This window comes from Roseateles chitinivorans (assembly GCF_050632235.1).
GTDB classification, from domain to species: domain Bacteria; phylum Pseudomonadota; class Gammaproteobacteria; order Burkholderiales; family Burkholderiaceae_C; genus Roseateles; species Roseateles chitinivorans_A.
Genome location: NZ_CP192584.1, coordinates 2,379,044 through 2,436,714, shown reverse-complemented (window position 1 = coordinate 2,436,714; position 57,671 = coordinate 2,379,044). Strand labels below are relative to the sequence as shown.

Here is a 57,671-nt window from a genome sequence, read left to right as displayed (position 1 = left end):
CCCGAGCTCAGCATCAATCCCTTGTAGCCCAGCAGATCGTTGACCACCCGCAGCATGTCCACGGCCAGGTTGTGCTTCTCCAGGAGGTGGCGAAAGCGTAGGATCGTCGTCTCGTCGGGAAGCCGCTCCGTGGCGCCCTCAAGCCGCGCGAACTCCCGGTACAGCGGCACGTCGTGCAACGCCTCTTCCATCGCCGGATCGGACAGGCCGAACCACTGCTGCAGGTAGTGAATCCGAAGCATCGTCTCCAAGGGGAACGGCGGGCGGCCAGTCTTGGCCTTCGAGTTGTACGGGTCCACGACCTGCACCAGCACGCCCCACGGCACCACATGTTCCATCTCCTCAAGAAACTCGCGCTTGCGCGTCTTCTTCGTGGAGAGATTGAATCCAAATCCGAGCTGCTTCATGGGCTGCATGCTCCCCGAACCGTCACGCTCTGGCAAGGCAGATCAGTGCGGGGTTTTGCAGAGTCTCCTTAACTGCCCCGCGTGGAAGAACTTCAGTTGACCAAAATCCTGCTCATCCTTGCGTCCGCCGCCGTTCCGCCCGCCTTCGCATTTGCCGGCATGGTGCTCATTCTGGTTGCGAATCCGAACGCCGACATCGAGACTGAGGGCTGGGTGCTCGGCTGGACGGGAATGGGCACTGGCTTCGCCGCCGGACTGCTGACCGTGTGGGCGTTCTGGCGCGCGCGATAAAGAGCGCTCACCTCTTAATGAGGGACCGCGTGGAGTCTTAACCAACTGGTGGGTGTGACGGATTCGATTTGATCCAGCGGGGCATGTCGCATTCAAATCCCTCGCCGACCTCACGCATGGGCCTCGGCATTTTTGCGTCCACAGCCACCGGCAACGGGGCATGACCGACCTCTGAGGCGGCAGGAAGCTGCCTGCGCGCTTTGCTCACGCCTACTGCCCGTCTGCTGCCCGTCTGCTGCCCGCCTGCTGCCCGCCTGCTGCCCTCCTAATCCCCCTCGCCGCCGCCCCCATCTTCCCCACTTCTTTCCTTCTGCTCTGCCTCGATCGCAGACGGCGCATCGAACACCAGATTGGTCTGTCGAGCGACCGCCGCGCTGACTCTCAAGTCCGCCACCGCGCGAGGCGCAACCGCTGCCGCAGCGTCCTCCCGCTCCGCCGCCCGGTGCTGCGCCATCAGACCCTCGTGCGCGAGAAACCGCAGCCGGTTCACGCGCTTGATGCCCTTGTTGAAGCGGACCAGGTCGTCGTACAGACGCGGGTTGTCGTCGCGTGAGATTTCGAACAGTAGCCGCACCGACCCGGCCGAGCTCGTCCGATCCTGGCTCACGCGCCCTCTCCCTCTTTTTCTCCTTCAGACGCGGCGGCGCGCGGCCGGGATGCGGACACGGACACGGACGCCAACACGCTCTGCGCGTAGTTCATCCCGGCGATCTGGTAGCCCCGCACGTTCGCGAACATTGGTTCCTTCACCTCGAGGATCTGATGCGTGCCAAAGGCCTGTTTGACCGCCTTGCGGAACAAGAACGCGCCGCCGCCCACGAGGATCACGTGCTGCACGTTGAAGGCCCCACCGATGCGCCGCATCATGGCCGCGACCGCGTCCTTGGCGATGATCTCCACCATCGGGCGCATGCGGGCCGGGTTGTACTGGCGCTGGTAGACGCTGAGGCCCTTGCCGCGGCGCAGCGCGTAGTCGATGAGGTCCAGGTTCGTGTACGGCTGGCCGATCTCCTGGCTGATGTCGTCGGCGATCAGCTGCAGGACGTTCGAGACGCCACGATCGACCGAGTAGCTCTGCTTGGACGAGAGCTTCATGCCGCGCGCGACCAACCAGTCGAAGGTCCGTGATCCGGGGTCGATCACCAGACTCTGTTCGTGCTCCATGGCCTCGACTTGGTCGTGCTGCGTGGCGTAGTCGATTAGCGCGCCATTGGGCTGCGCCATCACCAGCGTCTTGTGAACGGTCACGGTCTTGCCGCCGCCCACGTCGTGACGACCGGTCATGAGTTTCTCCAGGGCCGCCCGCTTGGCGGCGAACGCCGCCACCGGCAGTCCGACCACCAGCAAGTCGATGACCTCGGCCTTCATCATCCGCAGCGCACCGCGAGCCAGCGCCAAGTACTGCGGCGTCTCGATGTAGTCGCCGGGAATCTCTGTCGCCCGGAAAGCGTCAGCCGCCAGCATCACGTCCGGACCAACCTCGTAGTACAGGCCGTCCAGGGGGATGGCAAAGGTCTTGCGCCCCTCCCCGCCCAGCGCCTTCGCGGGGTCGCGCGGACTTGGATAGGCCCGCGACGGAAAACTGGCGCAGCGCATGTCGCCTCCGGCGCCGACGGCGGTAACCAGCTTGGTGTTGCCGAATCCGACATCCACCGCGCGAACGATCAAGGCCATGGGAGGGCTCCGAATCCAGCTTGCCGTGCGCGAAGGATCGACACGCCGAGGCAGCCCGTCTACACGGAACTCCCCCGTCAAAGCCGCCGCTTTCGGGGGCAGCCGCCACGCGAGCGCCCTGGGTCGTTGCGCGCTCCCAGCCGACCGAGATCCCATCAAGATTCGAGAGGGAGCCGACCGAGAGCAAAATGAGACCGGCGAGAATGTCGAACGACCTGCAGGCCTTTGTGTCGAACTGCGATCGCACTCCACTGCGGCTCGTCAAGCCCCGCCCGGCCCGCGTCGCACCCGGATGCGGCGTGCCGTCCGCACGGGCGGATCGGTCCCGTGGAGACCAGAGGCCGCCGATCCTGCTGTCAACCCCGCTTGCGATCGTGCCCCTGCCCGCCTGCGCAAGATAAGCCGCGCTCAAGCACGCGTTCCAATCCGCCAGCCGCCACGCGAAAAGCACGCGCTTTCGGGGGCGTCGTGCGGGATCACGGTTGACCTCGCAACCCGCCAGGTATCCACTGGAGGCTCCCGAGGGCCCCCTGGCCCGCTCCTGATGGAGCACACAGGCGTCGCAGTCGTGACCTGCCCTCCAGACACTGGCCCTGAGCCTGTGTTGTCCATGCCCTCAGAGGCGTGGGCGTCGAGGTCTTTCTCGTAGTGCAAGTGCCCTGGCCTAGCCGGCGTTCGTCGCCGGGCGTTCCTGAAACGCGCCATCGCCAGCGATCAAGACAGCGGCACTGGATGCCGCTGGCTGTTCCCGCCATCCCTTGAGCATGCGTTCCACGCACCGAGCGGCCGTGTTTGCCTTCTTAGGCTCCCCGCTCGACCCCGCTCACAGCTCGACCCCGCCCTGGACTTTCGGTCAGGGGCGGACCCACGCGAGCGGATGGCGCTACGACCCCAGAACTGATCCACCACAGACGCAACAGGCCAGACCTGGGCGTTTGATCCCGAGATGCGTGCCCAAGTGGCCCGTCGGCATCACCAATCTCGCCGCTGCAGAAATGCACACGCGAGGCGGATCACCCGTTTCATTTTTAAGACCGACCGAGCTGGCCGTGCCGCGGGCACACGCCGGCGAATCCTGGGTAGGCGCCGCAGCGTTTGTGATCGCGTGCGGCGTCGAATGCCCTGATCACGCGCCGACGCGAACGATGGAATCCGTCCCGCCGGCGCTTGCCTCCGATTCCGCGTTCATGCATCGGGGCTCACCGTTCGGGCGGCGGGCTTCCATCCTTGGAGCCTTGCCATGCCAGATCCGTCGCCGCATTCGCCACCGGACTCTCGACACCGTCCACACCGAAAGAACCGCCAAGACAGGCAAGACCTCCGGGACCACCAAGCCCGCCAACAGCGCCCCCCTCCTCGATACCGAACGAGCCCGGGCGCCACGGTCAGCCTGAGAGCCCGGGCCGATTACCGACTCAGCAGATCGGTCGAACGCAGGCATGGGCGGGCAAGACGCCGTCGCAGATCCTGGCGCTGTACCGTCCCGGCAAGACGCCGGCACACCAAGTGCTGGAGGTGCTGCTGAAGTTGTTCAACGCCCAGCACACCTCACTTGAGAAGACGGTCTCCCACAAGACGCGCCACGACCGGGCACAGTTCCTGCGGCGGTTCTTTCGCGACCTGCACGACAAGGCAGGCTTCAGGCAACTGCCCGATCCGCGCAACCTCGGGCAGAAGCACCTGCGCGCCATGGTGAGGGTATGGCAGCAGGACCGGCTCGCCCCGGCCACCATCCAGACCTACCTCAGCTTCCTGCGGGGCCTGGCGCTGTGGCTGGGCAAGCCCGGACTGGTGCGAGCGCCGGCCTTTTATGGCTTGGACGTCGCCGAGTACGAGCGGCACGAGGGTGCCCGTCGCGATCGGAGCTGGTCGGCGCAACAGGTGAATATCGACCCGCTGATCGAGGAGATCTGCGCCTTCGACCGCTACGTCGGCGCGTCGCTTCGCCTCATTCGCGCCATGGGACTGCGTCGCAAGGAGTCGGTCCTGTTTCGGCCCTTCGCCTGCGTGGTCGCCTTTGAAGGCACGGGACTCGCGCCCGAAGAACGATCCGCGGATCGATACGTATGCATCAAAGGCAAGGGCGGGCGAACGCGCTACATCCCGCTGGACAGCGCGGCGCGGGTCGAAGCAGTCGAATTCGCACAGCGCGTGGCAGGCCATCGAGACGCGCACATGGGCGATCCCGCGAACGACCTCAAGAAGAACCTGCGACGCTTCGATTACGTGCTGTCTAAGTTCGGCATCACCTGCGCGCGGCTCGGCATCACGGCTCACGGCCTGCGGCACGAAACGCTGATCGAACATTTCCAGGCGATGGCGGGCACACCACCGCCCGTGCGGGGAGGCACGCCGCCAGCGCCGGCCCTCGACCGTGCCGCGCGACTGGCTGTGTCTCGCCTGGCCGGGCACGCGCGCGTTCGTGCCGCTGATGCGTATTTAGGCCAGCGTAGGGTCGTGCGCATCCAGGCAGCCAGCTTGGCCACGCATCCAGAAGGAGGCCGACTCTCAAGCGGTCCGACTTTCGACCCTCAGCCTGGGCCCAAGGAAGCTGCCGGATGAGGCGGCAGCGGGAAGTTGCGCGAGCGGTGATCCGTGATTCCGGAGACAATCTAAGCCACGTGATCAAGGTGCTGCGAGCGACCACGGCCAATTGCCAACAGACTGGCGAAAAGTAGCTATCGCTGCAGTGCAGCTTCGACCCTGCCGGGGAGCGAAGGTCAGATCTTGCGGCGACCGTCTCGTCTGAATAGGCGGGTCCAGAAACCCGCCTCCAACACGAACCCGGCCGTTGCCACTGCCATGCTCTCCGCCGCGAATCCGAGCGAGTAGGTAACGGCTGCCGCTAGAAGCAGGATGAAGGGCGACCTACGCAACATGAGAAAGCGTTTCGACTACCAAGTCCACTGACTATAGCTGTCTCAAAAGGTCCGCTCTCGCTGGCGGATTCAACCGGTCATCGCAACACATTCGCTGAATCGCTCAGCGGGCGTTTGGAAGCCGAGCGTCTTGCGCGGTCTCTCGTTCAGTTGTCTGGCGATCGCGTTGAGCTGGTGTTGTGAGTAGCCCGAGATGTCGATGCCCTTGGGCAGGTACTGCCTGAGCAGCCCATTGGTGTTCTCGTTGCTGCCCCGCTGCCAGGGGCTTTGCGGGTCACAGAAGTAGACCTGGATGTCGGTGGCCATGGTGAACCGCTTGTGCCCGTGCATCTCAGTCCCCCGGTCCCAGGTGAGAGATTTGTAGAGCTCCTGCGGCAGCTTGCGGGCATGCTTGATGAGCGCATTGACGACCGTCTGCGAGTCTTTGCCGTCCAGTTTCACCAGCATCACATATCGTGTCTGACGCTCAACCAGCGTCGCGATCTGGCTGTTGCCGCTGCCGAAGACCAAGTCCCCTTCCCAATGACCAGGTACGGCCCGGTCCTCGGCTGAGGCTGGCCGCTCGCTGATCGACACCGCGTCGACGATCTGGCCATGGATGACCGTCTTCTGCGTGTAAGAGCGAGAGCGGCGCATGCCGCGCGTGCGCCGTAGGTGCTCCAGCAGCTCTTTCTTCAAGGCGCCGCGCGCTTGAATGAACAGGCTGCGATAGATCGTCTCGTGTGACACGTGAAGGCTCTGGTCGTTCGGATAAGTATGCTTGAGCCAGCCAGCAATTTGCTCTGGCGACCACAGCATCCGAAGCAGGTCCGCCACGATGCCCGCCAGCGCTCGGTTCTTGGCTAACTTGCAGAGCTTCGGGCGTAGGGCGCGCGCCCAGGTGGCCTGGTCTGCCGAGGTTGCCCGATAGTCCTCCTGGCCGCCGTTGCGATGAATCTCACGGCTGATGGTCGACGGCGCTCTCCCGAGGCTGGCGGCAATTGAACGCATCGACTGGCCGACCGTCAGCGCACGCGAGATTTCTTCTCGTTCTGCGAGCGTCAGCGCGGTGGCACCGCGGCGACGCTCGGGCGGTCGAATGCCACCCGTCTTCGACAGGATGTTGTGGATCGACGTGTGCGGCCGATCAAACAGCTTGCCGATCTCATGGAGCGTCCATCCGTCCTTCCAGCGCTCCCACATCAATGCCTTTTGAGCGGCGGTGTAGTACGTCCGTGTCCGGTACTTCATCTGCAACACTCCTGCTGCCTGAGCAGTGGTTAGTGTGTTGCGTCGACCGGTTGAATCCGCCCTGCAAAGGCGTCGCCCACACTTTTTGCTCAGCCCCGTTGCAGACCATCGCCCGGGCATAGACACTGGCTGTCCAACTTCTGGGGGTCAGTTCACTTGTTTGGTGGACACCATCCTGGCCGGCACGGGCTCGCCGTTCAGGGTGAGTTGGCCGGACGCTTACGGAGCTCGAGCTGTGCGCCCGACATGTCAGGTTCGGCGGCGTCATGACCTGGTGCTTAGTAGTCGTCCGGCAAAGTCATCTTGACGCAGGCTTGGCGGCGAGCTCCTGATGAGCGTGTCGCAATGGGGCGCGATGCTCTAATTGAGTCCTTGATGATGGTGCTGCCCTGCATGACGAAGTTTTCGATCTATTCCAAGGGACTCTGGTCGGGTATTCGAGCCTGGAACACGGCGATCCGCCCATGGGCGTTGCCCATGGCGTGTTTTTTCCGGAGGCTGGGTATGCATTGATTCGCGACGAGTGCATCGCCAATCACGCCGATCATACGGCGCTTGAGCTGTCAGCCAAGACGAGCGCTGGCACCGTCATTGAGTGCGCTGCCGTCGGCATCCTGGACTATTCAACAGAGGCCGGTGAGTCATTCGCGGAGGCGAATGTGCTCGGCATCCCTTACCCACTGTATGGTGAGCTTTTCCCGAGCCACGTGAAGGCCTACGACGACCAGTTCAAGGCGAATCCGGTCTAGCCGCCCCGGTGCAAGTCGTTCTTGGCCGGGACAGTGGTCCAGCGATGCGGCAGCAGTTCGCCAATCCGGCTTGCAGGCTGCAGTGGGAGGCGCTCCAACACGTCGCGCAGGTACGCATACGGGTCGTGTCCGTTGATGCGCGCCGAGTGCAACAGGCTCATGATGGCCGCAGCCCGCTTGCCCGCGCGAAGGCTGCCAGCGAAGAGCCAATTCGACCTTCCGAGCGCAATGGGTCTGATCTGGTTTTCTACCCAATTGTTGTCAATGGGCAGACGTCCGTCGTTCAGGTAGCGCGTTAGCGCTTCCCAGCGTCGTCGGCTGTAGTCGATGGCTTTGGCGGTCGCCGAACCGTCCGGCACCTTCTGCCGGTGCTCGTCGAGCCATTGCTTGAGGGCGTCTGCGACGGGCTTGGCGCTCTCGAGCCGAAGAGCTTGTCGGTCGTCAGTGTTCAGGTCTGCGGCATCGCGCTCGACGTCGTAGAGCGCCTGGAAGAACTTCAGCGCCTGCTCGCCGACCTTGCTCTGGTGGTTGACCCAGAGTTCGTGGAACTTGCGTCGGGCGTGGGCCATGCGACCCACCTCGGTGACGCCCATATCGAAGCACTGCTTGTAGCCACTGAAGTCGTCGACGACCAGGCTGCCCTTCCAGCTGGCATCGGTGCCGAGCTGCAGGAAGTCCCGCGCGTTCTGGCCACCGCGGGTCTCGGCGAAGTTGAAGACCACCGCCCTGACGTCGTGGAACTGCGTCGTGCACCAGCTCCACATGTAGGCCCGGTGTGTCTTGCCCTTGCCAGGCTTGAGCATAGGGACGGGTGTCTCGTCGGCGTGCAACACCGGAGCCTTCAGCAGCTCAGCTGTCAGCGCGTCCACGAGGGGCTGCAGCTGCACGCCGCATTCGCCGACCCACTGGGCCAGGGTTGAGCGTGCGATGGCCATGCCGGCCCGCTCGAAGATGGCTTCCTGGCGGTACAGCGGGAGATGGTCGAGGTACTTGGCCACCAGCACCTGCGCGAGCAGCCGTGTCGTCGGGATCCCGCAGTTGGTTGGCATCAAGGCTGTCGATGGCGTCGTCAGCGATCACGGGTGTTGATCGCGCCGACGACAGCGCACTCATGCCATCGGTGGATGCAGCAATTGCTGTCTACAGCAGGGTGATGACGCCGGCGTCGCCCAGGCGCTGCCATGGCAGGCCGAGCACGAGCACGTCGAGCTGCTGTGCGGTGAGCGTCAGTGTGCCACCGACATCCCTGGGCCAAACGAACTTGCCGCTATTGAGCCGGCGAGCAGCAAGCCACACGCCGATGCCGTCGTGCACCAGCACCTTCATGCAGTTGGCGCGGCGGTTAGCGAAGAAGTAGGCGTGGTGGGGCCTGGCGGCGCCGAAGACGTTGACCACGCGGGTGAGCGCAGCCTCGGTGCCAGCTCACATGTCCAGCGGCTCGACCGCCAGCCACACGGCGTCGACGCGGATCACCGCAGCAACTCTCTTGTGAACGCAGTCAGTTCGGAAGTGGCGTCCATGGGCCACAACACCTTGATGGTGACAGCGCCGCGGCGCAGTTCGAGTTCAACATTACGGTCATCGACGCTGGCCGGCACCATCGGCGCAACAGCCACCGGGACAAACTCCGGCCGAGCGACGGTTGGCGCTACGCGCCCAGCCAGCTTGCGCCAGCCGTGCACGATGTTGGCGTTGATGCCGTGAGACAGCGCGACCTTGGCCACCGAGGCGCCCGGCGCCTCGCACTCGGCAACGATCTGGTCCTTCAGATCGCGGCTGTAGCGCCTGCGCTTGCGATTCTTCTCTGCTTCCATGCTGTCCAGCTATTTGCGTAACTGGACAGCATCGTTATCGCTGCCGATGTCGTTCTCAAGATGTGTTCACCGCGCGCTTACGGTGCTTAAACAAGGAAGATGCGCTCGTAGCTCTCCCGGGGCAGCGTCATGTGGCGACGTGCCGCGCTGAACGCCGGCGATGCCTCCTTCAGTTGTGCCCGACGGGAGTGTTTGTCATCCCGCTGGGGTCCGAGGCGTGAGGCGCAGGCTTCGAAGGAAGCCAGTTGCGCCACTAGAAGAGCGGGTCTTGATCTGTGACCTCGCTCCACAGCTTCTCCAGGTCCACATCTTCGCTTGCCGGCTGCTTGTCGCTGGGCAGCCGGTCCACCTGAATGACCATCGGGAGTTCAAACGCCGTGCCCGTGACGACGCAGCAACCCTGGGCCAGCCCGGGAATCATGCCTCGCGACAACGCGTCCAACGTCGAAATGGTGTTGTCGACAAGGAAGAGGTCCCTGTCGTTCACCAGCCTGTGGATGAAGAAGTTGTGGAGCTGAGAGACGATTGTTGGAGAAATGTCGGCCGGACGCTGGCTGGCGATGGTCACGAACATGCCGAACTTGCGCCCCTCCTTAATGATTTCCTCAAAGAGCTCAAGCCGGTAGTCCTTCCAGCTCTCGCTCTCACGGCTGGACTGATCCGAGAGAATGTTGTGCGCCTCATCGACGATAAGGTGGACTGTCTTTTCGGGCGGCGTCGCCACCGCCAGCTTGTGCGCGTTGTAGTAATGCTTGGCGAAGAGCAGCGGAAGAATCTTCTTGACCTCGTTGTTGCATCGCCTCAGCGAGATGACCGTCAGGGCCTTCTCATCTCCGCCTGCATTGCCGATGCTGAGCACGCGTCGCATGCTCTTCAGAGAGGACTCCACTCGCTTAAGCAACGGCTGAATGTGCTCGAACTGCACAAACCCAGCGTTCAAGTCCGAAATGAGCTGAAGGTTGACGCGAACGATGAGCTGGTCGAAGTTGTCGAGGCCAGCTGTGTCGATGGTGTCCACAGTCGGAGCGATGTGTGCGTCGTACTCATTCCCGTCCGCATGGAAGTACGCTGTGCCCATGTGGAAGCAGGCTGCCTTCTGATGCCAGCTCACATCCTTCAGCAGGTCATCGAGCTGCTCGTGGTCGAGCCACTTTGCGATAGCACGCATCAAATCGAGCGTTGCTGGTCGGACTTCACCCGCACAGAATGCACGACGGAAGGCGCTCTTAGCGTAGTTGGTCAGTGAACCAGGGTTCCTGTCGTACTTGGCCTTGCCGGCCAGGACACGATTCAAGAAGGGCCGCTGGGTGTTCATCGTGGCTTGGAACAGCAGCGCCAGGGTTTCGAGTTCCCAGAACTCAGCGGGAGCGAGCGGGAATTTGTCCCCAGCGTTCGCAGCGCCTGGCTGCTCATGAGTCGACAGCTGGTACACGCGCTTGTGCGCGACCGTTGCCAACTGGCTGCCGATGTACTCTCCGTTGAAGTCCAGAATCACGAACTGGCTCTTGCCCGCAATGCGGTCGAGCTTCTGTTCGAAAAGGACGGTGTAGAGCTTAGCGAGCGTGTTGGATTTGCCGCTGCCGGTGTTGCCGAAGATGCCGATGTGGCTGTTGAACAGCCGCGTCCAAGGCAGTCCGACGGCAATTTCCTCCTTGAGCATCTGACCGATCTTGAAGCTGCCATCACCTTTTCGGTCGAAGATGGACCGAATGCGCTCCTCGGGCAATAAGTAGGCAGCATCCTGGATCATCGGAAGGAACTTGATGCCCTGTGTGAAGCCGTTACGGTCGAAGAACCCGATGGGGCGCGCCTCCACTTTTCTGATCCAGGTGGTCTTCCCGTCGGTCGACTCGACCCGGCTCTCATCGAGGTACTCGCCCTCGATCATGCAGATGATGTCGCGAAACCCTCGCTGGATCGAAAGGTACTCACGGATCGAAACGCCCTTGTACTTGTCACCGCTGTGGAACAACGTCTCCTTGCTGGACTGCTCGTCGATCTTCAGAACAACTTTGGTGCCATGGACCGCGATGACTTGGCCGACTCGGATACTCATCAGAACAAGTCCGAGTTGTCCGCCGGGGGAGCCGGGACGGATGGCGCAGCTGCGGGAGGAGCCGCCCCAGTGGAAGCCGACGGAAGGCCCTCCGGCCAGACCAGAACCTTCTCGTTGAACGCCGTGAAGTCCATGGGTCCGTCGTCCAGCGCCAGACACTTGACGTTGCGGTGACCCTTGAACTTCTCCTGCATGGCAACACAACCTGATGCGCTGTAGCAGCAGATGTACACCTGCAGTCCCGGGTTGGATAGGGATCGCATGACGAGGTTAAAGATGTGCTCGTCCGCGAAGGAAAATCCGAAGGTGATGAGCACCGCGTTGCGCTTCTCCAGCTCGTAGCTGAGCAGCCGCAGCATCTGGTAGTAGTGCTCCTCGTAGACAGTCTCCTTGAACTTCCACTTGGTCGGATTGACGATGGGCATGCGCTCATAGGCATCCCAAAACTTTTTCAGGATGCCGTCGTTGAGCCCTGCAGGCGGCAAGTCTGCAAGCACAGCTTCAGGATTGTTCAACGTGGCGAAAAAGGGCCAAGCGTTCTGAACCACCTCATCGTCCAGAAGGTCCCTTCGATGCGACGTGTCGTAGGAGACCTCAATGCCCGTCCCGGCCTTGTTCCAGTACACAGAGCCGTGCAGGTGGATCAAATTCACCTGCGGAATGCTGCTCTGATACCTGCCTAGCACCCCGGACTGGCAGAGGTATGACCCGAAGTTGCGGGCCTGCAGGATGCGCTTGGTGAAGCCTCGAGCCCCGTCGTTCAAGACGAAGTCGACGTTCCCCTCCTGGATGAGCTGGTCCGCGACAAGAGGGAGGCAGCCGTCGTAGTTCGTCGTGAAGAGATTGCATCGGCGGTCAAGGCCCCTGCGTCGACCCATCATTCCCAACACGGTAGAGAGGAACATTCGGTAATTCCGGATAGCGGTTGCACCCTGCTCGCTCTCAGTGGCCTTCTGAAGGGTGAGCAGCTCTGCTGGTCTGATGCACGATGAGTAATAGTGCATGAACAGCGACACCAGGCGGCGACGGTCCGCATCGTGCTGCTCAAACTCGGTCGCTAGCTCCTCTAGTGTGTAGCGGCCGTCGCCGTCGCCCGTTCGCATCTGGAGCTGCAACGTTGGCAAGAGTCCAGACGATGCGCCAGAGCCGATGAGGAAGTTGAGGTCCTTGTCGTAGATGTCGTCGATGGAGATCACAAGGCGGTTCCCTCTACTTTGTGCATTGCTGTCAGGATGAGCTCGTGACATCGTGCTCCGTCAGCCGGTCGCTTCTCTTGCCAAGGTACATCGGCTTCTCCGGCCCGCGGTACGACGGAAGCCACCGCTTGTCCTGCTTCGCCGTGGGGTGGTCGTACTCCGTCGAGGAGAAGATGAGCTGCGCGTCGTTCGCCTCACACATCTTCTCTAGCTCTGTCAGATACCTAGCCAAATCGGCCGTGTGGAGCTCGTCCTGCTTCGGCGTGTCCAGGATCAGGAATCGGAATGGACGCGTTTTGTCCGCAAGGTAGGCCTCGAATAGGGCACCATGGATCGCGAGGACTAGCCGGCTAGTCGTGCTGCTGGTGCCGCCACTGCCGATGGTCTCAAGCGTCTCTCCGCCGAAGGTGAACCGCAAGTTCAGGTCAATGTCGATGTTCCTCGACACACTGGTCGTCTCCAGCATGTCCATCCATTTCACGGTGAGTTCACGCAGCTTCTGTCGGAGCTCTTTGAACGCCTGGTCCGCCCTGCCGGTGTTCGAGAGCCCTTCGATACGGTCTTGGATGCGGTCGCGTTCCTGCTGCAGCTTGAAGAGCTTCGAACGCTCGTCCTTCAATCCCTGGATTCGGGCCAGCTCGCTCTGGACGCCAACGAGTTGCTTGGTCAACGCATGCACTGCGGTCACCAGTTGGTCGACGCCGGAGTTGCCAGGGGACTCAAGGTTCTTGACCAGCGTTTGTCGCTCCTGCCCAAGCTCCTCAAGCCGCTCCGATAGTTGTTCGGCGCGAATCTCGGCGCGCTGGCTGTTTCGCTCAAGGTCCTTGATTTGATCTTTTAGGTACAGCAAATTCTTCCCGTAGGACTCGGAGCTTCCGAGGAAGAGTCCGCAGTTCGGGACGCGGCAGATTTCCTGGAACGACTTGAAGACGCCGAGTGCCTCCTCATTCAGGCCAAGGGTCTTGACTTCGCCGTCGATCTCCGCGCGGATGGTTTCGATGCCTGCAACGCGCGTCTTCAGCTCGAAGAGCTCGATCTGACGCGTTCGAATCTGCTCATCCTTCTGGCGCAGGAGCTCCGTCAGCGCGGAGCTCGCCGTCCCTTTGGCATCCACAGACTCGCGAAGTCCGTCGAGTTGCCTAGCCAGATTCTCAGAACTGAGCTGCAGCGCTGCCTGGTTTGCATCGCTGTCGTCCACTCCGAGGCGCTGATACTCGAACACGCGTTCCGCTGCGACGATCTTGCGGGTCTGCGCGTCCAACGCATCCTTCTCGTCCATGAGCGACTTCTTCACTTCGAAGGAGTGCTTTGGATTCAGACCGAACGCGAACCGCACCATCTCGGCGAACTGATCGGCGATGAAAGAGCTAGGAGCGCGGTAGGCGGTGGAGTATCCGTGCCCCTGGACCAGATAGAAGAGCGGAAGCAATGTGGCGATGTACGGCTGCGCCTCGGTGCCCTTGTTCGACACCAGCCGGGGAGGCTTCAGTGCAAGGAGTTCGAACAGCGCGACCGAGAAGGAAGCTTCCGAATAGTGTTCGGTCAGTACGCCATCGAAGTCAATCGCCGCATAGAAGTCTGTGTTCTTCGCCTCAAGCGCGCGTCGGATCGTGAGCGGCTTCCCGTTCACTTCGGCGTGCAGTACGACCGAGCTGCACTTCTCCAGGATTTCCGCCCGAAAGTTGTTGGGGAAGCCCAGCGCTGAGGCCAGCATCCGCACGATGGGCGACTTCCCGCTGCCGTTCGCAGCGAAGAGCATCGTGGTCCGGTGCCCAAGCTCAAGCAGTGGGGTCTCCCACCCCCGTTGCCTAGCGGCTCAACCTGCAGTGACTTCAGCCTCAATTCACTTCCCCTCTGACTCGAGCTTCATCTCTGATGTACTGATAGCTGAGCTCGATAGTTCTCATGGAGTGAGCCAGCAAGCTCTCCCCTTGCACGGCGCCGGTGTAGACCTTCTTGCCCAACTCAGTGGCAGAGATTTCGCGCGTCCCCTTGTCGATGACAACTTGCCCGGTCGACTCCAGAAACGTCAAAGCCTTGATGGTCCTGATGCGCAAGTTGCCTGACCAGCCTATGTCTTGCGTGGACCCTTTGAAGCCAGCCACAGTCCGCTCAAGGCACTCTCCAACTAGCTGGCCAATCTCCGGCAGCTCAGGCTTCGACCGTCCCTTGCAGATGGCCAAGATGGTCATGGCGAGCAAGGGCAACTGGAACAGAGCTTCGTTATCGAGCGTATGCGCCGGCGAAGCACCTTCGCCGGACAGGTTTAGCTTGAGGCCAAGTCGCCTGGCCTCGGTGAAGAAGTCAGCGGTGCTCATTGGGCAGCCTTCCGGACGATGGCCGCACAGAGCGCGCCGAAGAAGAGGTCAACACCAAGGGTCGGAAACTCCTTGCCCACGGGTGAATCTATGAGCTCCTTGATGCACTTCTCCAAGTCCGCGAGTTCGCCTCCCGCCATCAGCCATGCCTTGCACTTCTTGTCGATTTCCTCAAGCAGCCGGTCGAAGGTGAACTCCGGAGACGCGTGGCGTGCATTTCTCACCCACATGTCCCAAGCAACCTTCGCGCGGGATGCTGACTCGATCATGTTTTCGGGTGTGCCAATTTCCTTCAGCTTCCGCTGCAGGATGGAGGCAGACTTGATGGCCGCAGGATCACCACCCTGCAGCAAAGTCTGGTACACCTGAGTCGAGATGCTCAAAACTTGAAGCAGGTCCTCCAAGCCGACTCCGGTCGCCAAGTCAATGTCGGCCTTCGACAGACCGCTTATTGGCGCACACGACTTATCTTGGATCAGCATCACCAAGCTCTTGGCGATCCGCTCAACCTCATGCTGCTGAAGCTCAATCTCCGAGTGCTTCCAGATCGCGTTGTGCGCGGCAATTCCGAAGGCTTCGAGGGTGTCGCCGATGTACTGAACGTTGGGCTGCAACGTCAGCTTCCTTCGTGCTGCTTCGACCTCCTCCGGCGTCATCGGCTTTTCGGGAGAGATGACGGCCGCGAACTTCTCAATGAGCTGACGTACGTACTTCTTGCCTGACGTACCCGCAGCTAGGTCTGCTACAAGCTCGTGAACCTCGTCCTTGAAATGCACGTTGGTCAAGACCGTCACCGCGCGGCAATGCTCGCCAAACTCGACGGTGTGAACAAACAGCTTGCCAGCAATGCTGCTGCGGATAGCCTCGAGCTTCTCGGGCGTATCAAGAGCGCCCGTCTTCTTTAGGGAGAAGACACCGTCGACGTCCCATTGCTGGTTGGCCCGACCCTTGGTCTTCACTTGGAAGAAGTGGTATTCGACGACGCCGCCAACGGTTCTGCGCACGACGAAATCGTCGTGGTAGTCGCAGTACACGCGGTCGACTTCCTTGCCGCTCAGAATCTCGAGCGCCGCGAATGCAGCAGCTTGAAACTGCATTCGGAACCGCACCATGGTGTCCCGGCCGACAGTTTCGCGCGGCGCCTTGTCATGGATGATGTCCATGGCTTTTGTTTTGCTCCCCCAGATTGCGCGCGCACGTTTTGTATCAGGTTTGCGCGCGGGCGCGGGTTGGCGACATCACCTATCCGGTGGGGGATGAGTCGTCGGTCACGGTCCGGAGACGAAGCACATCGACCAGCAATCCGGTGCCAGGCGCGGTGGCTGCGACTCGGGTCTGTGGCACGAACGGGTTGCATAACTGTGAAAATATACAGACCCTACACGCAGGCTGGTCCGGATTCGACGTCGTCCCCACCTAGCTGGGGGACATGTCTGAAAAACATATCCGCGGCGAGGGGTGTCCAAGCGAGAGTCACCGTGGCGGAGTGGACGGGCGCGCCGCCCGGCCTACCTGTTCACCTGCTACACACCGCCAAGTCTTCGACATTGCCCAGGCTGCCGGCGAGTTCCGACAGGGTCTGCCCCGTGGCCACACCACCACCGTCGCGACGCTCAGCCAAGGGATCGCACATGCAGCACGCCCCGACCAAGACCACGAGGCAGTTCATCTGGGAATGCCACGGCATCCCTTTTCCTAGAGCGTCGCCGAGACGGTCCTTCCGCCGACAGCGAGGCCTGAGGTGTGGCTCATCTCAAACTCCATGGTGGCGATCTGGGGCTGCAGCTCGCCTACTGCGGAGCGACTCGAACGCGGCAGCCAAGAAGAGAGACTGCGCGGAGTGAGCGAGGCTGCGCTTGGTGGGAGGCGGGCCATCCGTGTGCGCGCCTGCACACCGGCGGTTTTCCTAGCTTGCTCAAATTTGAGCGACTCCGGATTTGGCGATATTTTCTGATTTTCCGATTTAGATCAAACACTTAGGCCTGTCAAAAATGGCAAGCGCTGTCCGAACTTGTACAAAAATGGCAAGAGCTGGCTGGACAAATCGGGGGCTCATGCGCTTGGAGGCCTAGGAAAACGGCACAACCAGGCCGGATTCGCGGCTGCGGCAGAGCGAATTTGTCAAATGCCTCGGATTAGCATCAGGACGGCTTCGGGTGTACCAAGCCGAACCGCGCTGATTCACAGGAAGGCACCGCCCCTCCCCGCCCAAAGCGCTACGCCCACTGATGCAGCCGGTGCTGCCGCCGCAAGCGGCGAAGCGCTCTAAGAGCGCTAGGCGCTATCGAGCGGTGAGCGTGACACCCCCGCCTCCCGCTGCAGCACCAAGTCGTGCAGCCGCGCCACCGCCTGAGCGAATGCGTCGTAGTCTCCGATCCGGTACACGCCGCTGACCTGTAGCGCCTCACCATCGACCCCCACGAGTACGATCTGCGCCTTGCTGTAGCGATTCATCTCAGCCACGGCCTCGGACAGTGGTGTGTTATCGAACACGGCCTCGCGCCGCTGCCAGGCCAACAACTGATCCAACCTCGGCCGGTCCAGCCGTGGCGGCGGGACTTCCTCCCCGCCCTACCCTCCTCCAACCGGAGGACGCGCACGCGATCTCCAGGCGCCATCACGAGGGGCGCTGGCATCTTCTGTGCGCCGCCGAGGCGTTGCACGACCACACGCCCCTCGATCAGCGTGACGCCGAACGATTCCCCGCCGCCGGGTTCGCGCGGCGTCGCCCGGACCAGGAACGCCGTGCCAGTTGCAACCACCTTGGCGTTCGCGACCTGGACCTCGAAGGCCCTACCGGGGTCCTTCGCCACCTCGAACAACACTTCCCCGCCCCGCACGCTCACAGCTCGCCGGGTCTTGGTCAGCTCGACACGTACATCGGTCGATGTGTTGAGGCTCATGCGGGTGCCATCGGCCAGCATCACGACGCGCTGCTCTCCAACCCCTGTCTCATAAGCCCGGTCATCGGGAAGAAGACGCCATGCGAGCAAGGCCGCACCACCCAGCGCCATAGAGGCCAGGACCGCGCGCCGAATAGGGAAGACGCTCTTGACGCTGCGGTGCGGTTGAGCGCTGGCGGTCGCACCTGTATAGACGCTGAGCGTGAGGCCAGAAACGGCCTCCCAGGTATCGGTGCACCGCTCGAAAGCCAAGCGATGCGCCGCCGAACGACATTGCCAGTCCAGGCAGGCCAGCTCCATGGTGCGAGATCGGTTGGGGCCGTGCAGCCGGGCCACCCACACGGCGGCCTCAGCGGCAATCTCGGGGGTCACTCTCGGATGCAGTTCCGGTGCGGTTGATGGTGTGTCAGAGGTCTTCGGCGGTGGCATTGCTACCACCCTTCCATCCAGGAGGTCAGTCGCAGCGTGGCCTTGGCGACGTGTTTGTGGACGGCGCTGACGCTCATGCCGTGAGATTGTGCGATCTCAGTGTAGGACAGGCCATCGATGCGATGAGCCAGAAAGACACCGCGCGTTGTCTCGGTCAAGCGCTCAAGGCCCATGCTCAGGCGTGCGAAGCGCTCTTTGGCGAGCAGTACGGCCTCCGCGGTCGGCGCGATGCCGGTGAGCACGACCTCCTCCACGGAAACTTCATCGCCCCGCGTCCGCTGCGCACGATGGGAGTCAATCGAGAGATTGAGGGCCGTTCTCATCATGAAGGCCTCGGGCCGCTCGACGACATGTTCCCGCTCATAGCAGGCGAGCCGTATCCAGGCCTCCTGGACCAGATCGTCGGCATCGTGCCCGCTGCGCCCGCGGCGCATCAGCGCGAGGCGGACGCGAACGAGCGTGTCGTGCAAGTCCTTGACGAGGAGTGCTGTCATACCGAGAGAACGCGTTAGTTGACGTCAGGCGCAACGCCGAGGCGTAAATGCAGTCTACGCGCCAAAGCTTAAATACACAATTTTTTGTATGTACTCATAAAAGGCGTGTTAGCAGACTGGTGGGTTGATTGCCAGCCCTCTCATGGAATTCCTCAAAGCCTTCGGCCAAGTGTTCCGCGCTGCACGTGAGCACGCGTCTTTGACCCAAGCTCAGCTTGGTCTTCAGGCCGGCGTGCATCCCAACACGGTTGGCTTCCTGGAACGCGGCGAGGTGGGCGTCAGCCTCGATGTGCTGAACACGTTGTGCCGAGAGATGGGGTTTAAGCCGTGGGAACTACTCCTGGAGACGGAGTACCTTCTGGACGGCAAGTGGGGCCTTATAGGTAGCGAAACGCCACTGGTGGAGTAGGCTGACCTCTGACGCGCCTTAGGAGTAGCGGCGGCGGCTGCGAGTCCTAGTCGACGTATTGAACGCCAGGGCACGCTCTGACTCATTCGGAAGAATGCAGAGCTGGCTGTCCTAAGTCAGGCGTCGCGCCCATGGCCGCCAGCGGCGGACGCACTCTTTCTTGTGGGATGACGGCATGGGTCATTGCGAAGCAGGTGATAGGCTTAGCCTTTCTTCATCGCGAGGTAGCCGTCCGTTGCCCTTGGAAGGAGGCCGGCACCCACAGCACCGCACGTAGCCGTCGTCAATCTCAGGTCAACGCGGTGCCACCTTAGGCCCAGCATCCGGTCAGGAGAAGGTCGCTCAAATGCGCCCGCCGACACCTTTGAACTTCTCAACAAAGACAGCAATCTTCTGAAAGACGGTCTGCTTCTTGGTCTTGAACTGTGGGTTCAGCGGGCTCATCTTGGGCAGCACTGCGTTGAGTTCGGTGCCATTCTCGCTAGCGAACTCCCGCTTGAGTGATGTGGCGATGTAGCGCCTTGCGGCCTCGGCGTTTAGGCCTTCTGCAGTAATCAGCTCGTCCGCTTCACGCTGCTGCTCAGCCTGGGCGAACTTGAAGAATCCGTCGATCGCGCCGGCTTTGTCGCCGATTTGGTCCAGGTCGGTCTGGTTGATGAAGTCGACCAACAGACTTTCTTTCGCGCGGTTGCCCAAGCTTGCGCGAATCACGCGCCGCACCTCGTCGACAAGATCAGTCTTGCTCTTGATCTTCTTGTTGTGCTCGAATATCAGTTCCAGGATGTAGTCCAGGTTAATTTCCTGGGATTTCAGGAGGTCCACCTCAAAAACGACGTCATCCCAGTCGATGGTCGACTTCTCCTTCTCAGCGCCGGCCTTCTCGCGTCGCAGCCAGTCACGCAAGTCGTTGTAGGTGGAGCGGTAGTCTTGAATCTTTCTCTCGGCAGGGAACGTGATGGCCTGCAGCGCCGTTAGATCGTCATTGCTCAGATAGTGCTTGGCCTTAAAGGCCTCCACCGCAGCTACATCCGTCAGGTCGACGGCCTGAAGCTCCTTCAAACTGGCAAACTCGTCGTAGTTCTGCAGAATGTTCTCGACACGCAGGTACTCGCCAAACAGCTTGGCGAAGGCCTTCTTGTCGGACTCCTTCTCAATGCCTGCCGGATCAGGGAAGCGGGCCTCCAACTCCTGCACCACATCCTTGAAGCCACGCCGTGCCTCACCGGTGGCCGCATCGGTGAAGCCTTCCATGTACTCCCTGTAGCTCTTCTCCAGCACCACGTTCTTGGTGTTCTTGTCACCGAAAAGGGTGATGGCGTCGATGGTCGCCTGTTCCAAGTCGCGGAAAGCGACGATGTTGCCGAAGGTCTTGGTGGATTCAAAGATGCGGTTGGTGCGGGAGAAAGCCTGCATCAGTCCGTGGAAGCGTAGGTCCTTGTCGACAAACAGTGTGTTGAGTATGGGAGCATCAAATCCGGTCAGGAACATGCCCACCACGATGAGCGGGTCGATCTCCTTCGCTTTAACCTGCGTGCCCACTCAATCAATGATCGATGATCTCAGTATCCAAATCCTGCGTTTGCAGCAGTACCGACACCTCCGCGGAGAATCCATTCTCTTCTCCAAGAACGACCGTTTTCAGATTGCCTCTTGGCTTCGCGAACGGAAAGAACCTCCATCAATTGTTCAGTCCCTCGAACCAGGGCCATTGATCTTCCGTTTCCGAAGATCGACAACTGATCTTGCAAATCCCCCCAGTTGCGGCGAAGTGCTCTCACGAGCAAACTGAGAAATTCTTTCCACACAGGAAGCTGCGAGGCTAACGCCTTTTTGCAACTCGAGCGACTCCAAGGCCTCAATTAAACCTAAAGATTTGTTTACATCCAAAAAGCCGCCATTCTCTAGACCTTCGCAAGCGATCTTTGCCGCATCCAGTCTCTGCCGAGCATTCAACGCACTCGCAAACGTTGAAAGCAGACGAAGTGCAGAGTTCCTAACCTCCGGCGACCCACTCACAGACTCTGCCAGCGCGAATCTCGCTGCCGTACTCGCATCACCGAGGTAAGACAAAAGATCCAGACCGGCGCTTTTGCGTGAAACATCGCAACTAGAAAGCCACGAGAACAACTCACCCTCATTACTCCGAATGCGCGATGAGAGCATTTTCATGCGTTCGTGCATTGGCGGAAATTGATAGTCCAGCTCCATTTCCGAGTTCACAAACTCGTTCCCCACCCTGCTATCCGTCGACTCCTCATACTGAGACCGACGAAACTCCTCAAAGTCAACGTACTCCTTCCAAAGCGGAGAATCACGGTCATTTACGCTGATCGCCCGACAAGAGGGACGCTCGCCCGAAGGAATATACGGCTTGTCTAGTACCTCAACACCAAAGGTTGCGCGGTTCTCTGAGCGCGTAACCAACGAGCATCGAACGCGACTAAGTGGCCGAAACTCACGAACCGCATCGCACGCAGCCTTAAATTGAATGGTCTCATCACCATAGTCCTTCCCACGAATGAGACGAGTGACAGCGCGCACCTCTTCCGTCGACACAGTAGAGGGGGCGACGATGTCTATGGATTCTAGAGTCACAGCACTCGCGCCCTCCCAAATCAAAAGAGACGCAAGAATCAAAGAGGCCTTAACTAGCATGAACGCAGAACTCATAGCATTGCCAGAGGAATTCCGCCAAGCGCCCCCATGGCATCCTGCTCGGCAAGTTCTTTTACCCGGGCGCTACGCAAAGTTTCGGCAAATCTATGCATGCCACTTTTCTGAATGTAGCAAAAACCTTCTGGATCAGGCGACTCGATGAAATTAACAAACATATCAAGAACCGTAGTCTCGGGGGAAACCTCTTCCATCCAAAGAAACTGCCCCTGCTCGTTAACTTCAAAGAATACCCATTCTCCAGACTTCGTAACCGCAAAGTCAAACGAACCAGTAACGATACCCAGGCTCTTCATCAAACGCAGGCAGGAGTTCTGCACTGAGTTCGGCATTTTTATCGGATGAGGAGAAAGTAGCGCTGGGTCGACGGTCCGCCAGTCACTGGCGCTCTCCTTGTTATCTTGAGAGTGCAGCGCGATGCTCTGAACTGAGTTTCCACAGAAGAACGCGCGCACTTCAAAATGCTTGACAACCTCGCGCTGATATATCGCGGGACAGGCAGCAATGTATTCATCAGCGGGAAGGCGATCAAGATCAATGGCCGCAGTGAAAGAGTGAAAGAGGCCGTCCTGCTCTTGCCAACTCTGCGTATAGAACGGCTTTACCACTGTCCTTGCACCAGATACAAACCTGCGCACCTCCGCCGGTTCATTGGATACCAACGTGCTGGGGATAATTAGCCCAACCTGCCGCGCGAGCTTTAGTTGCAAGATCTTGTTGTTCGCTGCACGTCTTCCGGCAATCGAGTTCACCCAGCGCGCACTTTGCCAACTCGAGCCGCAAAGCGATCGATACCATTCCTTCAACTCAAAGGCGGCGGGCTCTTTATCCTCCGGGAGTAGCTTGTCTGGGGTCACCGGCCAGCGTGGACGGCGTAGCCAAACGACATCCACCGACTCGGACAGGCCAATGCTCTCCTGACCCTCTCTAACCACGCCGTATGGGTCAGAATCTTGACACAGCCAGAGGCTCGTTGATTGAGCGCTGGGAAATCGATCCCCGATCCATCTTTTGACAATGTGCCCCCTGGATTCAAGGGCTGAAGCAACACAATGTGCATGAATGTCATGCGCCAACGTCATTATCAGAACTTCGCTCACCAGCATTCCCAGAATGCGCTCGTCCCGCAATAGCGGGACGAGCTAATTACCATATCACGCGCGAAGTACTACGAGTCGTTTCGTACTTCGCTTAGATCTGATTCAGAAGTCCGCGTTAGACGTGTCGTCATCAACCGGCTGATGATACTCATTGCGCGTCTTCGTGCGGCCAGGGCCGGTCAGACCGCCACCCTCACCATCGCCCGGATCTTCATACTGCTCCAACGTTTTGCCGCCGCCCGAGACATCCTTCAGCACATCCGTTGGCAGTTCTTTCAGCTTGCTCTCAGGCGACTTCAGAGCATTCGTCCGAATAACGATTCGGTTCTTCATCTAGTTTTCCCTAAAAAATACGTTGAGATACGCGGCAAAACCGCAGCAAGTTTATACATCAGGGGAAGCCATATAAGACCTGTAACTCCTTACACTTGACGGAATGGAAGAATTTTCCGTGCCAGAGAAGAATTATCCACGACACCCCCATAAGGGCGACTTGACAAGGGAGACAATCTTGCGGTGATGAGTATTCGTCACTCGTACGGAAGAGAAATTGAAGCAGCCTTGGCGGGACACAGCTTTGGCGACCTTGAAAGCAGTCGAGGCCTCAAAAAATCATCCCGACATCAGGATCTGAGCGAAAAGAGAGAACAAGACAAAATCGTGCGTGCAATAAAAATGCCCCGCAGATGCAGGGCATTCTTAGTAGATCACGAAAATCTGACGTTCTCGCCTCCGTAGGAACTTAGGCAACCTCCTCTTCAAGTGGATTTGACTGTACCTCTTGACCACTAGGTGCAGCGTGCAGCCGCCCCTCCTTAAGCAACACGACCCTATCAGCCATCGCAATGGTGTCTGGACGATGGGCGATGATGATTCGAGTGACGGACAGTTCTGCCAAAGCCTTGGCAATCAGTTTCTCATTCGAAACATCGAGATGACTGGTTGCTTCGTCCATGGCCAAGATTGAAGGTGACCGGTACACGGCGCGAGCAAGGATGAGCCGCTGCTTCTGCCCGCCGGAAAGACCGGAACCCAAGTCGCCAATCATGGTTTCATAGCGCATCGGCATTCGCTCGATATCTTCATCGATCTGAGCCAAAGCTGCTGCGGCGCGCAACTTCGCCTCATCAACTTCCGAATCAAAGAAGGCAATATTTTCCGAAATGGACCCTGCGAGCAATGCATCATCCTGCATGACTGCACCGATAAGTCGTCGATATGAAGTCATCCCCAACTGCTCGATCGGGACACCAGAATAAAGCACTTGGCCACGAGTTGGCTTGAGAATGCCTAACAAGATCTTGAGAAGTGTCGTTTTTCCAGTGCCGCTTCGGCCCGTAATCGCCACGCACTCACCTGGTTGTACCTGCAAATTGACGCCACGCAGCAGCCAAGGCGCCGCTTCGCCATATCGGAATCCGACGTCGCGGAGTTCGAGCACGCCTGACGGAGGCGCGACCGCAGCCGGCTGCGTCGAACATCTGCTCTCGCGCTCTTCGAGAGCGATATCAGCGAGACGCTCTAGATGGACTCGGATAGTGCGCAGATCTATAAGGTTGTTTATGAATGTCGACATTCGGCGGGTGAATTGCTCCTTAAACCCAACAAATGCCATGAGCATTCCGACGGTAAACACGCCAACTTCCGGGGTACTGTTAATTACAAGCCCGGCTCCAATCCACAAACAGGCGATCCCCTCAAAGCCAAAGATGAGCGAATTTATCGTCATGAAAGCGAGATTTCTGGTACCCAGCAAAAAATCCTTGTTCTGAACATCTATTGAGTAGCTCTTCCACCTTGAGAACCTATCGCCTTCGATGCCGTATAGGCGAATTGGCGTTATTGCACGAAGGGACTCAAGAAAATGAGTCGATTCCTTTGCTTGTGCCGATAGCTTCTCTGCGGTTAAGTCGCGTATTTTTGCGTAGGTCAATAGTCTCAGCGCCAAATATGCAACGACCGCAGAACATGCCACCAGCGTCAACTTGACCGAGTACGCCAACATTAGCGCAAGAATTACACAGGCAGTAATTCCATCAAGCACAGCTTCCACGAGAGATGACGTGACAGTTCGCTGAATCGCCTGGACAGATGAGAATCTTGAAGAAATGTCTCCCATGCTTCGCTTTTCGAAAAAGCTAAGCGGGAGGTGCAACAAGTGGGAAAAAACATTTCCCGCCCACTGCAGGGACAGTGATTGCCCTAGGCGCAGTAGCATCCAGCTACGAATCCACGCCACCGTGCACTGGCTGAGAAGAAGTAGCCCAAATCCCAGGCCGAGAATCGGAAGGAGCTCGTGATCGCCGCTCGCCACAACATCATCCACGATGAATTGATTCAGAAGTGGCCCGCCAAGGACGAACAGTTGGAGGCTCGCTGCCACCACCGCGACCCGAGCGGCAGCACCGCCAAGGCCTGGCATCCCTGCAGTCAAAGCACGCAGAGTTAATCGGGGGGACGCAGGCAGTTGGAGCTTCGCAAAATCAACATTTGGGGAGAGCTCAAGTGCGATGCCTGTGAAAGACTTGGAGACCTCTTTAAGCGCCAGAACAATTTCGCCATGCGCCGGATCCACAATCGTGCATGCGCCCGTGCGATGACTGAAGTGCTTGAGCACAACGAAGTGGTTTAAATTCCAATGGAGGATCGCAGGACATGTCAGCTCCGCCAAGCCATCTAGCTCCGCGCTGACAGCACGGGAGTCAAAGCCTAGATCTGTCGCGTACTGTACGAGATCTCTAAGCGTTGCGCCTTTGATCGAGGTTGGATACCTTGCACGCAGATCACGAAGGGATATTTCAATGCCATGTGCGTCTGCCATCATCGCAAGACAGGCCAAGCCGCACTCTGCAGCCTCTGATTGAAGAATGGTTCGCATCAGGATATCGAGGGACCAATAGGAGAAGTCTGAACGGCGCGAGAGTTGATCGATGATTTCGTCATTAACCTGACATCTCTCTCAAGATGGCTTCGATGGCAAGGTGGGATTAGAGCGCACATCAATTGATCTTCTTGGTCGCCCGAATGATTGGTTCGAAAATCCATTCGTAGACTCTCCGCTGATCGAGCACCGCGTCCGCCTCGAGTGTCATTCCATTCTTCAATGGGAACAGCTTAGTACCGTTGGAAAGCGCCTGCTCTTCCAGCCTTACGTGAATTCGATAGACTGGCTCATTCCCCTTTATTGATGCTCGAAGCGCGTCCGCCAAGGACGCAGGGAGATCTTGCATCGCCACCGGACTAGAAGCGACGCCTTCGATAACGCCCTTCCCATATCCATATCGCTGATAGGGGAAGGCAGAGTAGCGCACTCTGACCTGCTGGCCATTAGAAATGAGCCCAACCGTCCGGCCCGTGGCAAACAGGTATGCATCCAGCTTTACATCGGAGGTACCTGCGCTCGGGATGATTGTCATCAGAGATTGACCGGCGATCGCAGTGTCACCCGGGTTGACCATTAGAGCGTCGATGATTCCATCCTGCGCCGCCATTAGCTGCACCTCCCCTTTCGTCGCTGAATCAACAGAAGCCCGCTGCAAATCAGCTAGGGATTGCTCGATGTTCTTACGCGACATTTCCGCGTCATTCTTCGCAGCATCCGGCTCGAATGAGGCAGCCTTGCGCTCTCGGACTAGCCCCTCAATTGCCTTGTCCATTGACTTAAGTCTTGCCTCAAGCTCCAATAATTCGCCTTCCTTCTGCATTCGCAACAGAGGGGAATAGAAACCATCAGCAACCAATCGCTCGTAGGCCGCATAGGTGGCCCTACCAATGGCGACCCTCATTTCAAAAAGCCGCCGCTCTTCCTGAGACTCTTTCAACTCCCTTTCAATGCTTGCAAGATGCGCTACCGCGGCTTCAATGCGCCGTGAATACTGAGCGTTCACGAGGCCCAACTGACTCCGAATCGCCTGACCTTTTTCCTCTAAAGCGGAGACCTCTCGATTCAATGAATCGCCCAACGAAGTCTGTTGCTCGATAATCAAGATCGCCAGAGCGTCTCCTCGCTTGACTTTCTGCCCAACTGTCACAAGCAGCCGAGACAGGGTCGCGGAGCGTGGGGATTTGACTTGAACCGTCCCTGCAGCTGGCAGCAGAACGCCTTGTAGCGATGTCTTCCTCGTGATGCTTGCGAACGCAATAAACAGGACAAGCGCCGAGACCAAAACTAGCGCGAGCGCCGCCAGAATATTCTGAGGAATTTGACGACTGCGGCGGACCGAACCGAGCCACCCCATGCGGCGACTCTGAAATACTTCTTTTCTATACAGCGGTTCCGACATATATTCTATATATAGCAATTCCCTTGCATATATGTTAACCGCCCGTAAGGGCAAGGGCAGCGGAAGCATGCTGTAAGGGGTTACAGTTGCGGAACTTCCTGAACCTATGTATTCACTGGAATTGAGTGAGGGAGGAGGCTATAAGGGCAATGGTCGCCATTGCTTTCGAAGCGACGAACCTCAATCCGCCGATTTCTTGTCGCTGGGCAAGAAGTCAGCAAGCTCTACTCGTTCCCGTTTCGGCGACTCAGTTGCCGATGTCCTGAAGATGGTGGTTCATGTGCTTGACCCCGCAGCGCCGCATATCTGTCACCGGCTCGCTCGCTTGCGGAAGCTGGCGCCTCTCGGCCCTATCCTTGCTGGCCGTCGAGGTACTTCACGCCAGTCAGCCGGGTTTGGTATCCACGCGTCGTGCAAGCGGAGAAACACAAGACGACGACCGCGAGCTCACCAGTTCGCGTGTCTCGTGAACCTCCGGGGTCCGCCATGGAGGCCATGTTCGCAGTCAACTTCGGAGGTCAGCTCCAGCCGGAGTGCTCCTGGGCCGGTGGCACGTCCGGGCCCGTGCTCGAGCTAGTCCGAAAGTTCCGCAATGAGCTGAGCCGCCAGACTGGTGCCAAGCACTAGCGCGGCTCTGCCGGTGCCCGGCATGCGCGAGCCTAGGGACAGCCTGTCCAGGCGCCTGTAGGCCGCTTCGAGGGCTTGCGCGTCCAATAGCAGCGCCGAGGGTGGCAACTCCATGACAACGCCCAACCGAAGCGCTTGAGACTGCGCGGACAGCCCTCGGGCCAGCGTGTTGGCTTCCACCGAGCGAAGTTTCCCCAGCACCAGTGGCAGGTCCCGGGCCAAGCGATCGAGCTCGAGCACCATCTGGGCCATGCGCTCCAGGTCCATGCTTGTCGTATGAGTCATGTGGCGCATCTTAGGTGGTGGGCGACGGCTAAGGGGGCGCCGCGCAGACCGAGTCAAAGTCCAGTCCATGCTCCGGCAGCGGCACCTACACGGTGTCGTCCTTGATCTCTATCCCGAGCGCTGCGGGGTCTGCACACTCCGCATCTGCAGTCGCGCTGACGGCTGTGTCTGCACCGAGTACGCCGCAATCACCGAAGCTCGGCACGGTCGAGCTGGCTTCGCTCCCCTCCCCTGCGACCTTGCCGCCACCGTCAATCCGTCGTGCGCCCGCGAGCGTAGCTTGGGCACGCGCCGCCGATCTCTGTGCAGCGCCGCGCGCACATCAAGGAACACCAGGCCATCGATGCGGCTGAGCTCGTGCGTGACGCAACGCCGTTCTTCGCTCTAAGTCTGCGCGCTCGCACGATCAACTGCACGTCGGACCGACCTCGTGGAGCGTGCTGTCGATTGGGAGAACTGCGACGCGCCCCTCTCCCCGATCGGGCGCATCGCTGGGTCTTTTGCGCTCTCATGGAACTGGGACAAGAACGAAGCACTGCGAAAGCCCCTGCCCTGTTTTTTGCTTACGAAGACTTCGCACCGCCAATGCCCATATCGATGGATCTCACGACCTCGTCCAAGCGGCGGTCAGCTTCTGCAGATTCTCAAGCGCCAGCAAGCGCTCAAGGGTGAGCAGAGCCGCGGCGCCCGGCGTGCGGCAATCTCGGCGCGGGGCGCTGCCGATCTCAAGCAGCCTTCCCGATTCTTCAACGACGCTTCAAGTTCCGGCTGGCTTACCCACTGGCTGCACGCGCGCCTTCAAGTCTCCTTCAAGGCGGGGCGATCGCCCCAGGACGTCCCATCACATCCCGGGCTCGCGCGTAGCAAAGGTGCAATTGCAACCAGAGGCCATCGCCCCCGCTGTCAACTCCCTCTGGGGATCTTGCCCTCGCAGATCTCCAACAGAACGTAGCCGTCAGCCACCACATTCGTAGCACGCTACGTTGACAGTCTAATCGTACCAGGCTACGATTTACACAACGACAGCCGAGACGTGCATGGCCCACAGCAACCAACATTTCGAAGCAACCCGTTCGCGTCGGGAAGTTCTTTCGCGGCACGGCAACAAACTGGCTCAACAACGCGCCGTCGACCAATTGGCACCTCCGTTGCTCCTGGCATATGGCCAGCGAGAACACGACGGCAACGGCATGGGTAGCATCCGGTACCTCATGACTGACGCCGCCATGGCCACGCTAACCCGAGCGGTCCGCCACACGAAGCAAGTTGAAGCGCTGACCGGCGCTTACGCAGTCGTCAGCGCCGATGACGGCACGGTCAACACCATCGGCCACCGTCAGAGCTAAGCGCCGGCATGCACACAACGGAAACCGCGCCCCCGCCCACAAGAGCGTTTCGAGCCCTCGTTGACCTCGTGAGACGCGATGGAGCCATCAATAGCCAGTTGTTCGCCCTGGTTTGGCTGGCGGCTGGCAGGATGGTCGCCGACCTTGCGGTTCATTCGGCCACGCGACAGATTGATCTGGCCGATCTTGCGGGCTGGAAAGTACTGGCATCTCAAGGATTCCCCCAAACGGCAGTTGAGTTGGCGATGTCGCCAAGCACCGATGGGCAGCATCGCGCGGAGCGAGCCGCAGCCATCGTCTCGCATGTCATCGAGGAGGCCAAGCTCGGTCCTTGGGATGTACTTCCATGCTTGATGGATCCGACTGGTGGCCATGCCGACATTGGTGGGACCGTCGTACCCGAACTGGCTTCGCTGGCTCTCGACCTACTCGGTGCCCCCGCGAACAGCGAGGTGTGGATTCCGTTCGACCTGAGAGGCCAGTTGACGGTACAGGCGCTGCGTCGCGGTCTTCGCGTGTTGGCCTGGTCTCCACTGCCGACGTGGCCCCTCGTCCGCCAACTCATGTGGACCATCGAAACCGGATCACCGCAGCCAGAAGCAGTCCAGTTTGACCTCGGGTCTTTCTCGACAAAGCCGTCGGGACTTCGAGCGGACTATGCGCTGGTGCTACCGCCCCCCGGCATGCAGATGAAGGACCAGCGTCTCGCGCCATGGGTCACAACCGACAGGAGCAATAACGAGCAGTTCCCTCGCAGCGAGTCATGGGCGATCCATGAGTTCGCAGATCGGGCCGACAAGCGCGCGGTCTTCCTGACGCCGCAAGGGGTGCTGTTCGCCAAAGGCCATGACCAACGGCTGCGCGAGTACCTTCTGTACCGAGGCCGGGAGCGAAACGAAGTTGACGCTGTCGTGGCCCTCCCGGCTGGCGTGTTTCAGGGCACTACGGTTGCTGCGGCAATGCTGCTGATGGACTTCGAACACTGTGCAGACAGCGTGTACATGGCGGACCTTGGCAAAGCCCGCCGCTCGCTTTTGGAAGCAGGCCAAGCCGTCGCAGACGGTCACCGCTCGGTACTGGAGCGGGCGGAGGGTGACAGATCTCGACGCGTCACGCGCGACGAGATCGCTGCGAACGAGTACAGCTTTGCCCCATCCCGTTATCTCCGCAAGGTGAAGGACCTTGATGAGGTTGCGGTGACCCTCGATGAGATATGCGAGGTCATTCGGCCGCCTGCTATTACGAAGGAATCGACCCCCTTCGAGGTCGCAGAGGTTGGTCTGCCTGAACTGCGGCTCTGGCAGCCCATCAGCGGAGAGTTGGACAAGTCGGTACTCCTGAAGGCTGCGCCAAAGGAGTCCGTCCATGTGCGTGAGGGGGACATCATCCTTTGCGTTAAGGGCTCTGTGGGGCGAGTTGGCTTGATGGGCGACGCAGCAACGCATAGGCCGACGGTCGTGTCGCAGAGCTGTGTGGCGCTACGCCTCAAACAGGGCAAAGCCACGATTTCCCCCGAAGTGCTGTTCATGTATCTGCGTTCACCGCACGGGCAGGAGCAACTCCTTGGACTGCAAGTTGGTACCGGCGTTCAACACATCAGCCCCGGAACGTTGCTGAGCGCGGTGTCAGTCCCGCTACCCTCTTACGAGACAGCGCTCGGGATACGACGAGATTTCTGCGAGCTACGCGACCTTGAGCACCGAGTGTCAGCGCTCGAGCACCGGATGAAAGAGATCGTCTGGCAGCGCTGGCCGATCGAGGCGCTGTAGCGGCAGCGAAGAGAGACATCAATCACAACGACAGAACAAGCACAACAAACAGAATGAATCAGGACATCAAGAGAACCCTCTGGGCCACGGCCGACAAGCTGCGCGCCAATATGGATGCGGCCGAATACAAGCATCTGGTGCTCGGCCTGATTTTCGTGAAGTACATCTCCGACACCTTCGCCGCGCGTCGGGCTGAGGTCGTGGTACGGCTGGCCGACCCGAACGACGAGTATTTCTACGGCGACGCCAGCCCCGAAGACCTAGCCGCCGAGGCCGACGACCGCGACTACTACACCGCCGTCAACGTGTTCTGGGTGCCCGAGGCGGCCCGGTGGGAATCACTGCGATCACAGGCCAAGCGGCCCGAGATCGGCAAGCTGATCGACGAGGCCCTGGGACTGATCGAAACCGAGAACCCCAAGCTCAAGGGCATTCTGGACAAGCGCTATGCCCGAGCGCAGTTGCCCAACGGCAAGCTGGGCGAACTGGTGGACCTGGTGTCCACCATCGGCTTCGGCGCTGATCCCGGCGCGGCACGCGACGTACTGGGCCAGGTCTACGAATACTTCCTCGGCATGTTCGCCAGCGCCGAAGGCAAGCGGGGCGGCCAGTTCTATACGCCGGCCAGCATCGTCAAGACGCTGGTCGCCGTGCTGGCGCCGCACCACGGTCAGGTGTACGACCCATGCTGTGGCTCGGGCGGCATGTTCGTGCAGTCCGAGCGCTTCATCGAGGCTCACGGCGGCAAGTTGGGCGACGTGTCCATCTACGGCCAGGAAGCCAACCCAACCACTTGGCGCCTGGCCGCCATGAACCTGGCCATCCGCGGCATCGATTTCAACCTCGGCCGCGAGCCGGGCGACACCTTCACGCGCAACCAGCACCCCGACCTGCGCGCCGATTTCATCCTGGCCAACCCGCCCTTCAACATCAGCGACTGGTGGCACGGTAGCCTGGAGGGCGACCCGCGCTGGCAATACGGCGACCCGCCGCAGGGCAATGCTAACTACGCCTGGCTGCAACACATGCTGCACCACCTCAAGCCCACCGGCCGCGCCGGCATCGTGCTGGCGAATGGCTCCATGAGCTCCAGCCAGAACAACGAGGGCGTGATTCGCGCGGCGATGGTGGAGGCCGATGTGGTGGAGGTGATGATTGCCCTGCCCGGCCAGCTCTTCTTCAACACCCAGATCCCGGCCTGCCTGTGGTTCCTGGCCAAGAAGAAGCCCACCGCGAGCAAGGGGCAGGTCTTGTTCATCGACGCCCGCAAGCTTGGCAGCATGATCTCGCGGGTGCAGTGCGAGTTTGCGGACGAGGAAATCGAGCGCATCGCCAGCACGGTGGCGGCCTGGCGCGGCGAGGCACCTGAAGGTGAGGTGGTGGGCGAGTATGCCGACGTACCGGGCTTCTGCCGCAGCGTGCCGCTGGCCGAGATTGCCCAACACGGCCATGTGCTGACGCCGGGGCGCTATGTGGGAGCCGAAGAGGTAGAGAACGACGACGAGGCCTTCGCCGACAAGATGACGCGGCTGACCGAGCAGTTGGGCGAGCAGATGGCCAAGGGTGCAGAGCTGGATGCGTTGATCCGTGCGAAGCTGGGAGGGCTGGGGTATGAGTTCTGAGTGGCCTAGCCTGACGCTGCGGCAGGCCGGTGTTGCGCTGATCGATTGCGATCACCGCACACCCGCCGCCGCCAAAGAAGGCTATCCGTACATTGCCATTCCGCAACTGAAGAATGGCCGTATCAGTCTTGACGGCGTCCGGCGGATTTCGCAGCCCGACTATCTTGAATGGACGCGCAAGCTCAAACCGCAGGCGCATGACGTCATCGTTGTTCGGCGCTGCAACTCTGGTCAAAGTGCGCATGTGCCGGAAGGCCTGGCATGCGCGATTGGCCAAAACCTGGTTGTGCTGCGCGCAGATGGAAAAGTCGTTCGCCCGGAGTTTCTTCGGTGGTTAGTGAGCGGGCCCGACTGGTGGGATCAGGTCGGCAAGTTCATCAACGTCGGCGCTGTTTTCGACAGCCTGCGGTGCAAGGACATTCCTAACTTCGAGCTTCGAATCCCGCCACTCAATACGCAAAGAGAGATCGCCGCAACGCTGCGCGCAATTGACGACCGCATCACTCTACTCCGCGAAACCAACGCCACGCTGGAAGCCATCGCCCAGGCGCTATTCAAGTCTTGGTTCGTGGACTTCGACCCCGTGCGCGCTAAGCGCGACGGTCGCGCTCCCGAAGGCATGGACGAAGCCACCGCCGCCCGCTTCCCCGACAGTTTCGAGGACTCGGAGTTGGGGAAGGTGCCAAGGGGGTGGTCCTACTGTAGTCTCAAGGAAGTGACGCGGATCTTTGACTCCATCCGAATTCCGCTGTCAGGCGCAGACCGCGAGAAGCGGCGCGGACAATACCCGTACTACGGCGCCGCGGCTCTGATGGACCATGTGGACGACTTCCTGTTCGATGGCGTCTACCTGCTTACAGGAGAAGACGGCTCAGTCGCCGACGCCAATGGGTTTCCGATTACCCAGTATGTCTGGGGCAAGTTCTGGGTTAACAACCACGCCCATGTAATGCAAGGCGCGAACGGTGTCAGCACCGAGCATTTGATGTTGGCGCTGAAGCAAACCAACATCCAGCCCTACATCACAGGTGCGGTCCAGGCAAAGCTGAGCCAGTCGAACATGTGGAGGATCCAGTTCTTGCAATCCAGCTCCGAAGTGACCGCAGCATTCAGTAGTCGCATTGCACCGCTGTTTGCCTCCTTCAGGCACAACGCAGATAGAGCGCAGACCCTCTCATCCCTCCGCGACACCCTTCTCCCCCGCCTCATTTCCGGCCAGCTGAGGCTGCCGGAGCCGCATTCCTTGCTGGAGGCTACCGCATGAACGAGCGCATCCACATTTACTGCGATGAATCGTGCCACCTGGAGAACGATCACCTGCGTGCCATGGTGCTGGGTGCCGTGTGGTGTCCCGCCTCGCATCGGCAGATGCTGGCCCGGCAGATCAAAGATCTGAAGGCCTCCTTCGGCTTGCCCCCACATTTCGAGATCAAGTGGGTCAAGGTGTCGCCGGGTCAGGCGGCGTTCTATCAAGCTTTGCTGGACTTGTTTTTCGACGAGCCGCTGCTTCACTTCCGCGGCCTAGTGGTGCCTGAAAAGCAGGCTCTGGATCACGCGAAGTTTGGGCAGGACCACGACGGCTTCTACTACAAGCAGTGGTACACGCTGTTGAACCGCCTGATCGACCCGAGCAAACGCTACCGGATTTTTCTGGACATCAAGGACACCCGTGGGCAAGTCAAGGTCGACAAGCTGCATGAGGTGCTTTGCAATGCCAACTACGACTTTGACCGTCAGGTGATCGAATCCGTCGAATTGGTGCATTCGCACGATGTGCTGCTGCTGCAGCTGGCAGACCTTCTCATCGGCGCGCTGTCGTACGCCCACCGGGGGCTGCAGGACAGCCCTGCCAAGCTGGCGCTGGTGGCGCATGTACGGCATCGCTCGGGCCTGAGCCTGGAGCAAAGCTCGTTGATGCGCGCCGACAAGTTCAACCTGTTCATCTGGAGGCCGCAAGCTTGAGTGCGCCGCCACCCTTGATGCCCTTGTCCGCCTTCGGGGGGACTGGGCACGCTATGAAGATGCGATCTACGCGGTCTACCTGGAGACGGTGGCCCACGCCGGCCTGACGCTGTTCGGGCAGCCGGTGAAGGTGCGGTTTAATCCGACGACCAAGAAAAAGGGCTACGGCTTCTGGCACCTAATCTCGGAGGCCCCCGCCCAGGACAACCGCGACGAAGACGACCGCACCCCCGACCTGGCTCGTTGTGAGCGTGTGCGCTGGGTAGCATGGTGCATTGAGCATGCCGAATCCTGCGGGTTCTCATGGTGGGAGAACCAGCGCGGACGCGAGACGCATGTGGTGATCTGGGCAGAGGCGCACGACTTCGCCGTTGTGCTTGCCAAGCGTGAAACCCAGGAAGGGACCCGGTATTGCCTGCTGAAGACCGCATATTGTCTGCGCGGCCACACCATTCGCAAGTTCACCAAGGAGCGGGACGCCTTCTGGGCGGCCCGAAAAGACTGAAGCCCCGGCACACGGATGTGCAAGGGCTTCGGATACTCCTTCTACACATGGCAGATGAGCTGGCGTGATTATAGGTGATATCGGAACTTTGGGGAGGAACCTTAGTTGACGGAAGACCAACTCGAAACCGACTCCCTGTTTTGGCTGGCAGATCTGGGCTACGTCCACCGCCATGGCGCCGACATCGCGCCCGATGCCGCAATGCCCGAGCGCAGCGACTACCGCCAGGTACTTCTGCGCGGCCGGCTGGCGCATGCGATTCATAAGCTGAACGCCGGCATCCCGGCCAGTGCTCGCGATGATGCACTCGCGCAGGTGCTGGGCCTCGGCATCCCTGCCCCGCTCTCCGCCAACCGCGCCTTCCACAAGCTGCTGGTCAGCGGCGTGCCGGTGCAGTACCAGAAAGACGGTGAGACGCGCGGTGACTTCGTCCGCTTGGTCGACTGGGGCGATGTGTCCGCCAACGAATGGTGGGCGGTCAATCAATTCACGATCAAGGGGGCACACCACACGCGCCGGCCAGACATCGTGCTCTTCGTCAACGGCCTGCCGCTTGTGCTGATCGAGCTGAAGAACCCGGCCGACACGCATGCCGACATCTGGAAGGCCTTCGATCAAATCCAGACCTACAAGGCCCAGATCCCCGACGTGTTCCAGTACAACGAGGTGCTCGTCATCTCGGACGGCAGCGAGGCTCGCATGGGCTCGCTGTCGGCCGATGAAGAACGCTTCCAGCAATGGCGCACGATCAGCGGCACTGACCTGGACCCGCTGGGCCAGTTCAATGAACTTGAGACCCTGGTGCGAGGTGCGCTGGCCCCGGCGATGCTGCTGGACTACCTGCGTTACTTCGTACTTTTCGAAGATGACGGGCGGCTGATCAAGAAGGTCGCCGGCTATCACCAGTTCCACGCGGTGCGGGCGGCCATCGAGCATGTGGTGGCGGCATCCAGGCCCGACAGCAGCGCGGCCCTGCGCGGCAAAGGCGGCGTTGTGTGGCACACCCAGGGCAGCGGTAAGAGCATCACCATGACCTGCTTTGCAGCGCGGGTAATGCAAGAGCCGGCGATGGAAAACCCCACCATCGTCGTGATCACCGACCGCAACGATCTGGACGGACAGCTGTTCGGCGTCTTCAGCCTGGCGCAGGATCTGCTGCGTGAACAGCCGGTACAGGCGGCCACGCGGCAGGAGCTGCGCACGCTGCTAAGCAATCGCCCCTCCGGCGGCATTGTGTTCGCGACCATCCAGAAGTTCATGCCCGGCGAAGATGAGGACCTGTTCCCCATGCTCTCTGACCGGCGCAACATCGTTGTCATCGCGGACGAGGCCCACCGCACGCAGTACGGCTTCGAGGCCAAGCTCAAAGAGGTCAAGGTGCGGGGCAGCATGCGCTCGGGCACCTTGACCACCGACGGCAAGCCGATTGAGTTCGCGGCGAAGGATTCAGAGTCCCCTGAGTATCGGACCAAGTACCAGGTCGGCTACGCCCAACATCTGCGCGATGCGCTGCCCAATGCCACCTTCGTAGCTTTCACGGGCACGCCGGTATCAGCGGCCGACCGCGATACACGCGCCGTTTTCGGCAACTACATCCATGTCTACGACATGCAGCAGGCCAAGGAAGATGGCGCCACCGTCGCCATCTACTACGAGTCGCGCCTGGCCAAGCTTCGCCTGAAGGATGAAGAGCTGCCCACCATCGACGATGAAGTGGACGAACTGGCCGAGGATGAAGAGGAAAGTACCCAGGCCAAGCTCAAGAGTCGTTGGGCAGCGCTGGAAAAGGTCGTTGGCGCCGGTGCGCGCGTGGCCAGCGTGGCGGCCGACCTAGTGACGCACTTCGAGGCACGCGATGCGGCCCAGCGTGGCAAAGCCATGGTCGTGGCAATGAGCCGCGATATCTGTGTCCACCTCTATGACGAGATCGCCAAGCTGCGGCCTGACTGGCATGACCCCGACCCCGAGAAGGGCGCGGTCAAGATCATCATGACCGGCTCAGCCAGCGACAAGGCACTGCTGCGCCCCCACATCTACAGCAGCCAGGTTAAGAAGCGGCTGGAGAAGCGCTTCAAGGACCCAAGCGACCCGCTTAAGCTTGTGATCGTGCGCGATATGTGGCTCACCGGATTCGATGCCCCTTGCGTGCACACCATGTACGTGGACAAGCCCATGAAGGGCCACAACCTCATGCAGGCGATTGCCCGCGTGAACCGCGTTTTCAAGGACAAGCAAGGCGGCCTGGTGGTCGACTACATCGGCATCGGCAACGAGCTGAAGGCCGCCATGCGCGAGTACACGGCCAGCCAGGGCCGCGGCCGGCCGACCGTGGATGCGCATGAGGCCTACGCCCTGTTGGCCGAGAAGCTGGACGTACTGCGAGCCATGCTTCACGGCTACGACTGGAACGGCTTCCTGACCGGCGGCCACAAGACCTTGGCGGGCGCGGCCAACCATGTGCTGGGCCTGAAGACCGAGGGCAACCGAGACGGCAAGAAGCGCTTCGCCGACACGGCCCTGGCGATGAGCAAGGCATTCACGCTTTGCTGCGCGCTGGACGAGGCCAAGGCCGTGCGCGAGGAAGTGGCATTCCTACAGGCGGTCAAGGTGATCCTGACCAAGCGCGATATCTCGCATCAGAAGAAGACCGATGAGCAGCGCGAGCAGGCGATCCGCCAGATCATCAGCCAGGCGGTCGTATCTGACGCCGTAGTGGACATCTTCGACGCAGTCGGCTTGGACAAGCCCAACATCGGCCTGCTCGATGATGAGTTCCTGGCCCAGGTGAAGAACCTTCCCGAGCGCAACCTGGCGGTGGAACTGCTGGAGCGGCTGCTGGAGGGCGAGATCAAGTCCAAGTTCGCAAGCAATGTCGTCCAGCAGAAGAAGTTCTCCGAGCTGCTGGGCAATGTCATCACTCGCTACCAGAACCGCTCGATCGAAACCGCGCAGGTTATGGAAGAGCTGGTCGAAATGGCCAAGAAATTCCGCGAGGCGGCCTCACGCGGCGAAGCGTTGGGGCTGACCGACGATGAGGTGCGCTTCTATGACGCCCTGGTCAACAACGAGTCGGCGGTCAAGGAACTGACCGACGAGACCCTGAAGAAGATCGCCCACGAACTGACCGAGAACCTGCGCAAGAACCTGAGCGTGGATTGGTCAGAACGCGAGAGCGTGCGCGCCAGCCTGCGCCTGATGGTCAAGCGCATCTTGCGCAAGTACAAATACCCGCCGGACATGCAGGATGCGGCGGTGGAGTTGGTGTTGCAACAGGCGCAGGCGTTGGGTGAAAGCTGGTCGTAGGACGTCTGTCGATACCAGCATCAAGGCTGTTATCGATGCCAGGGAAGGCGAGCTCCCGTGCTTCCACGATGGATCCAGCCGTCCAGCATGTCCGCCCAAGTCTGGAGCATCGACCGCCGCTGCTCGGCGTACTCTGCCTTGTTGTAGACGGCGCGCACGCCGCGCTGCTCATGGGCCAGACATTTCTCGATCCAGTCGCTGTTGAAGCCCGCCTCGTGCAACAGCGTGCTCGCTGTTCGGCGCAGGTCATGCACGGTGAAGGGTTCGAAGTCGCCTCCTCGCTCACGAATCAACGCCACCGTCGCGTCAATTACGCGGTTCAGGGTCGCAGCGCTGATGGGCATTGCCGTTTCGTACCGCCCCGGATGAAGATAGGAACTGGCTCCAAAGCAGGTCTTGAATGCAACGAGGATGTCCAGCGCCTGCTGGCTCAAGTAGACGTTGTGCGACCGCCCTGCCTTCATGCGCTCCTTCGGGATTGTCCAGGTCGCAGTCTCGAAGTTCACTTCGCCCCAGACGGCATCGATGAACTCAGACTTGCGAACCAACGTCAGCAGCATGAACTTCAGGGCTAGGCGCAACGTCGGCATCGTCGCGGTCCGTTCGAGAGCCTCGAAGAAGACGTGGATCTCAACCGGTGAGAGGGTTCGATCCCGCGCCTTGAACGAGGCAATCGCGCTGGGGCGGATCGCTTCGGCTGGGTTGTCGATCTTCAACCCGCGCGCCTGGATGAAGCGGAAAACCTGCAGCACGATCTCGCGCGCGTGGACTGCCGGCGCCGAGACCCCGCGTTCCTTGATCTTCTCGCACCGCGCCATCAGGCGAACGGGCGTGATCTCTTCCAGCTTCAGCCGGCCAAACTCCGCCGCCAGATTGCGGTCGTAGACCGACTTGCGCATCGCACGCGTGGATTCCGCAAGCGGCGCCTGGGCGAAATAGGCCTCCACCCATTTGCCGAAGGTCAAAGCGTCGGCGGCCTCAGTGCGCTTCTCTGTCTTGGCTCGCGAGGGACTCTCCCCTTCTCCACCGCTCGACGCGCCCGCGTCAACAGCAGCCTCGCCTCAGCCAGGGAGACGGACATGCCGTAGTCCAATCCCGCGGGATCACGGGGCCGCTTCGCGCCAAGGCTCGGGTCGTACTTGCCGATCACCAGCGTCTCCCGACGCCCATGGATGCGGTAGTCAAACCGGAAGCTCGCCACGCCGGTGCGCGTGACGGCGACATACAGGCCCTGCTGATCCGCGACCTTGTAGACGCGATCCTTGGCCTTCAGCGCCTTCAACTGCATATCGGTGAGCATCGATTCCCCCTGAACTGATACCGTCAGTCAATACCGTCAAGTCATTCGACGGTATCAGCGATGGTCGTTCAAGGGGCTGCTCTCGATACCGCTCGGAATACCGCCGGAATCGACGGGCTTTCGTGTGGCGGACTGGAACCGGGTGAGACCGTAGGTGCCTGTCAGGACTGGGGTTTCGAGGGCAAGCCGGACTGCATGGCACGACCTGAAACCAGCTTAAGTCACTCCCACTCGATCGTCGCCGGCGGCTTGCTCGAGACGTCGTAGGTCACGCGGTTGATGCCGCGCACCTCGTTGATGATGCGGCCCGAGCAGCGCTTGAGCAGGCTGTACGGCAGCTCCGCCCAGTCGGCCGTCATGAAGTCGCTGGTCTGCACCGCGCGCAGCGCGACCACATAGTCGTAGGTCCGTCCGTCGCCCATCACGCCCACGCTCTTCACCGGCAGGAACACCGTGAAGGCCTGGCTGGTCAGCTCGTACCAGGTCTTGCCCGTCGCCTCGTCGCGCGTGTTGCGCAGTTCCTCGATGAAGATCGCGTCGGCGCGGCGCAGCAGGTCCGCGTACTCCTTCTTCACTTCGCCGAGGATCCGCACGCCCAGGCCCGGGCCCGGGAACGGGTGGCGGTAGACCATCTCCGGCGGCAGGCCCAGCGCCACGCCCAGTTCGCGGACCTCGTCCTTGAACAGCTCGCGCAGCGGCTCCAGCAGCTTCAGGCCGAGCTGCTCCGGCAGCCCGCCCACGTTGTGGTGGCTCTTGATCGTCACGGCCTTCTTGGTCTTCGTTCCGCCGCTCTCGACCACGTCCGGATAGATCGTGCCCTGCGCCAGGAAGGTCGCGCCCTTGTGACCGCCGCCGCCCGACTTCAGCTTCTCGGCCTCGGCCTTGAAGACGTCGACGAACAGGCCGCCGATGATCTTGCGCTTGCGTTCCGGATCGCTCACGCCCGCCAGTTGGCCGAGGAACAGCTCGCTCGCATCGACGCGGATCACCTTCGCGTGCAGCTTGCCTTCGAACATGTCCATCACCGCGTCGCCTTCGTTCAGGCGAAGCAGGCCGTGGTCGACGAACACGCAGGTCAGCTGGTCGCCGATCGCGCGGTGGATCAGCGCCGCCGCCACCGACGAATCGACGCCGCCGGACAGGCCCAGGATGACTTCCTCGTCACCGACCTGCTCGCGGATCTTCGCGACAGCCTCGGCGATGTAGTCGCCCATGATCCAGTCGCCCTTGCAGCCGGCGATCTCGCGCACGAAGCGCTTGTAGATCGCGGCGCCCTGCACCGTGTGCGTGACCTCGGGATGGAACTGGAGCGCGTAGTAGTTCTTGTCCTCGTTGACCATGCCGGCGATGGGGCAGGTCGGGGTGGACGCCATCAGCTTGAAGCCCGGCGGCAGCGCGGTGACCTTGTCGCCGTGGCTCATCCAGACCTTCAGCATGCCGTGGCCCTCGGCCGTGGCGAAGTCCTGGATGCCGTCCAGCAGCTTGGTGTGGCCGTGGGCGCGGGCTTCGGCGTAACCGAACTCGCGGTGATCGCTCCACTCGACCTTGCCGCCGAGCTGCACCGCCATCGTCTGCATGCCGTAGCAGATGCCCAGCACCGGCACGCCCAGATCCCACACCGCCTGCGGCGCGCGCAGCTCGTGGTCCTCATAGGTCGACGCATGGCTGCCCGACAGGATGATCGCCTTCGGCGCGAACGAACGGATGAAGTCGTCGCTGACGTCGTTGGGGTGGATCTCGCAGTAGACCTGGGCCTCGCGAACGCGACGCGCGATCAGCTGCGTCACCTGGGAGCCGAAGTCGAGGATGAGGACTTTGTCGTGCATGGTCAGCTTCTGGGATGCTTGGGGGTTCTTGAAGGCTGGGGAGTCTTGGTGGCTCAGGCCTTGGCCGCGGCGGCCTGCGCCGGCGGGCCCATGTTGAAGTGGCGCCACGCGAAGCCCAGCGAGGCCAGTTGCAGCAGCGCGCAGAGGTAGAACGGCGCGCCGAGGCGCCAGTCGGTCTTGGGGAGCTCGGCGACCAACGCCATCAGCCCCAGGCCGGCGATCGGCGAGATCACCGCCATCAGGCTGTTGATCGCCGCCACCGCGCCCATGGTCTCGCCCTGCGTGCGGGCATCGGCGGCGTTGGAGATCACGCTCTGCATCGCCGGGGCCGCGGCCACGCCGGCGATGTTCAGGAAGATCGCGGCGATCATCATCCAGGCCTCGGTCGACATCCCCCAGATCACGTTGGTGAGGATGGAGGTCGTCAGGCCGATCAGCACCAGGCGGCGCGCACCCAGCCAGCGCATCAGCGGCTGCAGCAGCACGCCCTGCACCACCACCGCGACCAGGCCCACGACGAACAGCGACAGGCCGTTCTCGCGCGGGCCCCAGCCGAACTTGTGCTGGTTGTAGAGGACCCAGCTGGTCTGGATCACCAGCTGCGCCAGGCCCGAGCACGCGATCACGTAGATCAGCGGACCGACGCCGCTGAGCTTGCGCAGCCGGCCCAGCGCCGCGACCGGATTGGCCTTGCGCCATTCGAAGGGTCGGCGGTGCTCCGGCGCCAGCGACTCAGGCAGCACGAAGTAGCCGTACAGCCAGTTGAGCAGCGCCAGCGTGCCGGCGACGTAGAACGGCAGGTGAAGGTCGATGCTGCCGAGCAGCCCGCCCATCACCGGGCCGAGGATGAAGCCCATCCCGAAGGCTGCGCCCAGCATGCCGAAGCGCTTGGCGCGGTCCGCCGGCGGGGTGATGTCGGCGACGTAGGCGTTGGCGACGGCCGCGTTGGCCTGCATCGCGCCGGAGAACAGCCGCACCACGACCAGCATCCACAGCGCGTCGGCCAGCGCCGTCACGAAGAAGCTGAGCGCCAGACCGCTGAAACCGATCAGCATGACCTTGCGGCGGCCAAAGCGGTCGGACAGCCCGCCCAGGATGGGCGAGCCGAAGAAATTCGCGAGACCGAAGGCGAACGCCACGGCCAGCTGCGCCAGCGTGTGCTGGGTCTCGCTCTGCGTGAAGGTTCCGACCAGCGGCGGCAACACCGGGATGATCAGGCCGATCGACACCATGTCGATCAGCACCGCGATCAGGATGAACGACATGGCGGCCTTGCGGCCGCCATTGGTCGTCGTTGCCGCGACGGCGTCGACCTTATTGGACAAGGGGCGTCACTCCAGGCGGTAGTTGGGCGCTTCCTTCGTGATCTGCACGTCGTGGACGTGGCTCTCACGGATGCCCGCCGAGGTGATCTCGACGAACTCGGCCTTGTCGTGCATGTCGGCGATGCTGCCGCAACCGCAGTAGCCCATCGAGGCCCGCACGCCGCCCGCCATCTGGTGCACGATAGCGACCATCGAGCCCTTGTACGGGACACGCCCTTCGATGCCTTCCGGCACCAGCTTGTCCGCGTTGGGGTTGGTCGTCTCGTCGTTCTCCTGGAAGTAGCGGTCCGCCGAACCGGCCTTCATCGCGCCGATCGAACCCATGCCGCGGTAGCTCTTGTAGCTGCGGCCCTGGTACAGGATCACCTCGCCCGGGGCTTCCTCGGTGCCGGCGAACATGCCGCCCATCATCACCGTGCTCGCGCCGGCGGCGATGGCCTTGGCGATGTCGCCCGAGTAGCGGATGCCGCCGTCGGCGATCGCCGGGACGCCGGTGCCCTTCAGTGCCGTGGCGACGAAGTCGATGGCCGCGATCTGCGGCACGCCGACGCCGGCGACGATGCGGGTGGTGCAGATCGAGCCGGGGCCGATGCCGACCTTGACCGCGTCCGCGCCGGCTTCCACCAGCGCCAGCGCCGCGGCGCCGGTGGCGATGTTGCCGCCGATGACCTCGACCTGCGGGTAGTTCTTCTTGACCCAGCGCACGCGCTCGATGACGCCGCTGCTGTGGCCGTGCGCGGTGTCGACGACGATCGCGTCGACGCCGGCCTTGACCAGCAGCTCGACGCGCTCTTCGGTGCCGTCGCCCACGCCGACCGCCGCGCCGACGCGCAGCTTGCCGTGCGCGTCACGCGCGGCATTCGGGAAGTTGGTCTGCTTGGTGATGTCCTTGACGGTCATCAGGCCGCGCAGTTCGAACGCGTCGTTGAGGACCAGCACGCGCTCCAGCTTGTGCTTGTGCATCAGCGCCTTGCCGTCGTTCAGCGACGCACCTTCCGGCACCGTGATCAGGCGTTCGGCCGGGGTCATGATCTCGCTGACCGGGATGTCCATGCGCGTCTCGAAGCGCAGGTCCCGGTTGGTGACGATGCCGACGACCTTCTGCCCCACGAGCACCGGGAAGCCGGAGACGCCGTGGTGCTCGCTGAGCTGCTTGACCTGGCGGACGGTGGTCTCGGGGGTGATCGTGATCGGGTCGCGGAGCACGCCGGACTCGTAACGCTTGACCCGGGCCACTTCCGCGGCCTGCTGCTGCGGGGTCAGGTTCTTGTGGACGATGCCGATGCCGCCTTCCTGGGCGATGGCGATCGCCAGGCGCGCCTCGGTCACGGTGTCCATGGCGGCGGACACGAGCGGCAGGTTCAGGCGGATGCCACGCGTGAACTGCGTGGCCAGACTGGTGTCGCGCGGCAACACCTGGGAGAACGCCGGCACCAGCAACACATCGTCGAAGGTGAGGGCCTTTCCGAGTAGGCGCATGAGGGAAGCTCCAGACGCAAAGGCGCATTATAGAGAAGCCCGGCAGTACACTCCACGACCATGATGAATCCCCCACTCTCGCGACGCCCGCTGGGCGTGATCTGCGCGCTGGCGCTGATGGCGCTGACCTCGATCGCGCACGCCCAATGGAAGTGGCGCGACGCCGACGGCCGCACGCAATACAGCGACCGTCCGCCGCCGCCGAGCGTGGCCGACAAGGACATCCTGGCGCGTCCGTCCAACGCCCCGCGCGTGAGCGCCACGCCCGGCCAGGCCGCGTCGCAAGGCCCCTCGGCATCGGCATCCGGCGCTTCCGCGCCGGCCCGTGCCGCGAGCGAGGCGTCGTCGCGCGACAAGCTGGAACGCGAGCGCAAGGCGCAGGAGGACAAGGCCCGCACCGAGGCCATGGCCGAGGACTGCCGCCAGGCGCAGAACCGGATGCGTCTGCTGGAGTCCGGCGTGCGTCTGCGCAGCGGCACCCAGACCGGCGAATCGCAGCCGATGACCGAGCAGATGCGCCAGGACAACGTTCGCCAGGCCCAGGCGGTGATCACCGCCTCCTGCAAATAAGGCGAGAACGAGTTCCAGAAACAACACCCGCGGTCAAGACGGACGTAAGTCTGGTGACCGCCGGTAAAACGACAGGCCGCTCATGCGGCCTTTCTTTTCTTGGACCTGGGCGGTCGGGGGCGTCGGTGTCAGGCCTTGCGGCCCAGCGGCCGGTGGCGGGTGACGATGCGGCTGCCAGCGGCCTGGAAGCGCTGACGGCGCGCCTCCTTCGGATCGACCGTCAACGGCCGGTAGACCTCGACGCGGTCCTGCGCGCGCAACGGCGTCTCCAGCGGGACGATGCGCCCCCAGATCCCGGCCGTGAGCGTGGCGATCTGGTCCGGCTCGAACCAGGCGGAGGCCGCCAGGGCGTCGCGCAAGGTGCTGCCGGCGGGCAGGGTCAGGCGTTGTTCACGCAGCTCGCCGCGCACCGGGCTCCAGAACAGATCGACCGACAGGTCAGCGGGCGCCATAGACCTGCTCGGCGCGCTTCACGAAGCTGTCGACGAAGGTGTTGGCGATGCGGTCGAACACCGGGCTGACGACTGCCTCGAGCGCGAAGCTCGAGAACGCGTAGCGCAGCTCGAATTCGATCTTGCAGGCGCGCGGTTCGCCGTCCGCCGGCGCGCCGGGACGGTTCAGCGGCAGGAACTGCCAGTCGCCGTCGAGCATCGAGAACGGACCGTCGACGAGTGCCATGCGAACGCGCTGGTTGGTCTCGTTCGTGTTGCGGGTGGTGAACGCGTGGCGCAGGCCCGCGTACTGCAGGGACAGCTTCGCGGTCACGCCGTCGTCGTGGCGTTCCAGGACCTCCGCGGAGGAGCACCAGGGCAGGAACTCCGGATAGCGCTCGACCTGGGTGACGAGGTCGTACATCTCGCGCGGCGAGTACCAAAGGAGGACTGTCTTCCGGACGTGCTTCATGGCGGTTCTTAGAATGGCGGGATTGTAGGCGGCCCGATCGCCCCCATCTGGGCGTCACCGGGACGCCATCCGGGGGCCCGCCCGACCGCGCGCCAGCAGATCCGCCCTGCCCGCGACCCGCCTGCGCCCCGCACAAGAAGAACGCCCATGCCCATTGCTGAAAACCGTCGCGCCCGATTCGAGTACCACATCGAGGAGCAGTACGAGGCCGGCCTCGTCCTCGAAGGCTGGGAGGTCAAGGCCATCCGCTCCGGACAGGTCCAGCTGCCGGACGGTTATGTCGTCATCCGCAACGGCGAGCTGTTCCTGATCGGCTGCCGGATCGATCCGCTGCGTACCGCGTCCACGCACGTCAACCCGCTGGCCGACCGCACGCGCAAGCTGCTGATGAGCGGCGCCGACATCCGCCGCCTGATCGGCAAGGTGGAGCAACGCGGCTTCACCCTGATCCCGCTGGACCTGCATTACACCAACGGCCGCGTGAAGGTCCAGATCGCGCTGGCGAAGGGCAAGGCCCAGCACGACAAGCGCGAGACCGAGAAGAAGCGCGACTGGGAACGCGAAAAGGGCCGCCTGATGCGGCACAAGGTCTCCGGTCCGTCGAAGGACTGACGGGCCTGGCAGCCCGCCCGCGCGCGCAGCGGCTCAGCGGATCAGCGGCTCAACACCTCGAACGCCTGCGCCAGGTCCGCGCGCAGGTCCTCGACCTCCTCGAGCCCGATCGCGAAACGCACCAGCGTGCCGCCCTCCTCCGCCGTCCACGACAGGCCCAGCGAGCGGCTGCGGCTCATCTCATGCGGCACGGCCAGACTCATCGGCCCGGCCCACGAATATCCGATCCCGAAGCACGTCAACGCGTCGACGAAGGCGTCGAGGCGCGCAGGCGCGTACGCCGGTTTGAAGAGCGCCGCGAACAGGCAGCCCGCCTCGGTCGTGAGCGCCCGCCAGTGCTCGTGCCCGGGCGAACCCGGCAACGCCGGATGGAACACGCGGGCGACCTCGGGCCGCCCCTGCATCCAGCGCGCCAGATCGCGCGTGGCCGCATCCTGCGCGCGGTAGCGCAGGGCGATGGTCGGCAGTCCGCGCAGCACCGCCTCGACGTCGTTCTGGCCGAGGCCGTAACCCAGGTTCTCATGCATCGCGACCAGTTCGCGATGCAACGCGATGTCACGGGTGCAGACGGCCCCCATCAGCACGTCGGCGCCGCCGGAGGCGTATTTCGTCAGCGCCTGCATCGACAGGTCGGCGCCGAACCCGGGCTCGCGATCCGGCAGCAGGTCGAACGCGTTGAACGCCAGGCCCGCCCCCCAGGTGTTGTCGAGCGCGGTCCGCACGCCCCGTGCGCGGCAGGCACGCAGCAGTCCGATCAGATCCGGGAACTCGAGCGTCACCGAACCCGCCGCCTCGAGCCAGACCAGCTTCGTTCGGTCGGACAGCATCGCCTCGAAGGCGGGGACGTCGAGCGGGTCGTAGAAGCGATGCGCGATGCCCAGCCGGCGCAGCAGGCCGTTGGAGATGTGCCGGTTCTGCCCGTAGGCGTTGTCGGGCAGCAGGACCTCGTCGCCGGGCGCGAGGAAGGCCAGGCTGGTCAGCGTGATGGCCGCCAAGCCGCTGGGCGTGAGCACGCAGTGCTCGGCATGTTCCAGCGTCGCGATGCGCGCGGCCAGCGTGTAGGTCGTCGGCGTGCCCGGCAACCCGTAGCGGTAGCTGATCCCGTCCCGGGTGCGCGGCGTGTTCAATTGCGCCGTGTCCTTGAACAGCATCGTCGACGCCTTGTGCACCGGGACCGGCACGGCGTCCCAGCCGTCGGGCGCGCGGAACGGGTGATGGATGAGTTCGGTGGAAGGGCCGCGTCGCGTCACGAAGTCTCCTGAAGGATCGAAGGAACCGGGCGGACATTCTGCGGCAGGCGCGCCGGCCATGGCGGCGCCGGGGCCGCCATGACGAACGCCGGCACGAGGCCGGCGTTGTCGGAGGGCCGCCCGCGCGCCGGAAGGCGCGCCCCGGCACCGGTCAGATCGGCAGCGCGATCAGGTCGTGGCCCTCGGCACCGACGATGCGGGCGCGGGTGAACTCCCCGACGCGCAGCTGCTTGCTGGCCTTCTCGGGCGGCAGCAGGCGCACGGTGCCGTCGATCTCGGGCGCGTCCGCGTACGAACGGCCGACGCCGCCCTTGCGGCCCAGCGCCGGCGCGGAATCGACCAGCACCTGCATGGTCGCGCCGACGCGGCGCTGCAGCTTGGCGATCGACACTTCCTCCGCCACGGCCATGAAGCGGGCGCGGCGCTCTCCGCGGACTTCGTCCGGCAGCGCGCCGTCGAGCGCGTTCGCCGGTGCACCCTCGATGGGCGAGTAGGCGAAGCAGCCGGCGCGATCGATCTGGGCTTCGCGCATGAAGTCCAGCAGGTACTGGAACTCCGCCTCGGTCTCGCCGGGGAAGCCGGCGATGAAGGTCGAGCGGATCACCAGCTCGGGGCAGATCTCGCGCCAGCGCAGGATGCGCTCGAGGTTCTTCTCGCCGTTGGCCGGGCGCTTCATGCGCTTCTGCACGTCGGGGTGGGCGTGCTGGAAGGGCACGTCCAGATACGGGAGGATCAGGCCCTCGGCCATCATCGGCACGATCTCGTCGACGTGCGGATACGGATAGACGTAGTGCAGGCGCACCCACGCGCCGTAGGGCTTGGCGATCTCGCCGAGCTGCGCGACCAGGTCGAACATGCGCGTCTTGACCGGCTTGCCGTCCCAGAAGCCGGTGCGGTACTTGATGTCGACGCCGTAGGCGCTGGTGTCCTGGCTGATGACCAGCAGTTCCTTGACGCCGGACTCGAACAGCGCCTTGGCTTCGGACAGCACGTCGCCGATCGGGCGCGACACCAGGTCGCCGCGCATGCTCGGGATGATGCAGAAGCTGCAGCGGTGGTTGCAGCCCTCGGAAATCTTCAGGTACGCGTAGTGCTTGGGCGTCAGCTTGATGCCGGCGATGCCGCGGGCCTCGGGCACCAGGTCGATGAACGGATCGTGCGGCTTGGGCACGTGGGTGTGGACCGCGTCCATCACCTCCTGCGTGGCGTGCGGGCCGGTCACGGCGAGGACGCTCGGGTGGATCTCGCGGACCATGTTGTCCGAGCTCGCGCCGGCCTTGGCGCCCAGGCAGCCGGTCACGATGACCTTGCCGTTCTCGGCCAGCGCCTCGCCGATGGTGTCCAGCGACTCCTTGACCGCGTCGTCGATGAAGCCGCAGGTGTTGACGATCACCAGGTCCGCGCCGGCGAAGGTCTTGGAGGTCTCGTAGCCCTCGGCGCGCAGCTGCGTCAGGATCAGTTCGGAATCGGTCAGGGCCTTCGGGCACCCGAGGGACACGAAGCCGATCTTCGGGGCGGTCTTGCTGCCTGCGGCGGTGGGGTCGTAAGTCGTTGATTCCATTTGGGTTCCGCCGGAAGGCCTGGCTGAGGGCTGGGGCGACATTCTACGACAGCCGGCGTCGGACACCGCTTCCGAGGGATTGCGTCGCCGTTCCCCTCGAAGCGGGGGCGCCCCCACGTATCCCGATTAAGCTCCGGCGCCGATTTCACCAACCACCACGCTGGAGGGCGTGTTCATGCAAAAGAGAAAAACTTCGCCACCCTGGTCTGCGCTGCGGCGCTCATGGCCCTCACGGGCTGCGCCTCGCTGCCGTCGCCGGAAGTCATGAAGGCGCAGACCGAGTCGTTCCAGTTGCCCAAGCTGCCGGACACCGACAAGGCCATCGTCTACGTCGTGCGTCCGTCGTCCGTGGGCGGACTGATCCGCTTCAACGTCTTCGTCGACGACCAGGAAGCCCCCTCGGAAATGGGCTACACCCGCGGCAGCCAGTACATCTACTTCCAGGTGAAGCCCGGCGATCACAAGGTCTACTCGAAGGCTGAGAACTGGGCCGAGACCCAGATCTCCGCCAACGCCGGCGACGTGATCTTCATCGAGCAGGAGGCGTCGATGGGCGTGATCATGGCGCGCAACAGCATCGCCAAGATCGATGCGCTGCCCGGCAAGTACCATGTGAAGACCCTGACCCTCGGCACGGTCATCAAGACCGACAAGTGAGCCGTCTGGCCACACACCGCCGCTGAGGCGAAAGCCCGGTCCCCGGGAGGGGGCCGGCATCGGACGCACGTCCGGTAACGCGTTGACGCGCCGAGGTCCGTGCGCCGTCTGGCCATCGCGCCGATACTCGCGCCTCCATCGCGCCGCGACCTTCCCGAGGTTCGTGGCACTCTCCCTGCCATGTCCGACCCTTCCCCGCGCTCCGAGCTCCTGCCCCTGATCGGCGACCGCGCCTCGGTGGAAATCGCCGCGCTGGTGCTGCCGCCGGTCGTGGTCGCGAGCACGCCAGCGGGCGGCTCGGCGATCGTCCTGGCGTGGGTCTGGGCGGCAGCCTATGCGCTCAGTTCGATCGGCGTCGCGGTCGCGCGGCGCCGCTTCCGGCGAGAGGCGGCGGTGATGAACCCCGCCGACTTCGTGGCGCGCTGGGCGCCGCCGCTGGAGCGCATCGCGATCGCCTTCGGCATCCTGTGGGGCCTGCTGCCGGGCGTCGCCGCCGCCAGCGGCGTCTTCGAGCACGCGATCTTCCTGTACCTCGTGCTCGCCGGCACGACAGTGTCGACGGCCGCCTTTGCCGCCGCGGACCTGCCGTTCTTCGCGCGCTTCCTCGTTCCCGCGTGGACCATGGCGACCGTCGCGGTGCCTTTCGCCTTCCCCACGCAATGGACGATCGTCCTGCCGCTGTGCCTGCTCTTTCCGTGGCTCGTCTGGCGCCATGCGCGGACCTCGAACGGTTTCCTGGTCCAGCAGTCGCGGCTCAAGCGGCAGAGCGAAGCCCTCGCCCTCGCCCACAAGGAGGCCCGCGATGTCGCCAAGGCCGCATCGCGCGAGAAGAGCCTGTTCCTGGCCACCGCCTCGCACGACCTGCGCCAGCCGCTCTATGCGTTGACCCTCACCGCGCAGGCCGCGCTCCAGCGCAACCGCGACGAGACCCTGCGACCGCTGCTGGTCGACATCTCGCAGGCCGCCGCCCATGTGAACGACCTGTTGAATTCGCTGCTCGACGTCTCGGCGCTGGACGGCCGCAGCGCCGAACTCGCGCTGCAGCCGCTGGCCCTGGCGCCGCTGCTGTCGGAACTGCATGAGCGCTTCCAGCCGGAGGCGCATGCACGTGGCCTCGACTGGCGCATCCGCGGGCCCGAGGCGCCCGCCTGGGTCGTCGCCGAGCCGATGCTGCTGCGCCGTGCGCTCGCCAACCTGCTGCACAACGCGCTGCGCTACACGCCCGAAGGCGGCGTGCTGCTCGCGGTGCGACGGCGCGGCGACGACTGGGCCATCGAGGTCTGGGACACCGGCATCGGCATGGCCGCGCCCAAGCGCGAGGCCCTGTTCTCCGAGTTCCATCGCGGCGACGACGCCGCGCGCGTCACCGGCGAAGGCCAGGGGCTGGGCCTGTCGGTCGTGCGGGACTGCGTGCGACGGATGGAAGCGGCCATCGACTGGCACTCGACGCCGGGCCGGGGCTCGTGCTTCCGCATCACGCTGCGCGGCGCCGCCATCCCTTCGACGCCGACAAGGCGGCCGCCCGTCGCGCCGCATGCGTTCGAGCCGCTCGGTGGACGCGTGCTCGTCGTCGACGACGACCTGGGCGTGACACGCGGACTGTCCCACCTGCTGGGCGAATGGGGCATCGACTGCCGTGTCGCCGGCGACGCGGCCCAGGCGCACGAGGCGCTGGACGCCGACTTCGAGCCCGATGTCGTGGTCAGCGACCTGCGACTGCGGCACGACGACGGCGGCTATGTCCTGCTGCAGGACCTGCTGGACCGGCTCCCGCTCGCGCGCGGCCTGGTCATCACCGGCGAACTCGACCTGCCGGACCTGCGCCGCGCCGAGGCCGACGGCTACCTCGTGCTGCGCAAGCCGGTGCAACCCGGCCCGCTGCACGCGGTGCTGCGGTCCATGCTGCCGTCGCGGGTGCTGCCGTCGCGGATGCCATCGCGGGTGCCGTCGTTCCGAGGCTGATCCGCCGGCCCACGGCATGCGCGTTGCCGGAGACGGTGACCAAGGAGAGCACCCCATGCACCTCGAAGGCTCCTGCCACTGCGGCCGCATCCGCTTCTCGGTCGACTCGACCGAGCCCTATCCGTTCATGCGCTGCTACTGCACGATCTGCCGCAAGACGGCCGGCACCGGCGGCTACGCGATCAACATCGGCGCCGACAACACCACCTTCCAGCTGATCAAGGGCAAGCGCGACCTCAAGGTCTACCGCGCCGTCATCGACGGCAAGGAAAGCAGCGGCCAGCGCCACTTCTGCGGCCATTGCGGCACGGCGCTCTGGATGTACGACGACAACTGGCCCGACCTGATCCATCCGCACGCCAGCGCGATCGACACGCCCCTGCCCGCGCCGCCGGAGAACGTGCATGGGCTGCTCGACGCCAAGGCGTCCTGGGTCCAGGTCGAAGGAAAGCCGGGCGACGCCCGCTTCGAGCACTTCCCCGACGAGTCACTGGCCGACTGGCATCGCCGGCACGGCCTCTAGAACCGCCCCGCGGGGTTCGCGATCCACCTCGCGGTGGACGCGGCCCTCATTTCTTGGGCGTCGTCGGCGGCGGCGGGAAACCCGGCACCCCAGGCACGCCGGGGAAGATGTTCCCCGCGCTCTGGAACTGTTCCTGCATCTGCAGGAACAGGTTCTTGGACTGCTCGAGGTAGTTGCCCATCAGGCCCTGCATCATCGGCGCCTGTCCGCTCATGAACTGCGACCAGAGCTGCGGATCGAAGCCGCCGCCCTTGCTCGGGTCGGCGAAGCGGCTCTGCAGCTCGGTGACGGCCTGCAGGTTCTTCTCGAGGTAGGCGCCCATCAGGCCCTGCATCGCATGGCCGTAGAAGCGGATGATCTGCGCCAGCAGCGGCGTCGAGAACATCGGCATCCCGCCCATCTCCTCCTCCAGGATGATCTGGAGCAGGATGGAGCGGGTCAGCTCGTCGCCCGACTTCGCGTCGCGGACCTCGAAGTCCTCGCCGCCGAGCACCATCTTCTTGACGTCCGCCAAGGTGATGTAGCTGCTGGTCTGCGTGTCGTACAGCCGCCGGTTGGGGTACTTCTTGAGGACCCGCGGCCCCTTGGGTTGCGCGGGGTCCTCGCTGCCGGTTGCGGTCTTGCCGCGTCGGGCCGTCGCCATGCTGTCTCCTCTGAGGGTCTTCGACCCATTCTAGGAGGCGCCCGGTTGACGGCCCGCCGGGTGATTTCCCTTGCTGTGCGGGAGGCGGACCGCCCTGCCGCACCCAGGTGCGGCAGCGACGTCAAGGGGCTCAGTCCGGCTTGACGTTGCCGTCCTTGATCACCTTCGCCCACTTGGCCTGCTCGGCCTTCTGGAACTCGGCGAACTGCGCGGGCGTGTTGGGCGTGTACTCCAGGCCCAGCGATTCCATCTTCGCCTTCACCTCGGGCAGCGCGACGATCTTCTGCACCTCGGCGTTGAGCTTGGCCACGATGGGCGCCGGCGTGTTGGCGGGGAAGTACAGCGCCTGCCAGCTCGACACGTCGAAACCGGGCACGCCGGACTCAGCCAGCGTCGGCACGTCGGGCAACTGCGCGCTGCGCTTGGCCGAGGTCACCGCCAGCGCCTTCACCTTGCCGCCCTTGATCTGCGGCAGCGCGACGGTCACCGTCTCGAAGCTCATCGGCACCTGGCCACCCATCACGTCCTGGATGGCCGGCGCGCTGCCCTTGTAGGGCACGTGCGTCAGGTCCGCGCCCGTCATCAGGCGGAACACTTCGCCCGACAGATGCTGCGACGTGCCCTGCCCCGCCGAGGCGAAGGTGATGTCGCCGGGCTTGGCCTTGGCCGCCGCGATGATGTCCTTGACCGTCTTGGCCTGCGAGCCCGGTCCGATCAGCAGCACGTTGGAGATCTTGCCCAGCAGGATCACCGGCGCGAAGTCGCGGTCGGCCTTGTAGGGCATCTTGGGCAGCAGCGACGGATTGATCGCATGCGTGGCGATGGTGCCCAGCAGCATCGTGTAGCCGTCCGGCGCGGCCTTGGCCACGCTGTCCGCGCCCAGCACGCCGCCCGCGCCGGCCTTGTTGTCGACCACGATGGTCTGCTTGAGCGAGGCCTGCAGCCGGGCCGCGATCTCGCGTGCCAGCACGTCGGAAGTGCCGCCCGGCGCGAAGGGGACGATCAGCTTGACCGGCTGGGTCGGCCAGTTGGCGGCGTCCGCGGCTTGCACCGTCACCGCCGTCATGCCCAGCACCACCGTCGCCGCCGCAGCGGCCAGGGCGCGCACGCGGCCCCGCATCACCGAATTCATGTCGCTTGTCTCCATCCATGACGGCACGCGGCCCTCGTCGACATCGACTCAGGTCCGATACCCTCTTCTGATGCGGCAGATGGTATCGGTACCATCCAACACGTCAAGATTGCGTTCATGAGGGATTCCACCGGGGCCGGAAAGGTCGGCGGCATCCCGGGACGCTCACGCGCTGGCGCGTTGGACCAGCTCGAAACCGATGTCGACCGCACGGCGGTCGACGCTGCCGCCAGCGCGGTCGAGGATGAAACGCGCCGCCTGCCGGCCGATGGCGAAACCGTCGATGCGCACCGTCGTCAGCGCCGGTTCGAGGTCGCGCGCCAGCGCCAGGTCGCCGAAGCCGACGATCGCCAGATCCTCCGGGATGCGCAGGCCGCGCGCCTGCGCCTCGATCACGACGCCCAGCGCCAGCGAGTCGGAGCTGCAGAACACCGCGTCGACCCCGTCCGGATGGCTCAGCAGTTCGGCCAGGCCGCGGCGGCCGCTGCCCAAGGTGGTCGGCGTGGCGACGGTGGCCACCGGCACGTCGGCGATGCCGAGCACCCCGGCCTGCTCCTGGAAGGCACGGAAGCGCCGCATCGCGCGTTCGTCGCTGCCGCCCACGCCGGCCAGCCGGCGGTAGCCGCGCTCATGCAGGTAGGACGCGACCTGTCGGCCGACCTCGACGTGGGAAAAGCCGACCAGCATGTCGATCGGGTTGTCGCTCTGGTCCCAGGTCTCGACGACCGGGACGCCGGACGCGCGCAAGCGGGTGCGCGCCTGTTCGGAATGGCTGGTGCCGGTGAGCACCAGGCCGTCGGGACGCCGGCCGATCATGGCGTCGAGCCAGGCCTCCTCCCGCGCGTTGTCGTAGCCGGTCTGGCCCAGCAACACCTGGTAGCCGGCCTCGAACAGGGCCTCGGTGAGGCTCTGCACGGTGTCGAGGAACACCGGCCCGGCGATCGTCGGCACGGCGACGCCCACCATGCGGCTCTTCATCGACGACAGCGCGCCGGCGAGGAGGTTGGGCACGTAGCCGGTCTTGCGCACCGCCTCGGCCACGCGCTCGCGGACCTCGGGCGACACCTGCGCCGGGTTGTTGATCGCGCGCGAGGCGGTGATCGGCGCCACGCCCGCGAGTTGCGCCACGTCGCGCAGCGTGACGGCGCCGCTGCCCTTGCGGCGGCGGGGACGGGGAAGGTCTCGATGTCGGCCATATCGCGGTCTGGTTATGGCGGTCGATTATGGCGGTCGATCTCAGGGCACCGCGGCGGGAAGATCGCTCGCCCGGCCGCGCGCTTCGTAGGCCATCACCACATTGCGCCCCGCCGCCTCGATCCCCTCCCGGCGCGAGGTGACGAACATCAGCTGATTCACGTTGGCCGTGGCCCAGGCGATCGCGCGCGCATGGTCGAGCGACGGCGATGCGAGCCGCAGCCGCAGCGCCTCGTCCGCGATGGCCTCGCTGATCGACAGACGTTCGAAGCTGCGCAGGAAACCGCGCGTGGGCTCGAGCAGTGCCGGCGGACAGCGCGCCATCACCGCCAGCCAGGTGAGCACGCCGATCGAGCGGTGCGCGCAGGCGTCCAGGGCCTGCGCCGCCGCCGGCACGCCGTTCAGGTAGTCGAGCAGCACGTCCTCGTCGATGACGGCGTTCATCGGCGGGCGCTCCGTCCGGGCGCGCCGTCGTCCGCCTGCGCCGGTCGATCCGGTGCGCCCGTCAGGTCGAGGATGCCGCGGCCCGAGGTCCACAACCCGAACGCTTCCGGCGTCACCTCGACATGCCCCTGCGCGAACGTGGCGAGCGCACGCCGCACCGCCTCGGCGCGCGAGATGCCCATCAGCTTGCACAGGCGGTCGATCTCGACGAGCTGCGCGGCCGGGATGTCGACGATGGTGCGGGTCATGCGGGCCTCCGGGTTCTGGCGCGACTCAGCGCGCGAGGAAGTCGGGCTGGCGGAACTTCTCTTCCAGGAAATGCCCGTTGGCGATCAGCGCCTGCGCATCCTGCCGGGCCGCGTTGGCCACGATCTCGCGCATCTGGGTTTCCAGCAGCGCCAGTTGCTCGGCGAGCAGCTGGCGCGCGGTCTTCCCGTCCTTCAGCGCATGGCTGACGCGGAAGGCCGGCGGCAAGGCGACGTAGTTCGCGAGCGTCTCCGGCAGGTAGCGCAGCACCGTCTGGCGCACGGTGAACAGGTCCTCGCTGTGCAGGCCGGTGCCGCGCAGGCGCGGCAGCACCTCGGCGACGGCATCGCGGATCGAGACCAGATGCGGCTTCACTTCTTCGGGCAGGTGCGGCAACGCGTGGGCCACGACCTCGTCGAGCCGCTGCAGGGTCTGCTCGTGCGTCAGGCTGTCCTCGATCGCGCGTTCGAGTTCGGGCTGACGACGGCCGAGCAGCAGGCCCGCTACGTACAGGCCCGCCGTGATCGCGAGCCAGCCGCGGTCGATGACGCCGGTGAACAGCAGCATCGGGCCGGCCAGCGCCAGCGCGCAGCCCAGGATGTTGCCGCTGCTGTAGAGGAACAGCAGCGCGCGCAGCTTCAGCGGTCTAGAGGCGGCCATGGCGAGGTTCCCGGCGCGGTCACTGATAGCCGCGGATCTCGCGGAAGACCTGCGCCAGGCGCGAGTGACGGCCGTCGAATTCGCGGCCGCCGGTCATCTGCGCGATCTGCTTCATCTCGTCGACGTTGCCTTCGCCGAACAGGATGGGGAACACCCGCGCCGGCGCGCCCTGCCCGTAGCGCGTGCGGAACGCGGCGAAAGACATCCCGCTGTTGCTCTCGCCGTCGGTGAGCAGCGCGATGCTGACGAAGCGGTCCGGGTGCTCGCGCGATTCCCGCTCGGCGAGTTCCAGCGCCGCGGACAGGGCCGAATACACGGCGGTGCCACCGCGTGGGCGCAGGTCGTCGGCGACGCTCGTGAGGCGTGCCCGCGCGGCGCCGATGTCGCCGGCGTCGAAAGGCACCAGCACCGGCTCGTTCACCCGGTCGTCGAAGGGGATCAGGAACACGCGCTCACGGCCCTGGAACGCGCTGAGCCGCGCGCTGGCCGTGGCCTGCGACGCGCCGCTGAGCACCTTCAGCGCCTCGCGCATGAGTTCGATGCGCTCGCCCTTCATCGACCCGCTGATGTCCAGCACGAAGATGGACGTCGACGGCTTGCGCCAGGTCGACTGGTAGGCCGTCAGCACCGCATCGATGACCTCCAGCCGGTTCGGGAAGGAGAGCTCCGCGATCGACGCCGTCGGCAGCGCCGCCGCGGTCGCCACCTGCGGATTCGCCGGCCGCAGGAAGGCCGGGCCCAGCGCGTCGCGTTGGAAATCCGCCGCCTTCAGCGCGGCCACCAGCTTGTTGTACGGCTCGCGTTGCGCCTCGCGCAGCAGCATCAGCGGATAGTCGGCCGAGATCATCCCGTCACGGGGATAGACCAGCGTCAGGCGCTGGTCCTGCGTCAGCTTCTCGTTGGCGCGCAGGATCACGGCCTCGTAGTTCACCATCGCGTCGATGGCGGCGGGATCCTTCGTGAAGGCGTCGGCCAGCCAGCCGGAGCTGCCGGCGGTCAGGCGCTGGCCGGACAGGAAGGCGGTGATGACCTTGGCGTCGACATCGGCGGCGGCCATGTC

51 protein-coding genes and 2 pseudogenes (2 of these 53 running past the window's edge) are annotated in these 57,671 nt (G+C 63.1%); 16 read left to right on the top strand and 37 right to left on the bottom strand.

Going from position 1 to position 57,671, the window contains the following annotated elements:
• Positions 1-407, bottom strand: the 5' end (the start) of a protein-coding gene (locus tag ACQ859_RS10980) for an IS5 family transposase (protein ID WP_431265803.1). The gene continues 553 nt to the left of window position 1, outside the view; only the first 407 of its 960 coding nucleotides appear in the window; it begins with the start codon at positions 405-407; its stop codon lies beyond the left edge, outside the window.
• Between the two features lie 81 nt (positions 408-488).
• Here ACQ859_RS10980 and ACQ859_RS10975 point away from each other — a divergent pair, with 81 nt between their 5' ends.
• A complete protein-coding gene (locus tag ACQ859_RS10975) occupies positions 489-698 on the top strand; it encodes a hypothetical protein (protein ID WP_431265802.1) in 210 nt (69 codons plus the stop codon).
• 265 nt (positions 699-963) lie between these two features.
• Here the strand turns inward: ACQ859_RS10975 and ACQ859_RS10970 are convergent, their stop codons facing one another.
• Both ACQ859_RS10970 and ACQ859_RS10965 read right to left on the bottom strand, forming a co-directional pair.
• Positions 964-1,305, bottom strand: a complete 342-nt coding sequence (locus ACQ859_RS10970; RefSeq protein ID WP_431265801.1) for a hypothetical protein — start codon at positions 1,303-1,305, stop codon at positions 964-966.
• On the bottom strand, positions 1,302-2,372 hold the full coding sequence (locus ACQ859_RS10965) for a PRTRC system protein D (RefSeq protein WP_431265800.1): 1,071 nt from the start codon (positions 2,370-2,372) through the stop codon (positions 1,302-1,304). The genes ACQ859_RS10970 and ACQ859_RS10965 overlap by 4 nt, the downstream gene beginning before the upstream one ends.
• 1,515 nt (positions 2,373-3,887) lie before the next feature.
• Here ACQ859_RS10965 and ACQ859_RS10960 point away from each other — a divergent pair.
• Positions 3,888-4,934 (top strand): integrase domain-containing protein, encoded by a 1,047-nt coding sequence (locus ACQ859_RS10960; RefSeq protein WP_431265799.1) that lies wholly within the window; start codon positions 3,888-3,890, stop codon positions 4,932-4,934.
• A gap of 386 nt (positions 4,935-5,320) precedes the next feature.
• Here the strand turns inward: ACQ859_RS10960 and ACQ859_RS10955 are convergent, their stop codons facing one another.
• Entirely contained in the window at positions 5,321-6,481 is a 1,161-nt protein-coding gene (locus tag ACQ859_RS10955; protein ID WP_431261628.1) for an IS30 family transposase, read from the bottom strand.
• A gap of 464 nt (positions 6,482-6,945) precedes the next feature.
• On the opposite strand from ACQ859_RS10955, the gene ACQ859_RS10950 reads away from it, so the two are divergent.
• The gene (locus ACQ859_RS10950) at positions 6,946-7,230 is read left to right on the top strand and encodes a hypothetical protein (protein WP_431265798.1); all 285 of its coding nucleotides are present in this window, start codon (positions 6,946-6,948) and stop codon (positions 7,228-7,230) included.
• Here the strand turns inward: ACQ859_RS10950 and tnpC are convergent.
• From tnpC to ACQ859_RS10895, 11 genes and pseudogenes are all read right to left on the bottom strand, one after another.
• Positions 7,227-8,306 (bottom strand): annotated as a pseudogene (gene tnpC, locus ACQ859_RS10945) (IS66 family transposase); the annotation flags it as partial. The gene ACQ859_RS10950 and the pseudogene tnpC overlap by 4 nt on opposite strands.
• Before the next feature lie 64 nt (positions 8,307-8,370).
• Complete coding sequence (gene tnpB, locus ACQ859_RS10940) at positions 8,371-8,625, bottom strand: IS66 family insertion sequence element accessory protein TnpB (RefSeq protein WP_431265797.1); 255 nt, start codon at positions 8,623-8,625, stop codon at positions 8,371-8,373.
• A gap of 74 nt (positions 8,626-8,699) precedes the next feature.
• Positions 8,700-9,044 (bottom strand): IS66-like element accessory protein TnpA, encoded by a 345-nt coding sequence (gene tnpA, locus ACQ859_RS10935; protein WP_431265796.1) that lies wholly within the window; start codon positions 9,042-9,044, stop codon positions 8,700-8,702.
• A 253-nt stretch (positions 9,045-9,297) separates the two neighbouring features.
• The gene (locus ACQ859_RS10930) at positions 9,298-11,100 is read right to left on the bottom strand and encodes an ATP-binding protein (protein ID WP_431265795.1); all 1,803 of its coding nucleotides are present in this window, start codon (positions 11,098-11,100) and stop codon (positions 9,298-9,300) included.
• The gene (locus ACQ859_RS10925; RefSeq protein WP_431265794.1) at positions 11,100-12,296 is read right to left on the bottom strand and encodes a hypothetical protein; all 1,197 of its coding nucleotides are present in this window, start codon (positions 12,294-12,296) and stop codon (positions 11,100-11,102) included. Before ACQ859_RS10925 ends, ACQ859_RS10930 begins: the two co-directional genes overlap by 1 nt.
• 31 nt (positions 12,297-12,327) lie before the next feature.
• Positions 12,328-14,055 carry a hypothetical protein gene (locus ACQ859_RS10920; RefSeq protein WP_431265793.1) on the bottom strand — a complete coding sequence of 576 codons (1,728 nt, stop codon included), beginning with the start codon at positions 14,053-14,055 and terminating at the stop codon, positions 12,328-12,330.
• A gap of 79 nt (positions 14,056-14,134) precedes the next feature.
• Positions 14,135-14,614 (bottom strand): hypothetical protein, encoded by a 480-nt coding sequence (locus ACQ859_RS10915; RefSeq protein ID WP_431265792.1) that lies wholly within the window; start codon positions 14,612-14,614, stop codon positions 14,135-14,137.
• Positions 14,611-15,777 (bottom strand): dsDNA nuclease domain-containing protein, encoded by a 1,167-nt coding sequence (locus ACQ859_RS10910; RefSeq protein ID WP_431265791.1) that lies wholly within the window; start codon positions 15,775-15,777, stop codon positions 14,611-14,613. The genes ACQ859_RS10915 and ACQ859_RS10910 overlap by 4 nt, the downstream gene beginning before the upstream one ends.
• A 1,111-nt stretch (positions 15,778-16,888) precedes the next feature.
• Complete coding sequence (locus ACQ859_RS10905; protein WP_431265790.1) at positions 16,889-17,068, bottom strand: hypothetical protein; 180 nt, start codon at positions 17,066-17,068, stop codon at positions 16,889-16,891.
• Complete coding sequence (locus ACQ859_RS10900; protein WP_431265789.1) at positions 17,065-17,889, bottom strand: FecR family protein; 825 nt, start codon at positions 17,887-17,889, stop codon at positions 17,065-17,067. The genes ACQ859_RS10905 and ACQ859_RS10900 overlap by 4 nt, the downstream gene beginning before the upstream one ends.
• Before the next feature lie 59 nt (positions 17,890-17,948).
• A complete protein-coding gene (locus ACQ859_RS10895) occupies positions 17,949-18,440 on the bottom strand; it encodes an RNA polymerase sigma factor (protein ID WP_431265788.1) in 492 nt (163 codons plus the stop codon).
• 142 nt (positions 18,441-18,582) lie between these two features.
• On the opposite strand from ACQ859_RS10895, the gene ACQ859_RS10890 reads away from it, so the two are divergent.
• On the top strand, positions 18,583-18,849 hold the full coding sequence (locus ACQ859_RS10890; RefSeq protein WP_431265787.1) for a helix-turn-helix domain-containing protein: 267 nt from the start codon (positions 18,583-18,585) through the stop codon (positions 18,847-18,849).
• Between the two features lie 342 nt (positions 18,850-19,191).
• Here the strand turns inward: ACQ859_RS10890 and ACQ859_RS10885 are convergent, their stop codons facing one another.
• The 7 genes from ACQ859_RS10885 to ACQ859_RS10855 all read right to left on the bottom strand — a co-directional run bounded on the left by ACQ859_RS10885 (position 19,192) and on the right by ACQ859_RS10855 (position 27,799).
• Entirely contained in the window at positions 19,192-20,388 is a 1,197-nt protein-coding gene (locus ACQ859_RS10885; RefSeq protein WP_431265786.1) for a type I restriction endonuclease subunit R, EcoR124 family, read from the bottom strand.
• Between the two features lie 147 nt (positions 20,389-20,535).
• The gene (locus tag ACQ859_RS10880; protein WP_431265785.1) at positions 20,536-21,519 is read right to left on the bottom strand and encodes a hypothetical protein; all 984 of its coding nucleotides are present in this window, start codon (positions 21,517-21,519) and stop codon (positions 20,536-20,538) included.
• Positions 21,516-22,622 carry an MvdC/MvdD family ATP grasp protein gene (locus ACQ859_RS10875; protein ID WP_431265784.1) on the bottom strand — a complete coding sequence of 369 codons (1,107 nt, stop codon included), beginning with the start codon at positions 22,620-22,622 and terminating at the stop codon, positions 21,516-21,518. The genes ACQ859_RS10880 and ACQ859_RS10875 overlap by 4 nt, the downstream gene beginning before the upstream one ends.
• A gap of 102 nt (positions 22,623-22,724) precedes the next feature.
• A complete protein-coding gene (locus tag ACQ859_RS10870; RefSeq protein ID WP_431265783.1) occupies positions 22,725-22,955 on the bottom strand; it encodes a hypothetical protein in 231 nt (76 codons plus the stop codon).
• 409 nt (positions 22,956-23,364) lie between these two features.
• Complete coding sequence (locus ACQ859_RS10865) at positions 23,365-25,500, bottom strand: peptidase domain-containing ABC transporter (protein ID WP_431265782.1); 2,136 nt, start codon at positions 25,498-25,500, stop codon at positions 23,365-23,367.
• A gap of 121 nt (positions 25,501-25,621) precedes the next feature.
• Positions 25,622-26,860: an HlyD family secretion protein gene (locus ACQ859_RS10860; protein ID WP_431265781.1), complete on the bottom strand. Its 1,239-nt coding sequence runs from the start codon at positions 26,858-26,860 to the stop codon at positions 25,622-25,624.
• Positions 26,861-27,478: 618 nt separating this feature from the next.
• Entirely contained in the window at positions 27,479-27,799 is a 321-nt protein-coding gene (locus ACQ859_RS10855; RefSeq protein WP_431265780.1) for a hypothetical protein, read from the bottom strand.
• 1,055 nt (positions 27,800-28,854) lie between these two features.
• Here ACQ859_RS10855 and ACQ859_RS10850 point away from each other — a divergent pair.
• The 7 genes from ACQ859_RS10850 (at position 28,855) to ACQ859_RS10820 (ending at position 38,324) form a co-directional block, all read left to right on the top strand.
• Positions 28,855-29,163 (top strand): hypothetical protein, encoded by a 309-nt coding sequence (locus tag ACQ859_RS10850; RefSeq protein ID WP_431265779.1) that lies wholly within the window; start codon positions 28,855-28,857, stop codon positions 29,161-29,163.
• 98 nt (positions 29,164-29,261) lie between these two features.
• Complete coding sequence (locus ACQ859_RS10845) at positions 29,262-30,932, top strand: N-6 DNA methylase (RefSeq protein ID WP_431265778.1); 1,671 nt, start codon at positions 29,262-29,264, stop codon at positions 30,930-30,932.
• 53 nt (positions 30,933-30,985) lie between these two features.
• A complete protein-coding gene (locus ACQ859_RS10840) occupies positions 30,986-32,554 on the top strand; it encodes a type I restriction-modification system subunit M (RefSeq protein WP_431265777.1) in 1,569 nt (522 codons plus the stop codon).
• A complete protein-coding gene (locus tag ACQ859_RS10835; protein ID WP_431265776.1) occupies positions 32,544-33,818 on the top strand; it encodes a restriction endonuclease subunit S in 1,275 nt (424 codons plus the stop codon). The genes ACQ859_RS10840 and ACQ859_RS10835 overlap by 11 nt, the downstream gene beginning before the upstream one ends.
• Positions 33,815-34,516: a DUF3800 domain-containing protein gene (locus tag ACQ859_RS10830; RefSeq protein WP_431265775.1), complete on the top strand. Its 702-nt coding sequence runs from the start codon at positions 33,815-33,817 to the stop codon at positions 34,514-34,516. The genes ACQ859_RS10835 and ACQ859_RS10830 overlap by 4 nt, the downstream gene beginning before the upstream one ends.
• An 88-nt stretch (positions 34,517-34,604) precedes the next feature.
• Positions 34,605-35,021 (top strand): hypothetical protein, encoded by a 417-nt coding sequence (locus ACQ859_RS10825; protein WP_431265774.1) that lies wholly within the window; start codon positions 34,605-34,607, stop codon positions 35,019-35,021.
• A gap of 105 nt (positions 35,022-35,126) precedes the next feature.
• Positions 35,127-38,324, top strand: coding sequence for a type I restriction endonuclease subunit R (locus ACQ859_RS10820; protein ID WP_431265773.1), 3,198 nt, complete (start codon positions 35,127-35,129; stop codon positions 38,322-38,324).
• Between the two features lie 29 nt (positions 38,325-38,353).
• Here the strand turns inward: ACQ859_RS10820 and ACQ859_RS10815 are convergent.
• The 4 genes and pseudogenes from ACQ859_RS10815 to guaB all read right to left on the bottom strand — a co-directional run bounded on the left by ACQ859_RS10815 (position 38,354) and on the right by guaB (position 44,254).
• Positions 38,354-39,624, bottom strand: a pseudogene (locus tag ACQ859_RS10815) (tyrosine-type recombinase/integrase).
• A 221-nt stretch (positions 39,625-39,845) separates the two neighbouring features.
• Positions 39,846-41,450, bottom strand: coding sequence for a glutamine-hydrolyzing GMP synthase (guaA, locus tag ACQ859_RS10810; RefSeq protein ID WP_431265772.1), 1,605 nt, complete (start codon positions 41,448-41,450; stop codon positions 39,846-39,848).
• Positions 41,451-41,503: 53 nt separating this feature from the next.
• Complete coding sequence (locus tag ACQ859_RS10805) at positions 41,504-42,775, bottom strand: MFS transporter (RefSeq protein WP_431265771.1); 1,272 nt, start codon at positions 42,773-42,775, stop codon at positions 41,504-41,506.
• Between the two features lie 6 nt (positions 42,776-42,781).
• Positions 42,782-44,254 (bottom strand): IMP dehydrogenase, encoded by a 1,473-nt coding sequence (guaB, locus tag ACQ859_RS10800; protein ID WP_431258561.1) that lies wholly within the window; start codon positions 44,252-44,254, stop codon positions 42,782-42,784.
• 60 nt (positions 44,255-44,314) lie between these two features.
• On the opposite strand from guaB, the gene ACQ859_RS10795 reads away from it, so the two are divergent.
• Positions 44,315-44,824, top strand: coding sequence for a DUF4124 domain-containing protein (locus tag ACQ859_RS10795; protein WP_431265770.1), 510 nt, complete (start codon positions 44,315-44,317; stop codon positions 44,822-44,824).
• 128 nt (positions 44,825-44,952) lie between these two features.
• On the opposite strand, the gene ACQ859_RS10790 is transcribed toward ACQ859_RS10795, so the two are convergent.
• Positions 44,953-45,276: an RnfH family protein gene (locus ACQ859_RS10790; protein ID WP_431265769.1), complete on the bottom strand. Its 324-nt coding sequence runs from the start codon at positions 45,274-45,276 to the stop codon at positions 44,953-44,955.
• Complete coding sequence (locus ACQ859_RS10785) at positions 45,263-45,727, bottom strand: type II toxin-antitoxin system RatA family toxin (RefSeq protein ID WP_431048040.1); 465 nt, start codon at positions 45,725-45,727, stop codon at positions 45,263-45,265. Before ACQ859_RS10785 ends, ACQ859_RS10790 begins: the two co-directional genes overlap by 14 nt.
• A gap of 147 nt (positions 45,728-45,874) precedes the next feature.
• Here ACQ859_RS10785 and smpB point away from each other — a divergent pair, with 147 nt between their 5' ends.
• Positions 45,875-46,339 carry an SsrA-binding protein SmpB gene (gene smpB, locus ACQ859_RS10780; protein ID WP_431258565.1) on the top strand — a complete coding sequence of 155 codons (465 nt, stop codon included), beginning with the start codon at positions 45,875-45,877 and terminating at the stop codon, positions 46,337-46,339.
• 41 nt (positions 46,340-46,380) lie between these two features.
• On the opposite strand, the gene ACQ859_RS10775 is transcribed toward smpB, so the two are convergent.
• On the bottom strand, positions 46,381-47,589 hold the full coding sequence (locus tag ACQ859_RS10775) for a PLP-dependent transferase (protein ID WP_431265768.1): 1,209 nt from the start codon (positions 47,587-47,589) through the stop codon (positions 46,381-46,383).
• A gap of 151 nt (positions 47,590-47,740) precedes the next feature.
• A complete protein-coding gene (rimO, locus tag ACQ859_RS10770) occupies positions 47,741-49,150 on the bottom strand; it encodes a 30S ribosomal protein S12 methylthiotransferase RimO (RefSeq protein WP_431265767.1) in 1,410 nt (469 codons plus the stop codon).
• Between the two features lie 222 nt (positions 49,151-49,372).
• On the opposite strand from rimO, the gene ACQ859_RS10765 reads away from it, so the two are divergent.
• The 3 genes from ACQ859_RS10765 to ACQ859_RS10755 all read left to right on the top strand — a co-directional run bounded on the left by ACQ859_RS10765 (position 49,373) and on the right by ACQ859_RS10755 (position 52,292).
• Positions 49,373-49,807, top strand: a complete 435-nt coding sequence (locus tag ACQ859_RS10765; protein ID WP_431265766.1) for a DUF2846 domain-containing protein — start codon at positions 49,373-49,375, stop codon at positions 49,805-49,807.
• Between the two features lie 180 nt (positions 49,808-49,987).
• Positions 49,988-51,769, top strand: coding sequence for an ATP-binding protein (locus tag ACQ859_RS10760; RefSeq protein WP_431265765.1), 1,782 nt, complete (start codon positions 49,988-49,990; stop codon positions 51,767-51,769).
• Positions 51,770-51,824: 55 nt separating this feature from the next.
• On the top strand, positions 51,825-52,292 hold the full coding sequence (locus ACQ859_RS10755) for a GFA family protein (protein ID WP_431265764.1): 468 nt from the start codon (positions 51,825-51,827) through the stop codon (positions 52,290-52,292).
• A 46-nt stretch (positions 52,293-52,338) separates the two neighbouring features.
• On the opposite strand, the gene phaR is transcribed toward ACQ859_RS10755, so the two are convergent.
• From phaR to ACQ859_RS10720, 7 genes are all read right to left on the bottom strand, one after another.
• On the bottom strand, positions 52,339-52,935 hold the full coding sequence (gene phaR, locus ACQ859_RS10750; RefSeq protein ID WP_431265763.1) for a polyhydroxyalkanoate synthesis repressor PhaR: 597 nt from the start codon (positions 52,933-52,935) through the stop codon (positions 52,339-52,341).
• 130 nt (positions 52,936-53,065) lie between these two features.
• Positions 53,066-54,067, bottom strand: coding sequence for a Bug family tripartite tricarboxylate transporter substrate binding protein (locus tag ACQ859_RS10745; protein WP_431265762.1), 1,002 nt, complete (start codon positions 54,065-54,067; stop codon positions 53,066-53,068).
• Positions 54,068-54,232: 165 nt separating this feature from the next.
• On the bottom strand, positions 54,233-55,195 hold the full coding sequence (locus tag ACQ859_RS10740) for a LacI family DNA-binding transcriptional regulator (protein WP_431265761.1): 963 nt from the start codon (positions 55,193-55,195) through the stop codon (positions 54,233-54,235).
• Between the two features lie 108 nt (positions 55,196-55,303).
• Positions 55,304-55,705, bottom strand: coding sequence for a hypothetical protein (locus tag ACQ859_RS10735; protein WP_431265760.1), 402 nt, complete (start codon positions 55,703-55,705; stop codon positions 55,304-55,306).
• Positions 55,702-55,953, bottom strand: a complete 252-nt coding sequence (locus ACQ859_RS10730) for a ribbon-helix-helix protein, CopG family (RefSeq protein WP_431265759.1) — start codon at positions 55,951-55,953, stop codon at positions 55,702-55,704. The genes ACQ859_RS10735 and ACQ859_RS10730 overlap by 4 nt, the downstream gene beginning before the upstream one ends.
• 25 nt (positions 55,954-55,978) lie before the next feature.
• Entirely contained in the window at positions 55,979-56,611 is a 633-nt protein-coding gene (locus ACQ859_RS10725) for a hypothetical protein (protein ID WP_431265758.1), read from the bottom strand.
• A gap of 19 nt (positions 56,612-56,630) precedes the next feature.
• Positions 56,631-57,671: the 3' portion of a substrate-binding domain-containing protein gene (locus ACQ859_RS10720; protein WP_431265757.1), read on the bottom strand. It continues 585 nt past the right edge of the window; the window shows 1,041 of its 1,626 coding nt (coding positions 586-1,626); the start codon falls outside the window, past its right edge; it ends in the stop codon at positions 56,631-56,633.

Coding starts and splice junctions, on each gene's coding strand:
- ACQ859_RS10735 (WP_431265760.1), bottom strand. CDS start 55,705: ATGAACGCCGTCATCGACGAGGACGTGCTGCTCGACTACCTGAACGGC.
- ACQ859_RS10865 (WP_431265782.1), bottom strand. CDS start 25,500: ATGCGAACCATTCTTCAATCAGAGGCTGCAGAGTGCGGCTTGGCCTGT.
- ACQ859_RS10890 (WP_431265787.1), top strand. CDS start 18,583: ATGGAATTCCTCAAAGCCTTCGGCCAAGTGTTCCGCGCTGCACGTGAG.
- ACQ859_RS10725 (WP_431265758.1), bottom strand. CDS start 56,611: ATGGCCGCCTCTAGACCGCTGAAGCTGCGCGCGCTGCTGTTCCTCTAC.
- ACQ859_RS10915 (WP_431265792.1), bottom strand. CDS start 14,614: ATGAGCACCGCTGACTTCTTCACCGAGGCCAGGCGACTTGGCCTCAAG.
- phaR (WP_431265763.1), bottom strand. CDS start 52,935: ATGGCGACGGCCCGACGCGGCAAGACCGCAACCGGCAGCGAGGACCCC.
- ACQ859_RS10910 (WP_431265791.1), bottom strand. CDS start 15,777: ATGGACATCATCCATGACAAGGCGCCGCGCGAAACTGTCGGCCGGGAC.
- tnpA (WP_431265796.1), bottom strand. CDS start 9,044: ATGGAAGCAGAGAAGAATCGCAAGCGCAGGCGCTACAGCCGCGATCTG.
- ACQ859_RS10950 (WP_431265798.1), top strand. CDS start 6,946: ATGGGCGTTGCCCATGGCGTGTTTTTTCCGGAGGCTGGGTATGCATTG.
- ACQ859_RS10745 (WP_431265762.1), bottom strand. CDS start 54,067: ATGAATTCGGTGATGCGGGGCCGCGTGCGCGCCCTGGCCGCTGCGGCG.
- ACQ859_RS10860 (WP_431265781.1), bottom strand. CDS start 26,860: ATGGGGTGGCTCGGTTCGGTCCGCCGCAGTCGTCAAATTCCTCAGAAT.
- guaA (WP_431265772.1), bottom strand. CDS start 41,450: ATGCACGACAAAGTCCTCATCCTCGACTTCGGCTCCCAGGTGACGCAG.
- ACQ859_RS10955 (WP_431261628.1), bottom strand. CDS start 6,481: ATGAAGTACCGGACACGGACGTACTACACCGCCGCTCAAAAGGCATTG.
- ACQ859_RS10785 (WP_431048040.1), bottom strand. CDS start 45,727: ATGAAGCACGTCCGGAAGACAGTCCTCCTTTGGTACTCGCCGCGCGAG.
- ACQ859_RS10930 (WP_431265795.1), bottom strand. CDS start 11,100: ATGAGTATCCGAGTCGGCCAAGTCATCGCGGTCCATGGCACCAAAGTT.
- guaB (WP_431258561.1), bottom strand. CDS start 44,254: ATGCGCCTACTCGGAAAGGCCCTCACCTTCGACGATGTGTTGCTGGTG.
- ACQ859_RS10760 (WP_431265765.1), top strand. CDS start 49,988: ATGTCCGACCCTTCCCCGCGCTCCGAGCTCCTGCCCCTGATCGGCGAC.
- ACQ859_RS10880 (WP_431265785.1), bottom strand. CDS start 21,519: ATGAGTTCTGCGTTCATGCTAGTTAAGGCCTCTTTGATTCTTGCGTCT.
- ACQ859_RS10730 (WP_431265759.1), bottom strand. CDS start 55,953: ATGACCCGCACCATCGTCGACATCCCGGCCGCGCAGCTCGTCGAGATC.
- ACQ859_RS10965 (WP_431265800.1), bottom strand. CDS start 2,372: ATGGCCTTGATCGTTCGCGCGGTGGATGTCGGATTCGGCAACACCAAG.
- ACQ859_RS10755 (WP_431265764.1), top strand. CDS start 51,825: ATGCACCTCGAAGGCTCCTGCCACTGCGGCCGCATCCGCTTCTCGGTC.
- ACQ859_RS10835 (WP_431265776.1), top strand. CDS start 32,544: ATGAGTTCTGAGTGGCCTAGCCTGACGCTGCGGCAGGCCGGTGTTGCG.
- ACQ859_RS10790 (WP_431265769.1), bottom strand. CDS start 45,276: ATGGCGCCCGCTGACCTGTCGGTCGATCTGTTCTGGAGCCCGGTGCGC.
- ACQ859_RS10795 (WP_431265770.1), top strand. CDS start 44,315: ATGATGAATCCCCCACTCTCGCGACGCCCGCTGGGCGTGATCTGCGCG.
- ACQ859_RS10830 (WP_431265775.1), top strand. CDS start 33,815: ATGAACGAGCGCATCCACATTTACTGCGATGAATCGTGCCACCTGGAG.
- ACQ859_RS10855 (WP_431265780.1), bottom strand. CDS start 27,799: ATGGACCTGGAGCGCATGGCCCAGATGGTGCTCGAGCTCGATCGCTTG.
- ACQ859_RS10850 (WP_431265779.1), top strand. CDS start 28,855: ATGGCCCACAGCAACCAACATTTCGAAGCAACCCGTTCGCGTCGGGAA.
- rimO (WP_431265767.1), bottom strand. CDS start 49,150: ATGGAATCAACGACTTACGACCCCACCGCCGCAGGCAGCAAGACCGCC.
- ACQ859_RS10765 (WP_431265766.1), top strand. CDS start 49,373: ATGGCCCTCACGGGCTGCGCCTCGCTGCCGTCGCCGGAAGTCATGAAG.
- ACQ859_RS10905 (WP_431265790.1), bottom strand. CDS start 17,068: ATGAATCGCTACAGCAAGGCGCAGATCGTACTCGTGGGGGTCGATGGT.
- ACQ859_RS10895 (WP_431265788.1), bottom strand. CDS start 18,440: ATGACAGCACTCCTCGTCAAGGACTTGCACGACACGCTCGTTCGCGTC.
- smpB (WP_431258565.1), top strand. CDS start 45,875: ATGCCCATTGCTGAAAACCGTCGCGCCCGATTCGAGTACCACATCGAG.
- ACQ859_RS10870 (WP_431265783.1), bottom strand. CDS start 22,955: ATGAAGAACCGAATCGTTATTCGGACGAATGCTCTGAAGTCGCCTGAG.
- ACQ859_RS10920 (WP_431265793.1), bottom strand. CDS start 14,055: ATGCTCTTCGCTGCGAACGGCAGCGGGAAGTCGCCCATCGTGCGGATG.
- ACQ859_RS10840 (WP_431265777.1), top strand. CDS start 30,986: ATGAATCAGGACATCAAGAGAACCCTCTGGGCCACGGCCGACAAGCTG.